Annotated in this window: 73 protein-coding genes (2 of these 73 cut by a window edge); 15 read left to right on the top strand and 58 right to left on the bottom strand. The window is 53.0% G+C overall.

Annotated elements, in window-relative coordinates; all coding sequences use genetic code 11:
* The 3 genes from rsmB to mscL form a co-directional block, all read left to right on the top strand.
* Positions 1-1126, top strand: the 3' portion of a protein-coding gene (rsmB, locus tag K5Y32_RS23880) for a 16S rRNA (cytosine(967)-C(5))-methyltransferase RsmB (RefSeq protein WP_222186056.1). 161 nt of this gene lie to the left of the window's left edge; only the last 1126 of its 1287 coding nucleotides appear in the window; its start codon lies beyond the left edge, outside the window; the stop codon is at positions 1124-1126.
* Between the two features lie 31 nt (positions 1127-1157).
* Positions 1158-2534, top strand: a complete 1377-nt coding sequence (trkA, locus tag K5Y32_RS23875; protein ID WP_007891694.1) for a Trk system potassium transporter TrkA — start codon at positions 1158-1160, stop codon at positions 2532-2534.
* A gap of 110 nt (positions 2535-2644) precedes the next feature.
* Entirely contained in the window at positions 2645-3058 is a 414-nt protein-coding gene (mscL, locus tag K5Y32_RS23870; RefSeq protein WP_007891693.1) for a large-conductance mechanosensitive channel protein MscL, read from the top strand.
* Here the strand turns inward: mscL and K5Y32_RS23865 are convergent.
* The 42 genes from K5Y32_RS23865 to fkpA form a co-directional block, all read right to left on the bottom strand.
* Complete coding sequence (locus K5Y32_RS23865; RefSeq protein WP_222186055.1) at positions 3043-3294, bottom strand: alternative ribosome-rescue factor A; 252 nt, start codon at positions 3292-3294, stop codon at positions 3043-3045. The two genes, mscL and K5Y32_RS23865, sit on opposite strands and share 16 nt — an antisense overlap.
* A 50-nt stretch (positions 3295-3344) precedes the next feature.
* Positions 3345-3782 (bottom strand): Zn(2+)-responsive transcriptional regulator, encoded by a 438-nt coding sequence (gene zntR, locus K5Y32_RS23860; protein ID WP_222186054.1) that lies wholly within the window; start codon positions 3780-3782, stop codon positions 3345-3347.
* Position 3783: 1 nt separating this feature from the next.
* The gene (locus K5Y32_RS23855; RefSeq protein ID WP_222186053.1) at positions 3784-4155 is read right to left on the bottom strand and encodes a DUF1992 domain-containing protein; all 372 of its coding nucleotides are present in this window, start codon (positions 4153-4155) and stop codon (positions 3784-3786) included.
* Between the two features lie 113 nt (positions 4156-4268).
* Complete coding sequence (gene rplQ / locus K5Y32_RS23850) at positions 4269-4655, bottom strand: 50S ribosomal protein L17 (RefSeq protein ID WP_008104728.1); 387 nt, start codon at positions 4653-4655, stop codon at positions 4269-4271.
* 40 nt (positions 4656-4695) lie between these two features.
* Positions 4696-5685, bottom strand: a complete 990-nt coding sequence (rpoA, locus tag K5Y32_RS23845) for a DNA-directed RNA polymerase subunit alpha (RefSeq protein WP_007891688.1) — start codon at positions 5683-5685, stop codon at positions 4696-4698.
* Between the two features lie 25 nt (positions 5686-5710).
* Positions 5711-6331 (bottom strand): 30S ribosomal protein S4, encoded by a 621-nt coding sequence (gene rpsD / locus K5Y32_RS23840; protein ID WP_007891687.1) that lies wholly within the window; start codon positions 6329-6331, stop codon positions 5711-5713.
* Between the two features lie 32 nt (positions 6332-6363).
* Positions 6364-6753, bottom strand: a complete 390-nt coding sequence (gene rpsK, locus K5Y32_RS23835; protein WP_004160563.1) for a 30S ribosomal protein S11 — start codon at positions 6751-6753, stop codon at positions 6364-6366.
* 16 nt (positions 6754-6769) lie between these two features.
* Entirely contained in the window at positions 6770-7126 is a 357-nt protein-coding gene (rpsM, locus tag K5Y32_RS23830; protein WP_034830736.1) for a 30S ribosomal protein S13, read from the bottom strand.
* A 146-nt stretch (positions 7127-7272) separates the two neighbouring features.
* Positions 7273-7389 (bottom strand): 50S ribosomal protein L36, encoded by a 117-nt coding sequence (gene rpmJ / locus K5Y32_RS23825; RefSeq protein ID WP_004160566.1) that lies wholly within the window; start codon positions 7387-7389, stop codon positions 7273-7275.
* Between the two features lie 32 nt (positions 7390-7421).
* Positions 7422-8753: a preprotein translocase subunit SecY gene (gene secY, locus K5Y32_RS23820; RefSeq protein ID WP_007891686.1), complete on the bottom strand. Its 1332-nt coding sequence runs from the start codon at positions 8751-8753 to the stop codon at positions 7422-7424.
* Positions 8754-8760: 7 nt separating this feature from the next.
* A complete protein-coding gene (rplO, locus tag K5Y32_RS23815) occupies positions 8761-9195 on the bottom strand; it encodes a 50S ribosomal protein L15 (protein WP_007891684.1) in 435 nt (144 codons plus the stop codon).
* 3 nt (positions 9196-9198) lie between these two features.
* A complete protein-coding gene (gene rpmD / locus K5Y32_RS23810) occupies positions 9199-9378 on the bottom strand; it encodes a 50S ribosomal protein L30 (protein WP_007891681.1) in 180 nt (59 codons plus the stop codon).
* A gap of 5 nt (positions 9379-9383) precedes the next feature.
* Positions 9384-9884, bottom strand: coding sequence for a 30S ribosomal protein S5 (gene rpsE, locus K5Y32_RS23805; protein ID WP_007891679.1), 501 nt, complete (start codon positions 9882-9884; stop codon positions 9384-9386).
* Positions 9885-9898: 14 nt separating this feature from the next.
* Positions 9899-10252, bottom strand: coding sequence for a 50S ribosomal protein L18 (rplR, locus tag K5Y32_RS23800; RefSeq protein ID WP_008104733.1), 354 nt, complete (start codon positions 10250-10252; stop codon positions 9899-9901).
* 9 nt (positions 10253-10261) lie between these two features.
* Positions 10262-10795, bottom strand: a complete 534-nt coding sequence (gene rplF / locus K5Y32_RS23795; protein WP_008104735.1) for a 50S ribosomal protein L6 — start codon at positions 10793-10795, stop codon at positions 10262-10264.
* 13 nt (positions 10796-10808) lie between these two features.
* Complete coding sequence (rpsH, locus tag K5Y32_RS23790) at positions 10809-11201, bottom strand: 30S ribosomal protein S8 (protein WP_007891668.1); 393 nt, start codon at positions 11199-11201, stop codon at positions 10809-10811.
* Positions 11202-11233: 32 nt separating this feature from the next.
* Positions 11234-11539 carry a 30S ribosomal protein S14 gene (rpsN, locus tag K5Y32_RS23785; protein ID WP_007891666.1) on the bottom strand — a complete coding sequence of 102 codons (306 nt, stop codon included), beginning with the start codon at positions 11537-11539 and terminating at the stop codon, positions 11234-11236.
* Positions 11540-11553: 14 nt separating this feature from the next.
* A complete protein-coding gene (gene rplE, locus K5Y32_RS23780; RefSeq protein ID WP_007891665.1) occupies positions 11554-12093 on the bottom strand; it encodes a 50S ribosomal protein L5 in 540 nt (179 codons plus the stop codon).
* A 14-nt stretch (positions 12094-12107) separates the two neighbouring features.
* Positions 12108-12422, bottom strand: coding sequence for a 50S ribosomal protein L24 (rplX, locus tag K5Y32_RS23775; RefSeq protein ID WP_007891664.1), 315 nt, complete (start codon positions 12420-12422; stop codon positions 12108-12110).
* Between the two features lie 10 nt (positions 12423-12432).
* Positions 12433-12804, bottom strand: a complete 372-nt coding sequence (gene rplN, locus K5Y32_RS23770) for a 50S ribosomal protein L14 (RefSeq protein ID WP_006120590.1) — start codon at positions 12802-12804, stop codon at positions 12433-12435.
* A gap of 169 nt (positions 12805-12973) precedes the next feature.
* The gene (gene rpsQ, locus K5Y32_RS23765; protein WP_007891663.1) at positions 12974-13228 is read right to left on the bottom strand and encodes a 30S ribosomal protein S17; all 255 of its coding nucleotides are present in this window, start codon (positions 13226-13228) and stop codon (positions 12974-12976) included.
* A complete protein-coding gene (gene rpmC / locus K5Y32_RS23760) occupies positions 13228-13416 on the bottom strand; it encodes a 50S ribosomal protein L29 (protein WP_007891662.1) in 189 nt (62 codons plus the stop codon). The genes rpsQ and rpmC overlap by 1 nt, the downstream gene beginning before the upstream one ends.
* The gene (gene rplP / locus K5Y32_RS23755) at positions 13416-13826 is read right to left on the bottom strand and encodes a 50S ribosomal protein L16 (RefSeq protein WP_015962145.1); all 411 of its coding nucleotides are present in this window, start codon (positions 13824-13826) and stop codon (positions 13416-13418) included. Before rplP ends, rpmC begins: the two co-directional genes overlap by 1 nt.
* A gap of 12 nt (positions 13827-13838) precedes the next feature.
* The gene (gene rpsC, locus K5Y32_RS23750; protein WP_007891660.1) at positions 13839-14537 is read right to left on the bottom strand and encodes a 30S ribosomal protein S3; all 699 of its coding nucleotides are present in this window, start codon (positions 14535-14537) and stop codon (positions 13839-13841) included.
* Positions 14538-14554: 17 nt separating this feature from the next.
* The gene (rplV, locus tag K5Y32_RS23745; protein WP_007891659.1) at positions 14555-14887 is read right to left on the bottom strand and encodes a 50S ribosomal protein L22; all 333 of its coding nucleotides are present in this window, start codon (positions 14885-14887) and stop codon (positions 14555-14557) included.
* Positions 14888-14900: 13 nt separating this feature from the next.
* Positions 14901-15179, bottom strand: coding sequence for a 30S ribosomal protein S19 (rpsS, locus tag K5Y32_RS23740; protein WP_001138115.1), 279 nt, complete (start codon positions 15177-15179; stop codon positions 14901-14903).
* Positions 15180-15195: 16 nt separating this feature from the next.
* Positions 15196-16017, bottom strand: a complete 822-nt coding sequence (gene rplB, locus K5Y32_RS23735) for a 50S ribosomal protein L2 (RefSeq protein ID WP_007891654.1) — start codon at positions 16015-16017, stop codon at positions 15196-15198.
* 17 nt (positions 16018-16034) lie between these two features.
* Positions 16035-16337, bottom strand: coding sequence for a 50S ribosomal protein L23 (rplW, locus tag K5Y32_RS23730; protein WP_007891652.1), 303 nt, complete (start codon positions 16335-16337; stop codon positions 16035-16037).
* Complete coding sequence (rplD, locus tag K5Y32_RS23725) at positions 16334-16939, bottom strand: 50S ribosomal protein L4 (RefSeq protein WP_007891650.1); 606 nt, start codon at positions 16937-16939, stop codon at positions 16334-16336. Before rplD ends, rplW begins: the two co-directional genes overlap by 4 nt.
* A gap of 10 nt (positions 16940-16949) precedes the next feature.
* Positions 16950-17576: a 50S ribosomal protein L3 gene (gene rplC / locus K5Y32_RS23720; RefSeq protein ID WP_008104741.1), complete on the bottom strand. Its 627-nt coding sequence runs from the start codon at positions 17574-17576 to the stop codon at positions 16950-16952.
* A gap of 32 nt (positions 17577-17608) precedes the next feature.
* Positions 17609-17920, bottom strand: coding sequence for a 30S ribosomal protein S10 (gene rpsJ / locus K5Y32_RS23715; protein WP_006120582.1), 312 nt, complete (start codon positions 17918-17920; stop codon positions 17609-17611).
* Positions 17921-18233: 313 nt separating this feature from the next.
* Positions 18234-18716 carry a bacterioferritin gene (bfr, locus tag K5Y32_RS23710; protein ID WP_101762566.1) on the bottom strand — a complete coding sequence of 161 codons (483 nt, stop codon included), beginning with the start codon at positions 18714-18716 and terminating at the stop codon, positions 18234-18236.
* A 105-nt stretch (positions 18717-18821) separates the two neighbouring features.
* On the bottom strand, positions 18822-19016 hold the full coding sequence (bfd, locus tag K5Y32_RS23705) for a bacterioferritin-associated ferredoxin (protein WP_008104746.1): 195 nt from the start codon (positions 19014-19016) through the stop codon (positions 18822-18824).
* Between the two features lie 178 nt (positions 19017-19194).
* Positions 19195-20379, bottom strand: coding sequence for an elongation factor Tu (gene tuf, locus K5Y32_RS23700; RefSeq protein ID WP_110867595.1), 1185 nt, complete (start codon positions 20377-20379; stop codon positions 19195-19197).
* 69 nt (positions 20380-20448) lie between these two features.
* Positions 20449-22563, bottom strand: a complete 2115-nt coding sequence (fusA, locus tag K5Y32_RS23695; RefSeq protein ID WP_101762633.1) for an elongation factor G — start codon at positions 22561-22563, stop codon at positions 20449-20451.
* Between the two features lie 93 nt (positions 22564-22656).
* Complete coding sequence (rpsG, locus tag K5Y32_RS23690; RefSeq protein ID WP_007886246.1) at positions 22657-23127, bottom strand: 30S ribosomal protein S7; 471 nt, start codon at positions 23125-23127, stop codon at positions 22657-22659.
* Between the two features lie 96 nt (positions 23128-23223).
* Entirely contained in the window at positions 23224-23598 is a 375-nt protein-coding gene (gene rpsL, locus K5Y32_RS23685) for a 30S ribosomal protein S12 (RefSeq protein WP_006120575.1), read from the bottom strand.
* A 126-nt stretch (positions 23599-23724) separates the two neighbouring features.
* Positions 23725-24012, bottom strand: a complete 288-nt coding sequence (tusB, locus tag K5Y32_RS23680; protein WP_137386634.1) for a sulfurtransferase complex subunit TusB — start codon at positions 24010-24012, stop codon at positions 23725-23727.
* Between the two features lie 9 nt (positions 24013-24021).
* On the bottom strand, positions 24022-24381 hold the full coding sequence (tusC, locus tag K5Y32_RS23675) for a sulfurtransferase complex subunit TusC (protein ID WP_222186052.1): 360 nt from the start codon (positions 24379-24381) through the stop codon (positions 24022-24024).
* Positions 24381-24767 carry a sulfurtransferase complex subunit TusD gene (gene tusD / locus K5Y32_RS23670; protein WP_110867598.1) on the bottom strand — a complete coding sequence of 129 codons (387 nt, stop codon included), beginning with the start codon at positions 24765-24767 and terminating at the stop codon, positions 24381-24383. Before tusD ends, tusC begins: the two co-directional genes overlap by 1 nt.
* Complete coding sequence (locus tag K5Y32_RS23665; protein ID WP_222186051.1) at positions 24767-25489, bottom strand: transcriptional regulator; 723 nt, start codon at positions 25487-25489, stop codon at positions 24767-24769. Before K5Y32_RS23665 ends, tusD begins: the two co-directional genes overlap by 1 nt.
* Positions 25490-25663: 174 nt before the next feature.
* Entirely contained in the window at positions 25664-26494 is an 831-nt protein-coding gene (gene fkpA / locus K5Y32_RS23660) for an FKBP-type peptidyl-prolyl cis-trans isomerase (protein WP_101762637.1), read from the bottom strand.
* 280 nt (positions 26495-26774) lie between these two features.
* Here fkpA and K5Y32_RS23655 point away from each other — a divergent pair, with 280 nt between their 5' ends.
* Positions 26775-26993 (top strand): protein SlyX, encoded by a 219-nt coding sequence (locus tag K5Y32_RS23655; protein WP_101762638.1) that lies wholly within the window; start codon positions 26775-26777, stop codon positions 26991-26993.
* Positions 26994-27037: 44 nt separating this feature from the next.
* Here K5Y32_RS23655 and slyD read toward each other — a convergent pair whose 3' ends face one another.
* The 4 genes from slyD to kefG all read right to left on the bottom strand — a co-directional run bounded on the left by slyD (position 27038) and on the right by kefG (position 30385).
* On the bottom strand, positions 27038-27598 hold the full coding sequence (gene slyD, locus K5Y32_RS23650) for a peptidylprolyl isomerase (protein ID WP_222186050.1): 561 nt from the start codon (positions 27596-27598) through the stop codon (positions 27038-27040).
* Positions 27599-27791: 193 nt separating this feature from the next.
* Positions 27792-27986: a YheV family putative zinc ribbon protein gene (locus K5Y32_RS23645; RefSeq protein WP_007892203.1), complete on the bottom strand. Its 195-nt coding sequence runs from the start codon at positions 27984-27986 to the stop codon at positions 27792-27794.
* A 45-nt stretch (positions 27987-28031) separates the two neighbouring features.
* Positions 28032-29834: a glutathione-regulated potassium-efflux system protein KefB gene (gene kefB, locus K5Y32_RS23640; protein ID WP_008101837.1), complete on the bottom strand. Its 1803-nt coding sequence runs from the start codon at positions 29832-29834 to the stop codon at positions 28032-28034.
* On the bottom strand, positions 29834-30385 hold the full coding sequence (gene kefG / locus K5Y32_RS23635) for a glutathione-regulated potassium-efflux system ancillary protein KefG (protein ID WP_137386639.1): 552 nt from the start codon (positions 30383-30385) through the stop codon (positions 29834-29836). Before kefG ends, kefB begins: the two co-directional genes overlap by 1 nt.
* Before the next feature lie 114 nt (positions 30386-30499).
* Between kefG and K5Y32_RS23630 the strand changes: the two genes are divergently transcribed.
* Positions 30500-32404, top strand: a complete 1905-nt coding sequence (locus K5Y32_RS23630; RefSeq protein WP_222186049.1) for an ABC transporter ATP-binding protein — start codon at positions 30500-30502, stop codon at positions 32402-32404.
* A 149-nt stretch (positions 32405-32553) separates the two neighbouring features.
* Here the strand turns inward: K5Y32_RS23630 and tauD are convergent, their stop codons facing one another.
* Genes tauD through tauA form a run of 4 tightly spaced genes read right to left on the bottom strand, consistent with a single transcriptional unit; the run spans position 32554 to position 35973 of the window.
* Complete coding sequence (tauD, locus tag K5Y32_RS23625; RefSeq protein WP_154157202.1) at positions 32554-33393, bottom strand: taurine dioxygenase; 840 nt, start codon at positions 33391-33393, stop codon at positions 32554-32556.
* Positions 33390-34217: a taurine ABC transporter permease TauC gene (tauC, locus tag K5Y32_RS23620; RefSeq protein ID WP_222186048.1), complete on the bottom strand. Its 828-nt coding sequence runs from the start codon at positions 34215-34217 to the stop codon at positions 33390-33392. Before tauC ends, tauD begins: the two co-directional genes overlap by 4 nt.
* Positions 34214-34981, bottom strand: coding sequence for a taurine ABC transporter ATP-binding subunit (gene tauB, locus K5Y32_RS23615; RefSeq protein WP_222186047.1), 768 nt, complete (start codon positions 34979-34981; stop codon positions 34214-34216). The genes tauC and tauB overlap by 4 nt, the downstream gene beginning before the upstream one ends.
* Before the next feature lie 11 nt (positions 34982-34992).
* On the bottom strand, positions 34993-35973 hold the full coding sequence (tauA, locus tag K5Y32_RS23610; RefSeq protein ID WP_370635137.1) for a taurine ABC transporter substrate-binding protein: 981 nt from the start codon (positions 35971-35973) through the stop codon (positions 34993-34995).
* A 232-nt stretch (positions 35974-36205) separates the two neighbouring features.
* Between tauA and K5Y32_RS23605 the strand changes: the two genes are divergently transcribed.
* Positions 36206-37186: a LacI family DNA-binding transcriptional regulator gene (locus K5Y32_RS23605; RefSeq protein ID WP_222186045.1), complete on the top strand. Its 981-nt coding sequence runs from the start codon at positions 36206-36208 to the stop codon at positions 37184-37186.
* Position 37187: 1 nt separating this feature from the next.
* Here the strand turns inward: K5Y32_RS23605 and K5Y32_RS23600 are convergent, their stop codons facing one another.
* Positions 37188-37790 (bottom strand): LysE family translocator, encoded by a 603-nt coding sequence (locus K5Y32_RS23600; RefSeq protein ID WP_110867604.1) that lies wholly within the window; start codon positions 37788-37790, stop codon positions 37188-37190.
* A gap of 60 nt (positions 37791-37850) precedes the next feature.
* On the opposite strand from K5Y32_RS23600, the gene K5Y32_RS23595 reads away from it, so the two are divergent.
* From K5Y32_RS23595 to K5Y32_RS23585, 3 genes are all read left to right on the top strand, one after another.
* The gene (locus K5Y32_RS23595) at positions 37851-38867 is read left to right on the top strand and encodes a hydrolase (RefSeq protein ID WP_110867605.1); all 1017 of its coding nucleotides are present in this window, start codon (positions 37851-37853) and stop codon (positions 38865-38867) included.
* A gap of 2 nt (positions 38868-38869) precedes the next feature.
* A complete protein-coding gene (locus tag K5Y32_RS23590; RefSeq protein WP_007892223.1) occupies positions 38870-39088 on the top strand; it encodes a YheU family protein in 219 nt (72 codons plus the stop codon).
* A gap of 61 nt (positions 39089-39149) precedes the next feature.
* Entirely contained in the window at positions 39150-40019 is an 870-nt protein-coding gene (locus K5Y32_RS23585; protein ID WP_101762648.1) for a phosphoribulokinase, read from the top strand.
* Between the two features lie 51 nt (positions 40020-40070).
* Here the strand turns inward: K5Y32_RS23585 and K5Y32_RS23580 are convergent, their stop codons facing one another.
* Entirely contained in the window at positions 40071-40475 is a 405-nt protein-coding gene (locus K5Y32_RS23580) for an OsmC family protein (protein ID WP_008101814.1), read from the bottom strand.
* Positions 40476-40780: 305 nt separating this feature from the next.
* Here K5Y32_RS23580 and crp point away from each other — a divergent pair, with 305 nt between their 5' ends.
* Together crp and K5Y32_RS23570 are read left to right on the top strand one after the other, a co-directional pair.
* Positions 40781-41413, top strand: a complete 633-nt coding sequence (gene crp / locus K5Y32_RS23575; RefSeq protein WP_003852956.1) for a cAMP-activated global transcriptional regulator CRP — start codon at positions 40781-40783, stop codon at positions 41411-41413.
* A 58-nt stretch (positions 41414-41471) separates the two neighbouring features.
* Entirely contained in the window at positions 41472-43550 is a 2079-nt protein-coding gene (locus tag K5Y32_RS23570) for a YccS/YhfK family putative transporter (RefSeq protein WP_101762650.1), read from the top strand.
* On the opposite strand, the gene K5Y32_RS23565 is transcribed toward K5Y32_RS23570, so the two are convergent.
* On the bottom strand, positions 43547-44767 hold the full coding sequence (locus K5Y32_RS23565; RefSeq protein ID WP_222186044.1) for an aspartate aminotransferase family protein: 1221 nt from the start codon (positions 44765-44767) through the stop codon (positions 43547-43549). The two genes, K5Y32_RS23570 and K5Y32_RS23565, sit on opposite strands and share 4 nt — an antisense overlap.
* Before the next feature lie 87 nt (positions 44768-44854).
* A complete protein-coding gene (locus K5Y32_RS23560) occupies positions 44855-45430 on the bottom strand; it encodes an aminodeoxychorismate synthase component II (RefSeq protein ID WP_137386648.1) in 576 nt (191 codons plus the stop codon).
* A gap of 149 nt (positions 45431-45579) precedes the next feature.
* On the opposite strand from K5Y32_RS23560, the gene K5Y32_RS23555 reads away from it, so the two are divergent.
* Together K5Y32_RS23555 and K5Y32_RS23550 are read left to right on the top strand one after the other, a co-directional pair.
* On the top strand, positions 45580-45951 hold the full coding sequence (locus K5Y32_RS23555) for a type II toxin-antitoxin system RelE/ParE family toxin (RefSeq protein WP_192236992.1): 372 nt from the start codon (positions 45580-45582) through the stop codon (positions 45949-45951).
* Positions 45935-46258 carry a DNA-binding transcriptional regulator gene (locus tag K5Y32_RS23550; protein ID WP_192236991.1) on the top strand — a complete coding sequence of 108 codons (324 nt, stop codon included), beginning with the start codon at positions 45935-45937 and terminating at the stop codon, positions 46256-46258. Before K5Y32_RS23555 ends, K5Y32_RS23550 begins: the two co-directional genes overlap by 17 nt.
* Here the strand turns inward: K5Y32_RS23550 and K5Y32_RS23545 are convergent.
* From K5Y32_RS23545 to ppiA, 3 genes are all read right to left on the bottom strand, one after another.
* The gene (locus K5Y32_RS23545; RefSeq protein ID WP_222186043.1) at positions 46250-46852 is read right to left on the bottom strand and encodes a putative adenosine monophosphate-protein transferase Fic; all 603 of its coding nucleotides are present in this window, start codon (positions 46850-46852) and stop codon (positions 46250-46252) included. The two genes, K5Y32_RS23550 and K5Y32_RS23545, sit on opposite strands and share 9 nt — an antisense overlap.
* Positions 46842-47012, bottom strand: a complete 171-nt coding sequence (locus tag K5Y32_RS23540) for a YhfG family protein (RefSeq protein ID WP_101762654.1) — start codon at positions 47010-47012, stop codon at positions 46842-46844. Before K5Y32_RS23540 ends, K5Y32_RS23545 begins: the two co-directional genes overlap by 11 nt.
* A gap of 98 nt (positions 47013-47110) precedes the next feature.
* Positions 47111-47683 carry a peptidylprolyl isomerase A gene (gene ppiA, locus K5Y32_RS23535; protein ID WP_101762655.1) on the bottom strand — a complete coding sequence of 191 codons (573 nt, stop codon included), beginning with the start codon at positions 47681-47683 and terminating at the stop codon, positions 47111-47113.
* A gap of 261 nt (positions 47684-47944) precedes the next feature.
* On the opposite strand from ppiA, the gene tsgA reads away from it, so the two are divergent.
* Entirely contained in the window at positions 47945-49123 is a 1179-nt protein-coding gene (gene tsgA, locus K5Y32_RS23530; protein WP_008101801.1) for an MFS transporter TsgA, read from the top strand.
* A gap of 33 nt (positions 49124-49156) precedes the next feature.
* Here tsgA and K5Y32_RS23525 read toward each other — a convergent pair whose 3' ends face one another.
* Positions 49157-50440 (bottom strand): cytosine deaminase, encoded by a 1284-nt coding sequence (locus K5Y32_RS23525; protein WP_222186042.1) that lies wholly within the window; start codon positions 50438-50440, stop codon positions 49157-49159.
* A gap of 235 nt (positions 50441-50675) precedes the next feature.
* On the opposite strand from K5Y32_RS23525, the gene nirB reads away from it, so the two are divergent.
* A protein-coding gene (gene nirB, locus K5Y32_RS23520; RefSeq protein WP_222186041.1) for a nitrite reductase large subunit NirB crosses the window boundary here: on the top strand, positions 50676-52173 show its 5' portion. It continues 1043 nt past the right edge of the window; 1498 of the gene's 2541 nt are visible here — the first part of the coding sequence; the start codon lies at positions 50676-50678; the stop codon falls past the right edge of the window.

Raw genomic sequence — 52173 nt, 5'->3', positions numbered from 1 at the left:
GCTGCCGCAGCTGGAAGCCTTAATCGGCAAACTGATGGAGCGCACCTTAACCGGTAAGCAGCGAGTGTTGCATTATCTGTTGATGGTTGGTCTCTATCAGCTGTTATATACCCGCGTGCCGGCCCATGCGGCACTGGCAGAAACCGTGGCGGGTGCTGAAGTGCTGAAGCGCACGGCTTTAAAAGGCCTGTTAAATGGCGTGTTGCGCCAGTTCCTGCGCCAGCAAGAAGCGCTGTTAGCCGAAGTCGATCAGGGCTCGCAACGTTACTGGCATCCAGGCTGGTTGCTGAAACGTCTGCAAGCGGCATGGCCAGAACAGTGGCAACAGATTGTTGAAGCTAACAATCAGCGACCGCCGATGTGGCTGCGCGTCAATCGCCAGCATTACAGTCGCGACGCCTGGCTGGCGCTATTGCAGGCAGAAGAGAAAGTTGCTTTTCCTGGCGATGCACAAGATGCATTGCGACTGGAATCACCCGCTCCAGTCAGCCAGCTGCCGGGTTTCGATCAAGGTTGGGTGACGGTGCAGGATCTTTCTGCACAACGTTGCGCACTGCTGCTTGAGCCCAAAAATGGGGAAAATATTCTCGATCTCTGTGCTGCTCCGGGTGGTAAAACCACACATATCCTCGAAATCGCCCCGCATGCCAAAGTCTTAGCCGTCGATGTTGACCCGCAACGCCTGCTCCGTGTGCATGAGAACTTACAGCGCCTGGGCATGCAGGCTGAAGTGCGTCAGGGCGATGGTCGTACACCGGCAGAATGGTGTGGCGATATGCAGTTCGATCGTATTCTGCTCGATGCACCCTGCTCTGCCACGGGCGTTATTCGCCGCCATCCAGACATCAAGTGGCTGCGTCGCGATCGTGATATTCCTGAGCTGGCGAATCTGCAGCGTGAAATTCTTGAGGCCGTATGGCCGCGTTTGAAATCTGGCGGCACGATGATTTATGCCACCTGCTCAGTATTGCCGGAAGAGAACCACAATCAAATCAGTGCCTTTTTGGCAGCGCATAGCGACGCCGTGGCCGAGACGTTGCCGCAGGGCCAAGCCAATGGCTGGCAGGTTTTCCCGACCATCGATGGCGGCGACGGCTTCTTCTACGCTAAGCTGATGAAAAAATAGTGCTGCGCATACTGACAAGAGCATCTAAGCCATGAAAATCATTATCCTCGGCGCCGGCCAGGTCGGCGGAACCCTGGCAGAAAATCTGGTCGGGGAAAATAACGATATCACCGTCGTCGATAGCGATGCGACGCGTTTACGCGTATTGCAGGACAAATTTGATCTGCGCGTCGTGCATGGTCACGGATCACATCCGCGTATTTTGCGTGAAGCCGGTGCTGAAGATGCGGATATGTTGGTGGCGGTAACCAACTCCGATGAAACCAACATGGTGGCTTGTCAAATTGCGTATTCCCTTTTTAATACGCCCAATCGTATCGCGCGTATTCGCGCCGCTGAATACTTACGCGATGCTGAGAAGCTGTTTGTACCTGAAGCCGTACCAATTGATCATCTGATCTCCCCTGAGCAGTTGGTGATCGACAATATCTACCGCCTGATTCAGTATCCTGGCGCACTTCAGGTAGTGAATTTTGCCGAAGGCAAAGTGAGCCTCGCAGTGGTTAAAGCCTATTATGGCGGACCGCTGGTCGGGAATCCTTTGTCGATCATGCGTGAACATATGCCGCATATTGATACGCGAGTCGCGGCGATTTTTCGTCAGGATCGCCCCATTCGTCCCCAGGGTTCTACGATTGTGGAAGCCGGCGATGAAGTGTTCTTTATTGCCGCGAGCCAACACATCCGCGCGGTGATGAGTGAAATGCAGCGTCTGGAAAAACCGTATAAGCGCATCATGTTAGTTGGCGGCGGCAATATCGGCTTTGGATTGGCGCAGCGCCTGGAAAAACAGTACAGCGTGAAGTTGATTGAACGTAATCAACAACGCGCGGCAGAACTGGCAGAACGTTTGCACGATACTATCGTGTTTTACGGTGATGCCTCGGATCAGGAATTGCTGGCCGAAGAGCATGTCGATCAGGTGGATCTCTTCATCGCGGTCACTAACGACGATGAAGCCAATATTATGTCGGCCATGCTGGCTAAGAAAATGGGTGCGAAAAAAGTAATGGTGCTGATCCAGCGCCGCGCCTACGTCGATCTTGTTCAAGGTAGCGTGATCGACATTGCGATCTCGCCGCAACAAGCCACGATCTCGGCGCTGCTAAGTCACGTACGTAAAGCCGATATCGTGGGCGTGTCCTCACTGCGTCGCGGTATTGCAGAAGCAATCGAAGCGATCGCACACGGCGATGAAACCACCTCACGCGTGGTTGGGCGTTTGATAGAAGATATTAAGTTGCCGCCGGGAACCATTATCGGTGCTGTGGTGCGCGGTGATGAGGTGATCATCGCCAATGATAACGTGCGCGTCGAACAGGGCGATCACGTAATTATGTTCCTGACGGATAAGAAGTTTGTGCCCGATGTTGAGCGCCTGTTCCAGCCAAGTCCATTCTTCCTGTAAAAGCTGCGGGCGAAAGCCCGCCGTGAAAATTTCGCTTAATCCATTGTTCTAATGGCAATTGCACAAAGGTTTGTTAGACTTTAGCCATTGGCCAAGGCAAGGAGATAACAATGAGTTTATTCAAAGAGTTTCGTGATTTTGCAATGCGCGGGAACGTGGTTGATCTGGCGGTAGGTGTCATCATCGGTGCCGCTTTTGGTAAGATTGTTTCTTCACTGGTCGCCAATATCATCATGCCGCCACTTGGCTTGCTGATTGGTGGCGTCGATTTCAAACAGTTTAAATGGATATTAAAACCGGCAGAAGGTGATATTCCTGCTGTGGTAATGGAGTACGGTAACTTTATTCAGACCGTGTTCGATTTCGTTATTGTTGCCTTCGCGATATTCCTGGCAATTAAAGTAATGAACAAGCTGTATCAGAAAAAAGAAGTTGAGAAAGCGGCACCTAAGCCGACGAATGAAGAGTTACTGCTCACTGAAATCCGTGACCTGTTAAAACAACAAAATCACGATAAATTATAATAAAAAAGCCGTCCAAGTAAGGCGGCTTTTTTATCTTTAAAGAAGAAGGCCTGTGATAAACTTTTCTGCTTATCACAGGCCTCCCAGTTACGTCCTTTGCCATGTTTGTCTTTACGTTGATAGCTGCCCTTTCCTTTCTGATTCTTCTCAATGCGCTGCCTAAACAGTGGATCATGTAATAATGCTTCCAGTGCATTATCGTTGATTTTACCTTTTTGGTGCTGATAGCGAGTCATCTCGTCCTCCGGTTATTTACGGCGCAACTATATTCCTTCCAGCGCAAAATTCAATCCTTACTACAACAAATTTCAGGCTGCGGCTCCTCACCTCTCTCCAGAGCTTCAAGTATTGAACAGCAAGTGCTGCTATGTATGTCGCCGCAGCAGGTTTCAGCTAAACGATGCAATGAACGTTGAATCGTCTGTAGTTCGGCAATCATGCCATTCACTTCATCCAATCTTTTCGCCACAATGGCTTTGGATTCCTGGCAAGTATGATGTTCAGGATCGATGCGGATCGACAATAAACCACGGATTGACTCTAAGCTAAAGCCGAGTTGGCGACCATAACGAATAAAACGCAGCCGCTGTAAATCATCGTCGCTATAAAGACGAAAACCGCCCTCAGTGCGTACCTCATGATTCATCATCTGCTGTTTTTCATAAAAGCGGATGGTGTCTGGCGTCACATCCGCCATTTTTGCCAGCTGGCCAATCCGATACATGCTATTTCTCCCGCTGCAAATGATGATGGATGTTATCGCTATACTCGCCGCGCAAAAATTCGGGACTGATTCCGGCTTGCTGGAGTTTTATTTCTAGCAAAGCTAAGCGTTTCGACAGTTCTCGCGCCTTGCCATCGTCAGGATCCAGTTCGCGTAGCAGATCGTTTACCGCCAATGCTTCTCGACGCATTTCAAGTTCCGGAGGTAAGTAACCAGAATTTTTCAACAGCCGATATGCCGTGCGCAGTTCAACTGGCACTCCGCTGTCATCATCTAGCTGTAAAGGTGCACCTTCGCCGGGCAAATTACTCAGCTCGCCCTTTTCCTGAGCTTCACGTATGTGTTGCTCTACAAGTTGATCAATTAGCCACATAAGGGAGTTCCTGATAGGTGTATCAGCCATCAGCATAGCGAAAGGGGAGTAAATGGAAAGGAATTACGGACAATAAAAAACCCGCCGAAGCGGGTTTTTTACGATACTGCAAATTACTCTGCAGTAGCTTCTGCTTGAGCTTCTGGACGATCAACCAGCTCGATGTAAGCCATCGGAGCGTTGTCACCAGCACGGAAGCCACACTTCAAAATGCGAGTGTAACCACCGGCACGGCTCGCGAAACGCGGGCCCAGCTCGTTAAACAGTTTTGCCACGATCTCGTTATCACGAGTGCGGGCGAATGCCAGACGACGATTAGCTACGCTGTCGGTCTTGGCAAGAGTAATCAGCGGCTCAACTACGCGGCGCAGCTCTTTGGCTTTCGGCAGAGTCGTCTTAATGATCTCATGACGAACCAGAGAACCAGCCATGTTGCGGAACATAGCCTGACGATGGCTGCTGTTGCGGTTCAGTTGACGACCACTCTTACGATGGCGCATGACCTTATCCTTCTCAGTGAAACCTTAACCTGTGATCGGGTTATTCATCAGCAATGCTTGCTGGTGGCCAGTTTTCCAGGCGCATGCCCAGAGACAAACCACGTGAAGCAAGCACATCTTTAATCTCGGTAAGAGATTTTTTACCCAGGTTAGGCGTTTTAAGCAGCTCAACCTCGGTACGCTGTACCAGATCACCGATGTAGTGGATAGCTTCTGCCTTGAGGCAGTTAGCAGAGCGGACAGTCAATTCCAGATCGTCAACAGGGCGCAGCAGGATCGGATCGAATTCTGGTTTCTCTTCTTTTACTTCCGGCTGACGTACATCACGTAAGTCAACGAAAGCTTCCAGTTGTTCTGCCAGGATGGTTGCCGCACGACGAATCGCCTCTTCAGGATCGATTGTGCCGTTGGTTTCCATTTCGATGACCAGCTTGTCCAGGTCGGTACGCTGTTCTACACGCGCTGCTTCAACATTGTAGGCAATACGGTCTACAGGGCTGTAGCAAGCGTCAACCAACAGACGGCCGATTGGGCGCTCATCTTCTTCCGAATGAATTCGGGCAGAAGCCGGCACATAACCACGACCACGCTGAACTTTGATACGCATGCTAATAGATGCGTTTTCATCGGTCAGGTGGCAGATCACATGCTGCGGCTTGACGATTTCAACATCACCGTCGTGGGTGATGTCGGCTGCAGTCACAGGGCCAATGCCAGATTTATTCAGAGTAAGGATGACTTCATCTTTACCTTGAACTCTTACCGCCAACCCTTTCAGGTTAAGCAGGATTTCCAGGATATCTTCCTGTACGCCCTCTTTGGTGGAGTACTCATGAAGCACACCATCAATCTCAACCTCGGTCACCGCGCAACCCGGCATGGAAGAAAGCAGAATACGGCGCAGTGCGTTGCCAAGAGTATGGCCAAAGCCACGCTCTAACGGCTCAAGGGTCACCTTGGCGTGCGTCGAACTCACTTGCTCGATATCTACCAGGCGCGGTTTTAGAAACTCTGTCACAGAACCCTGCATTGTGTCCTCTCTTTGGTACTAAGCTTTACTTAGAGTAAAGCTCGACGATCAGGTGTTCGTTAATGTCCGCAGACAGATCAGTACGTTCAGGAATACGCTTGAACACACCTTCCATCTTAGTAGCATCAACTTCCAGCCAGGTTGGCTTTTCACGCTGCTCAGCCAGCTCCAGAGCGGCCTTCACGCGAGATTGCTGTTTGGCTTTCTCACGGATGCTTACGACATCATTCGGAGATACCTGATAAGAAGCGATGTTAACAACGCGACCGTTCACCAGGATAGATTTATGGCTAACCAGCTGACGTGCTTCTGCACGAGTGGCGCCAAAGCCCATACGGTAAACAACGTTATCCAGACGGCCTTCCAGCAGGGCCAGCAGGTTTTCACCTGTGTTGCCTTTCAGACGTGCTGCTTCTTTATAGTAGTTGCGGAACTGACGCTCCAGCACGCCGTACATACGACGAACTTTCTGCTTTTCACGCAACTGGCCGCCGTAGTCAGACAGACGCGGTTTACGCGCACCATGCTGACCAGGTGGTTGTTCAATTTTGCACTTGGTATCGATCGCGCGAACGCCAGACTTAAGGAATAAGTCGGTACCCTCACGACGGCTCAGCTTGAGCTTAGGACCCAAATATCTTGCCATTTTCTTTCTCCAACTAACCTAAAAACGGGCGATTAAACGCGACGTTTTTTCGGCGGACGACAACCGTTGTGAGGGATTGGAGTCACATCAGTAATATTAGTGATGCGGAAACCAGCAGCGTTCAGAGCACGAATTGTTGATTCGCGTCCTGGACCCGGACCCTTAACCATAACTTCCAGATTCTTAATACCGTAATCTTTCACTGCTTCTGCACAGCGCTCTGCAGCTACCTGAGCAGCAAACGGAGTAGATTTACGTGAACCGCGGAAACCGGAACCACCGGCGGTTGCCCAACCCAGTGCGTTACCCTGACGATCAGTAATTGTAACGATGGTGTTGTTAAAAGATGCATGGACATGAGCCACGCCATCTGAGACTTGTTTTCTTACACGCTTGCGTGCACGAACTGGTGCCTTTGCCATTATTTACTCACCCCGATTATTTCTTGATCGGTTTACGCGGACCCTTACGGGTACGTGCATTGGTCTTAGTACGCTGACCGCGAACTGGCAGACCACGACGATGGCGTAAACCACGATAGCAACCAAGGTCCATCAGACGCTTGATGCTCAGGGTGATTTCACGGCGCAGATCACCTTCAACAACGAATTTACCAACTGCTTCACGCAGCTGTTCAATTTGTTCTTCAGACAGCTCTCTGATCTTAACATTTTCAGCAATACCCGTTGAAGCGCAGATGGCTTTAGAACGAGTTTTACCGATACCGAAAATCGAAGTTAATGCGATAACGGTATGTTTTTGATCAGGAATGTTAATGCCTGCTATACGGGCCACTATGCACTCCTATAATTAAACAAATGCGTCCCATGCTGAAAAGCCCGTTTTCAGGATACTCAAATGGTAACGCATCGACATACAAAAGATTGGCTGGCTAATCTAGCCAGCTCAACCCGACTTTGCAAGAAAAATATGTGACAATATCAGCCTTGGCGCTGTTTATGCTTTGGCTCGGCGCTGCAGATCACACGTACGACACCGTCGCGGCGAATGATTTTGCAGTTACGACATAATTTCTTGACGGAAGCACGAACTTTCATTTTTACTCTCCGTAACTTCTCAAGCACCCGAATTAACGGCCGTAGCCCTTCAGGTTAGCTTTCTTCAATGCAGACTCGTACTGACTCGACATCATCAGAGTTTGCACTTGAGCCATAAAGTCCATGATGACGACCACTACGATGAGCAGCGATGTGCCGCCAAAGTAGAATGGAACTTTCATAGCATCACGCATGAACTCCGGGATCAGGCAGATAAAAGTAATATACAGTGCGCCGATTAAGGTCAGACGTGTCATTACTTTATCGATGTACTTCGCCGTTTGCTCTCCCGGACGAATTCCCGGTACGAATGCACCAGACTTCTTCAGGTTATCTGCTGTTTCACGTGGGTTGAAGACCAACGCCGTGTAGAAGAAACAGAAGAAGATGATTGCAGTCGCATAGAGTAGCACATAAAGCGGCTGTCCTGGTTGCAAATACAGCGAAATTGTTGTCAGCCAGTTCCAACCGGTACCGCCCCCGAACCATGATGCTATGGTCGCCGGGAACAGAATAATGCTGGAAGCAAAAATAGCTGGGATTACGCCCGCCATATTCACTTTCAACGGTAAATGTGTGCTCTGTGCAGCATATACACGACGACCTTGCTGACGTTTAGCGTAGTTGACCACAATGCGGCGCTGGCCACGCTCGACGAAAATAACAAAGAACGTCACTGCAAATACTAGAACTGCAACCAACAGCAACAGAAGGAAGTGCAGGTCACCTTGCCGCGCTTGCTCGATGGTATGGCCAATGGCCGGCGGGAGTCCCGCAACAATACCTGCGAAGATAATGATCGAGATACCGTTACCGATACCTCGCTCAGTAATCTGTTCGCCCAGCCACATCAGGAACATTGTCCCAGTAACCAGACTTACAACAGCGGTAAAGTAGAATGCAAAGCCTGGATTCATTACCAGCCCCTGCATTCCAGGCATATTCGGTAAACCGGTAGCAATACCGATCGACTGGAATACAGCCAGAACCAGTGTGCCGTAGCGAGTGTACTGGCTAATCTTGCGACGACCAGCTTCACCCTCTTTCTTAATCTCAGCTAACGCTGGATGAACCACCGTCAGCAGCTGGATAATAATAGAAGCCGAAATATACGGCATAATACCCAGAGCGAAGATTGAGGCACGACTGAGAGCACCACCAGAGAACATGTTGAACATTTCAATGATGGTGCCACGCTGTTGCTCAAGCAGTTTGGCAAGTACAGTGGCATCGATACCGGGGATTGGAATAAAAGAGCCAATTCGGAAGACAATGAGTGCACCGATTACAAACAACAGTCTGCGCTTCAGTTCACCAAAGCCACCTTTGGCACTTTGAAAATCTAATCCCGGTTGCTTTGCCATCTGCTACTTATTCCTCGATTTTACCGCCAGCAGCTTCGATTGCAGCACGAGCACCTTTGGTGACACGCAGACCGCGAACCGTTACCGGTGCAGAAACTTCACCAGAAAGAATCACTTTCGCGAATTCAATCTGAACACCGATAATATTGGCCGCTTTCAGCGTATTCAGGTCAACAATACCGCCTTCAACTTTCGCCAGATCAGACAGACGAACTTCTGTCGTGATCATTGCTTTGCGAGAGGTGAAACCAAATTTCGGCAGACGACGGTACAGAGGCATCTGACCACCCTCGAAACCGCGACGTACGCCACCGCCAGAACGAGAGTTCTGACCTTTGTGACCACGACCACCAGTTTTACCGAGGCCAGAACCGATACCACGACCCAGACGCTTAGAAGCGTGTTTAGACCCTTCGGCCGGAGACAGAGTGTTTAAACGCATCTCTTACTCCTCCACTTTCAGCATGTAGGAAATCGCGTTAATCATACCGCGTACAGCAGGCGTATCTTCACGCTCGACGGTGTGATTGATGCGACGCAGACCCAAGCCAACCAGAGTCGCTTTGTGCTTAGGCAGGCGGCCGATTGAACTGCGGGTTTGTGTAATTTTAATTGTCTTAGCCATCGTGATTACCCCAGAATTTCTTCAACGGATTTACCACGCTTGGCAGCGACCATTTCCGGAGAATTCATATTGCCCAGGCCATCGATAGTTGCACGAACCACGTTAATCGGGTTGGTAGAACCATACGCTTTAGCAAGAACGTTATGTACTCCAGCAACTTCTAAAACGGCGCGCATTGCACCGCCGGCGATGATACCGGTACCTTCAGAAGCTGGCTGCATGAACACACGAGAACCTGTGTGAGCACCTTTAACAGGGTGCTGCAGGGTGCCGTGAGTCAGCGCGACGTTAATCATATTGCGACGGGCTTTCTCCATCGCTTTCTGGATCGCTGCTGGAACTTCACGCGCTTTACCGTAACCAAAACCAACGCGGCCGTTACCATCACCCACTACAGTCAGTGCGGTGAAGGAGAAAATACGACCACCTTTTACAGTTTTAGATACACGGTTTACCGCGATCAGTTTTTCCTGCAGTTCGCCAGCTTGTTTCTCGATGTTTGACATCTTAGACCTCTACCTTAGAACTGAAGGCCAGCTTCACGGGCAGCATCTGCCAGTGCCTGGACACGACCATGATATTGGAACCCGGAACGGTCGAAAGAGACATTAGTAATGCCTTTCTCAACAGCGCGCTCAGCCAGAGCTTTACCTACAGCTGCAGCGGCGTCTTTGTTACCGGTATACTTCAGTTGTTCGGCAATAGCTTTTTCTACAGTAGAAGCAGCAACCAGAACTTCGGAACCGTTCGGGGCGATCACCTGTGCGTAGATATGACGCGGGGTACGATGTACCACCAGGCGAGTAGCACCCAGCTCTTTGAGCTTGCGACGTGCACGGGTCGCACGACGGATACGAGCAGATTTCTTATCCATAGTGTTACCTTACTTCTTCTTAGCCTCTTTGGTACGCACGACTTCGTCGGCGTAACGAACACCCTTGCCTTTATAAGGCTCAGGACGACGGTAGGCGCGCAGATCAGCTGCAACCTGACCAATCAGCTGTTTATCCGCGCCTTTCAGCACGATCTCAGTCTGAGTTGGACATTCAGCAGTGATGCCGGCCGGCAGTGCATGGTCAACAGGGTGAGAGAAGCCCAGGGCCAAGCTCACAGAGTTGCCTTTAACAGCTGCACGATAACCAACACCAACCAGTTGCAGCTTCTTGGTGAAGCCTTCGGTAACACCGATAACCATGCCGTTCAGCAGCGCACGAGCAGTACCTGCTTGTGCCCAACCATCCGCATAACCTTCGCGTGGAGCGAAAGTCAGGGCGTTGTCTGCATGCTTAACTTCTACAGCACTGTTGATAGTACGAGTCAGCTCGCCGTTTTTGCCTTTGATCGAAACTTCCTGACCGCTGAGTTTTACCTCTACGCCCGCAGGAACAACGACAGGTGCTTTTGCAACACGAGACATTTTATTCCTCCGATTACGCTACGTAGCAGATAATTTCGCCACCAAGACCAGCTTGGCGCGCTGCACGATCAGTCATGACACCTTTAGAGGTAGAGATTACAGCGATGCCCAGACCAGCCATTACTTTTGGCAGCTCATCTTTTTTCTTATAGATGCGCAGACCTGGACGACTAACACGCTGAATGCTCTCTACCACAGCCTTGCCCTGGAAATACTTTAAAGTAACTTCCAGCTCAGACTTGATATCGCCTTCGATTTTAAAATCTTCAATATAGCCTTCTTCCTTCAGCACGTTGGCAATTGCCACTTTCAGCTTGGAGGAAGGCATAGAGACCGCAACTTTGTTCGCGGCCTGACCGTTACGGATACGGGTCAGCATATCCGCGATCGGATCTTGCATGCTCATCTGTGTTACTCCCGTGATTCAAATGGTGACAATTACCAGCTAGCCTTTTTAAGACCCGGGATTTCACCGCGCATTGCGGCTTCACGGACCTTGATACGGCTCAACCCAAACTTCCGCAAGAAACCGTGCGGACGACCTGTCTGACGGCAGCGGTTACGCTGACGGGAAGGGCTGGAATCACGCGGCAGACTCTGCAGCTTGAGAACGGCATCCCAACGATCTTCGTCGGATGCGTTCACATCAGAAATGATCGCTTTCAGTTCAACGCGCTTGGCGAAGAACTTGTCTGCTAATTTCACACGCTTAACTTCGCGTGCTTTCATCGATTGCTTAGCCATTAAGTAACCCTACCTTACTTGCGGAATGGGAATTCAAAGGCAGCCAGCAGAGCACGGCCTTCATCATCAGATTTCGCAGTAGTGGTAATGGTAATATCCAAACCACGAACGCGATCGACTTTGTCATAATCGATTTCTGGGAAGATGATCTGCTCACGAACGCCCATGCTGTAGTTACCACGACCGTCGAACGACTTAGCAGATAAACCGCGGAAGTCACGAATACGTGGTACAGCAATAGTGATCAGACGCTCAAAGAACTCCCACATACGCTCACCGCGCAGAGTTACTTTACAGCCGATCGGATAGCCCTGACGGATTTTGAAGCCTGCAACTGATTTGCGTGCTTTGGTGATCAGCGGTTTTTGACCGGAGATTGCTGCCAGGTCAGCTGCTGCGTTATCCAGCAGTTTCTTGTCAGCGATCGCTTCACCAACACCCATGTTCAGGGTGATCTTCTCGACCCGAGGGACTTGCATGACAGAATTGTAGCCGAACTCTGTCATGAGTTTCTGGACTACTTCGTCTTTGTAGTAATCATGCAGTTTCGCCATCGTACTACTCCAAATTACTTGATAGTTTCGCTATTAGACTTGAAGAAACGGACTTTTTTGCCGTCTTCGAATCTAAAGCCTACACGGTCAGCCTTGCCGGTTGCCGCATTGAAGAGTGCAACGTTGGAAGCTTGAATAGCCGCTTCTTTTTCAACGATGCCACCTGGCTGGTTCAGGGCCGGAACCGGCTTCTGATGTTTCTTAACCAGGTTGATACCTTCAACGATGACTTTACCAGAAGTCAGGACGTTCTTTACTTTACCGCGTTTACCTTTGTCTTTGCCGGTAAGCACGATAACTTCGTCGTTACGACGGATTTTCGCTGCCATTGCTCGCTCCTTAGAGTACTTCTGGTGCCAGAGAGATAATTTTCATGAACTTTTCAGTACGAAGTTCACGAGTTACCGGCCCAAAAATACGCGTACCGATAGGTTGCTCGCTGTTATTGTTTAAAATAACGCATGCATTACCATCGAAGCGAATGACAGAACCGTCCGGGCGACGAACACCCTTCCTGGTGCGCACCACTACCGCTTTCAGGACATCACCTTTTTTCACCTTGCCACGAGGAATTGCTTCCTTGATGGTCACTTTGATGATATCGCCGACGCCTGCGTAGCGACGGTGCGAGCCACCCAGAACCTTGATACACATTACGCGACGTGCACCGGAGTTGTCGGCGACGTTCAGCATAGTCTGTTCTTGGATCATTTTAGTGCTCCGCTAATGTCAACTACTACTTCGGGACCCAAACCTCAGGTCGTTAAAAAGCCCCATAATTGAGGGCGCGGCATTATAACACCGGTTCTCGCACATGGGTAGAAAAAACGAACGGCTCAGACGAGCCGTTCGTTTTATTTTTTAGAGGAAACGGATTCTATTACAGAACCGCTTTCTCTACAACGCGAACCAGCGTCCAAGACTTAGTCTTGGACAGCGGACGGGTTTCGCGGATTTCAACCACGTCACCAATACCGCATTCATTGTTCTCGTCATGGATGTGCAGCTTAGTCGTACGCTTGATGAATTTACCGTAGATCGGGTGTTTCACGACACGTTCGATAGCAACAACTGCAGATTTCTGCATTTTGTCACTAATAACACGACCCTGCAGAGTACGGATTTTATCGGTCATTACGCCGCCTTCTCAGTCAGTAAAGTCTTAACACGTGCAACATTACGGCGAACTTCTTTCAGCAGATGGGTTTGCTGAAGTTGGCCGGATGCTGCTTGCATGCGCAGGTTAAACTGCTCACGCAGCAGGTTAAGTAGCTCAGTATTCAGCTCTTCAACGCTTTTTTCACGCAGCTCATTTGCTTTCATTACATCACCGTCTTAGTAACAAAGGTGGTTTTGATAGGCAGTTTTGCTGCTGCCAGCTTGAAGGCTTCACGGGCCAATTCTTCCGAAACTCCGTCCATTTCATACAGGACTTTACCCGGTTGAATGAGGGCAACCCAATACTCCACGTTACCCTTACCTTTACCCATACGCACTTCCAGCGGCTTCTCGGTAATTGGTTTGTCCGGGAATACACGGATCCAAATTTTACCTTGACGCTTAACTGCACGGGTCATAGCACGACGTGCTGCTTCGATCTGACGAGCAGTCAGACGACCACGGCCAACAGCTTTCAGACCGAAAGTACCGAAGCTGACATCCGTACCTTGCGCCAGACCACGGTTGCGGCCTTTGTGCACTTTACGGAATTTCGTACGCTTTGGTTGTAACATCAGCGACTCTCCTTACTTACGGCCTTTACGCTGCTGCTTTTTAGGTTGAGCAGCCGGTTCCGGTTGTTCAACAGCAGCCATACCACCCAGGATCTCGCCTTTGAAGATCCATACCTTAACGCCGATTACACCATAAGTGGTGTGCGCTTCAGAGGTGTTGTAGTCAATGTCTGCACGCAGTGTGTGCAACGGTACGCGACCTTCACGGTACCATTCGGTACGTGCGATCTCGGCACCGCCCAAACGGCCGCTGACTTCGACTTTAATACCCTTCGCGCCCAGACGCATTGCGTTCTGTACAGCACGCTTCATAGCACGACGGAACATCACACGACGCTCCAGCTGTGAAGTGATGCTATCAGCAACCAATTTAGCGTCCAGTTCCGGCTTACGGACTTCGGCGATGTTGATCTGTGCAGGAACGCCAGCGATTTTCGCGACGACCGTACGCAGTTTTTCTACGTCTTCACCTTTTTTACCGATAACGATACCCGGGCGAGCAGTGTGAATAGTCACACGGATGCTCTTAGCCGGACGCTCGATAACGATACGAGATACAGACGCTTTAGACAGTTCCTTGGTCAGGAACTGACGGACTTTAAAATCGCTGTCCAGGTTGTCAGCGAATTCTTTGGTGTTCGCAAACCAGGTAGAGTTCCATGGTTTTACAATACCCAGGCGAATACCATTAGGATGTACTTTCTGACCCATTGCTAGTCTCCAGAGTCTCAGCGATCGGACACAACCACAGTAATGTGGCTGGTGCGCTTCAGGATGCGATCTGCACGACCTTTCGCACGCGGCATAATGCGCTTCATGCTTGGGCCTTCGTCTACGAAGATTTTCGCGACTTTCAGATCGTCGATATCAGCGCCATCGTTGTGTTCGGCGTTCGCAATGGCAGATTCCAGGACTTTCTTAACCAACACAGCAGCTTTCTTGTTGGTGTAGGTCAGAATATCCAGAGCCTGCGACACTTTCTTACCGCGAATCAGGTCTGCCACCAGGCGAACCTTCTGAGCAGAAGAACGAGCATGGCGATGTTGAGCAATAGTTTCCATCTCTTCCTCCTACTTATTTCTTCTTGGCTTTCTTATCTGCAGCATGGCCGCGATAAGTACGTGTCGGTGCAAATTCACCCAGTTTGTGGCCGACCATTTCGTCGGAAACAAAGACAGGAACGTGCTGACGACCATTATGGACAGCGATGGTCAAACCGATCATGTTAGGGAAGATCGTTGAACGACGGGACCAAGTGCGCAGGGGCTTCTTGTCACCGCTTTCCACCGCTTTCTCTACCTTCTTCAGCAAGTGCAGGTCAATAAAAGGACCTTTCTTGAGAGAACGTGGCATGGCTTATCCTCTAAAATTATTTGCTACGGCGACGTACGATAAATTTATCAGTACGCTTGTTGCTACGGGTCTTCTTACCTTTGGTCTGAACGCCCCACGGAGTTACCGGGTGCTTACCAAAGTTACGACCTTCACCACCACCGTGCGGGTGATCGACTGGGTTCATCGCAGTACCGCGAACGGTAGGACGAACACCACGCCAACGGGTTGCACCAGCTTTACCCAGTACGCGCAGCATGTGCTCAGAGTTGCCGACTTCGCCAAGAGTTGCACGACATTCGGATTCAACTTTGCGCATTTCGCCTGAACGCAGACGCAGGGTAACGTAGGAACCTTCACGCGCAACGATCTGCACGTAAGTACCAGCTGAGCGAGCAATCTGACCGCCTTTGCCTGGTTTCATTTCTACGTTATGAACGGTAGAACCCACCGGGATGTTACGCATCGGCAGGGTGTTACCTGCTTTAATCGCAGCATCAACGCCAGATTGAATCTGATCGCCGGCTTTCAGGCCTTTAGGGGCCAGGATGTAACGGCGCTCGCCATCTTTGTACAGAACCAGTGCGATGTTCGCAGAACGGTTCGGATCGTACTCAAGACGCTCAACAACTGCTGGGATACCATCTTTGTTGCGTTTGAAGTCAACAATACGGTAAGCCTGCTTGTGACCACCACCGATATGACGGGTAGTGATACGACCATTGTTGTTACGACCACCGGATTTGCTGTTTTTTTCTACCAGCGGAGCAAATGGTTTGCCCTTGTGCAGCTCTGGGTTCACCACTTTAACTACGTGGCGACGACCCGGAGATGTCGGTTTACATTTAACAACTGCCATTGTCTTTCTCCTCCGACTTACTCAGCGCCGCCGACGAAGTCCAGATTCTGGCCTTCCTTCAGGGTGACGTAAGCTTTTTTCCAGTCGCTACGACGACCGATACGCTGTCCGTGACGCTTAACTTTCCCTTTAACTACCAGGGTGTTTACGTCTTTAACTTCCACTTCGAACAGCTTCTCAACAGCAGCAACGATCTCTGCTTTGGTCGCGTCTTTAGCAACTTTGAGAACGATGGTATTGGTTTTTTCCATCGCAGTAGATGCTTTTTCTGATACGTGCGGTGCACGCACTACTTTCAGCAGACGTTCTTCACGGATCATGCCAGCATCTCCTCAACTTGCTTAACTGCTTCCGCAGTCATAACGACTTTGTCGAAGGCGATCAGGCTAACTGGGTCGATGCCCGCTGCATCACGCACGTCAACCTTGTACAGGTTACGCGCAGCCAGGAACAGATTCTCATCCAGTTCACCGGTGATGATCAGCACATCTTGCAGCGCCATGTCTTTCAGTTTCTGTACCAGCAGCTTAGTTTTAGGCGCTTCTACAGAGAACGTCTCGACAACGATCAGACGGTCCTGACGTACCAGCTCGGACAGAATGCTTTTCAGCGCGCCGCGGTACATCTTTTTGTTAACTTTTTGACTGTGGTCCTGTGGACGTGCAGCGAAGGTTACGCCACCTGAACGCCAGATCGGGCTCTTTACAGAACCTGAACGCGCACGGCCGGTACCTTTCTGGCGCCAAGGCTTTTTGCCTGAACCAGTAACTTCAGCACGAGTCTTCTGCGCACGAGTACCCTGACGAGCACCAGCAGCATAAGCAACAACAACCTGGTGAACCAGCGCTTCGTTGAAATCACGACCGAAGGTAGTTTCGGAAACAGTCAGCGCGCTCTGCGCGTCTTTCAGTACTAATTCCATTGCTATCCCCTTACGCCTTCACAGCTGGTTTAACAATCAGATCGCACCCAGTTGCACCCGGGACGCCACCTTTGACCAGCAGCAGGTTGCGCTCAGCGTCAACACGTACTACTTCCAGGCTCTGAACGGTTACGCGCTCATTACCCAGCTGACCAGCCATTTTCTTGCCTTTGAACACTTTGCCCGGAGTCTGGTTCTGACCGATAGAACCCGGAACGCGGTGTGACAAGGAGTTACCGTGTGTAGCATCCTGGGTACGGAAGTTCCAGCGCTTAACGGTACCTGCGAAACCTTTACCTTTAGAGGTACCGGTAACGTCTACTTTTTTAACGTCAGCGAAAATTTCAACACTGATGCTCTGGCCAACAGAGAAATCTTCACCTTCGGTGCGGAATTCCCACAGACCACGGCCAGCGTCAACGCCAGCTTTAGCAAAATGACCTGCTTCAGGCTTGCTCACACGGCTTGCTTTTTTAGCACCGGTGGTAACCTGAATAGCTTGGTAACCATCGTTGTCCAGGCCTTTGACCTGAGTAACGCGGTTTGCTTCAACTTCGATAACGGTTACTGGGATTGAAACGCCATCTTCAGTGAAGATGCGGGTCATACCCACTTTTTTACCGACTAAACCAATCATTGTATCAACCTCTCAATCGCTCGATGACCTGATTAACCCAGGCTGATCTGCACGTCAACACCGGCAGCCAGGTCCAGACGCATCAGAGCATCAACGGTTTTTTCAGTTGGCTCAACGATGTCTACCAGACGCTTGTGAGTGCGGATTTCGTACTGATCACGCGCGTCTTTGTTAACGTGCGGAGAGATCAGAACGGTAAAACGCTCTTTGCGGGTTGGCAGCGGGATCGGACCACGTACCTGCGCACCAGTGCGCTTGGCAGTCTCAACGATTTCCGCGGTTGATTGATCGATCAGGCGATGATCAAACGCTTTAAGACGGATACGGATTCTTTGGTTCGACATGAGACCAAGGCTCCAAACATTTTATAAACGAAAAGAATTACTACCCGCATCCATTACGATTGATGGAGGAGTGTAATCGTTCAGCATATAACTCCCCAATTGGGAGTATTGTTAGGCGATACATAAACAGCTATCCCCTGCGATTCTGCTCGAATCGCGCCACACCAATATCGGCAGGCCCGCGCATTATACGTAAATCAGTTCAGGAAGCAACCCGTGTTGTGTTTTTAACCACATCAATCTGGTTACAGACCGAAAAAAACCCGCAGCAATCGTTTAGACTGAGCGGGCTTGCGTGACGATGGGCATATGGCTAATGTTCGTTCTGATCTTTTAATTGAGACTGAAGATAATTTTGCAGGCCGAGTTTGTTCACCAGATCGAGTTCCGTTTCCAGCCAGTCTATGTGCCCTTCCTCTTCCGTAAGAATCTCAATCATCATGTCTCTGCTGACGTAGTCATGAACCTTGTCGGCATAGGCTATCGCCTCACGCAAATCCTTTGCGCCTTCCAGTTCTAATGCCAGGTCAGATTGCAGCATTTCCGGCACGTCTTCACCGATGCGTAATCGACCTAGATCTTGCAGGTTAGGAATTCCTTCAAGAAAAAGAATGCGTTCGATATATTTGTCCGCATGTTTCATTTCATCGATTGACTCATGATACTCAACGTCATTGAGCCGGGTCAGACCCCAATTTTTGAACATACGCGCATGAAGGAAGTACTGATTAATCGCAACCAGTTCATTCCCCAGCAATTTGTTGAGATGAAATATGATTTTACTGTCGCCCTTCATTTTTGTTTCCTCCGCTTCCAACTAAATAGAGCGTAGATGCGGATGAAAGGAAGTCAAAAAAACGCGACAGTTATTGTGGGTATTAGGAAGTGCAGAATTACTTTATTAAGCTATCTCTTTGTAGAGCGGCACGTTTTGCAGTTCATCTTCCATAATTTCACGCGCAAACCGCACGCACTTGCCACATTGCTTTCCAATGGGAACCAACTGGCGCAATTGTTGAATCGATTTGGGTTGATAGCGGCGAACCACTTCGCGCAGAGTTTTATCACTCACGGCATTACACAAGCAGACGTACATTTACTGCGGACTCCCGTACAATTTATGATCAAATTGTAAATGAGAATGGTTTTTATTTCAAACGCAGCTTTTATGTGGGATTAATCGAAACGGCAAAATTCAGACATAAAAAAAGAGCACCGAAGTGCTCTTTTTCATGCTGCGATGACTGCCGAAACAGCCATCGACATTAACGCAATTAAGCGATAATTTCAGCAACAACACCCGCACCAACAGTACGGCCGCCTTCACGGATTGCAAAACGCAGACCCTGATCCATAGCGATTGGCTTGATCAAAGTAACGGTCATTTTTACGTTGTCGCCTGGCATTACCATCTCAACGCCTTCTGGCAGTTGAACGTCACCGGTCACGTCAGTAGTACGGAAGTAGAACTGAGGACGGTAGCCTTTGAAGAACGGAGTATGACGGCCGCCTTCATCTTTAGACAGAACGTAAACTTCTGAAGTGAACTGGGTATGTGGCTTGATTGAACCCGGCTTAGCCAGAACCTGGCCACGCTCGATGTCTTCACGCTTGATACCACGCAGCAGAACACCACAGTTCTCGCCTGCCTGACCCTGGTCCAGCAGTTTGCGGAACATTTCAACGCCAGTACAGGTTGATTTCACAGTGTCTTTAAGGCCAACAACTTCAACTTCGTCGCCCACTTTAACGATACCGCGCTCAACACGACCGGTAACAACGGTACCACGGCCAGAGATTGAGAATACGTCTTCGATTGGCAGCAGGAACGGCTTGTCGATTGCACGAACTGGCTCTGGGATGTAAGTATCCAGGTGCTCAGCCAGCTCAATGATCTTAGCTTCCCACTCAGCGTCGCCTTCCAGCGCTTTCAGAGCAGAACCACGTACGATTGGAGTGTCGTCGCCTGGGAAGTCATAAGCTGACAGCAGGTCACGTACTTCCATCTCTACCAGTTCCAGCAGCTCTTCATCATCAACCATGTCGCACTTGTTCAGGAACACGATGATGTAAGGAACGCCAACCTGACGACCCAGCAGGATGTGCTCACGGGTCTGTGGCATTGGGCCATCAGTCGCAGCAACAACCAGGATCGCGCCGTCCATCTGCGCAGCACCGGTGATCATGTTTTTCACATAGTCGGCGTGGCCTGGGCAGTCAACGTGCGCATAGTGGCGAGACGGGGTTTCATATTCAACGTGAGAAGTGTTGATGGTGATACCACGTGCTTTCTCTTCTGGCGCTTTATCGATCTCATCGAATTTGCTTGCCTTACCGCCGTAGGTTTTAGCCAGTACGGTAGTAATTGCTGCAGTCAGGGTGGTTTTACCGTGGTCGACGTGACCGATGGTGCCCACGTTTACGTGCAGTTTGTTACGCTGAAATTGCTCTTTCGCCATGGCGATAATTCCTTACGTTGTGCCTTCATGAGTCATGAAGGCATCAGTTCACAATTTTTAAACCGTAGCTTATTTGCTACGAGCTTCAATAACGGCCTGAGCGACGTTGTTCGGCGCATCATCGTACTTCAGGAACTCCATGGAGTAAGAAGCACGGCCTTTGGTCAGAGAACGCAGCTGGGTTGCATATCCGAACATTTCAGACAGCGGAACTTCAGCATGGATCTGAACGCCAGTAGCGTTAGATTCCTGTCCTTTGAGCATACCACGACGACGGCTAAGGTCACCGATAACGTCACCGGTGTTCTCTTCCGGAGTCTCTACTTCAACCTTCATGATTGGCTCAAGCAGAACAGGTTGTGCTTTCTTAAAGCCATCTTTAAAGGCTAAAGAAGCAGCCAGTTTAAACGCCAGCTCAGAGGAGTCGACATCATGGTATGAACCGAAGTGCAGACGAACACCCAGATCAACTACCGGATAACCAGCCAGTGGACCTGATTTCAGCTGCTCCTGGAGACCTTTATCAACCGCAGGGATGTATTCAGTTGGAATCACACCGCCCTTGATATCGTTGACAAATTCGTAACCTTTCGGATTAACGCCAGGCTCCAGTGGGTACATGTCGATAACAACATGACCATACTGACCACGACCACCAGACTGCTTGGCGTGTTTACCTTCGATATCGGTAACTTTCGCGCGAATCGCTTCACGGTAAGCAACCTGAGGTTTACCGACGTTCGCTTCAACGTTGAATTCACGCTTCATGCGGTCAACGATGATGTCGAGGTGCAGCTCACCCATACCCGCGATGATGGTCTGGTTGGTTTCTTCATCAGTCCATACGCGGAATGATGGATCTTCTTTCGCCAGACGACCCAGAGCCAGACCCATTTTTTCCTGGTCAGCTTTGGTTTTCGGCTCAACGGCGATAGAGATTACCGGCTCAGGGAATTCCATACGCTCAAGAATGATGACGTTGTCTGGGTCACACAGGGTGTCACCAGTGGTTACGTCTTTCAGACCGATCGCAGCGGCGATATCGCCCGCACGAACTTCCTTGATCTCTTCACGTTTGTTCGCGTGCATCTGAACAATACGGCCCAGACGCTCACGGTTTGACTTAACCGGGTTGAACACGGTGTCACCGGTGTTAACAACACCAGAGTAAACGCGGAAGAAGGTCAGGTTACCAACAAACGGGTCGGTAGCGATTTTGAACGCCAGTGCAGCAAACGGCTCTTTGTCATCGGAATGACGCTCAGCCGGCGTGTCTTTACCGTCGTCCAGCATACCGTTAATCGCGGTAACGTCAGTCGGTGCTGGCAGGTATTCAACTACCGCATCCAGCATCGCCTGAACACCTTTGTTCTTAAATGCAGAACCACAGGTAACCAGGATGATTTCGTTTTTCAGAACGCGCTTGCGCAGAGAAGTTTTAATCTCTTCTTCGGTCAGTTCTTCACCGCCGAAGAATTTCTCCATCAGCTCATCAGAACCTTCAGCAGCGGCTTCAACCAGCTTCGCACGCCACTCTTCAGCCAGTTCCTGCATATCAGCTGGAATATCTTCGTAAACGAAGGTAACGCCCTGATCGGCATCGTTCCAGTTGATCGCTTTCATTTTCACCAGGTCAACAACACCGGTGAAACCTTCTTCTGCGCCGATAGCCAGCTGAAGTGGAACTGGGTTTGCACCCAAACGCACTTTCATCTGGTCAACAACTTTCAGGAAGTTAGCACCCATGCGGTCCATTTTGTTAACGAACGCGATGCGTGGAACTTTATATTTGTTAGCCTGGCGCCATACGGTTTCAGACTGTGGCTGAACACCACCAACTGCACAGTAAACCATTACTGCGCCATCAAGCACACGCATAGAACGCTCAACTTCGATGGTGAAGTCAACGTGTCCCGGGGTGTCGATGATGTTTACATGGTGTGGTTCAAACTGCTTAGCCATACCAGACCAGAAACAGGTAGTCGCAGCAGACGTGATGGTAATACCACGTTCCTGCTCCTGCTCCATCCAGTCCATGGTTGCTGCGCCGTCATGAACTTCACCGATTTTGTGGTTTACACCGGTGTAGAACAGAACACGTTCGGTAGTTGTAGTCTTACCGGCGTCGATGTGCGCACTGATACCAATGTTACGGTAGCGCTCAATGGGTGTTTTACGAGCCATTTGATTCCTCTGATTCTTAGACGTTCTAAGTTAAAAAAGCCCAGCAGGTGAGTCACTGGGACGCCCGCTGGGTTTATAACAACTACGTTGCTGTTACCAGCGGTAGTGTGCGAACGCCTTGTTGGCTTCAGCCATGCGGTGAACGTCTTCACGTTTCTTAACTGCAGTACCTTTGTTCTCTGCAGCATCAGAAAGTTCGTTCGCCAGGCGGAGAGCCATAGATTTATCACCGCGTTTACGAGCAGCTTCTACGATCCAACGCATTGCCAGGGCATTACGACGAACCGGACGGACTTCAACTGGAACCTGGTAGGTAGAACCACCAACGCGACGTGACTTAACTTCGACAGTCGGACGTACGTTTTCGAGAGCAACCTCGAACGCTTCCAGGCCATCTTTACCAGCGCGTTGAGCCAGGGTATCAAGCGCGGTATAGACGATAGATTCAGCAGTAGATTTTTTACCATCTACCATCAGGATATTTACAAATTTAGCCAGCAGCTCTGATCCGAACTTAGGATCCGGCAGAATTTTACGCTGACCAATGACGCGACGACGTGGCATGGAAATACTCCGTTGTTAATTCAGGATTGTCCAAAACTCTACGAGTTTAGTTTGACATTTAAGTTAAAACGTTTGGCCTTACTTAACGGAGAACCATTAAGCCTTTGGCTTCTTCACGCCGTACTTGGAGCGTGACTGCTTACGGTCTTTAACACCTGAGCAGTCCAGCGCGCCACGAACGGTGTGGTAACGCACACCTGGCAAGTCTTTAACACGACCGCCACGGATCAGGATCACTGAGTGTTCCTGCAGGTTATGACCTTCACCACCGATGTAGGAGGTAACTTCAAAACCGTTGGTCAAACGCACACGGCAAACTTTACGCAGTGCTGAGTTTGGTTTTTTAGGGGTAGTGGTGTACACACGAGTACATACACCACGTTTCTGCGGGCAAGCTTCCAGCGCAGGCACGTTGCTCTTTGCAACTTTGCGTACGCGTGGTTTGCGAACCAGCTGGTTAACTGTTGCCATTAAATAGCTCCTGGGATTTAGCTTTTTGCTTCGTAAACACGTAATAAATCGCCTCGTATTACTACGAGGAGGCAGAATTTTAGGGCTGTGTCAAAAGGGTGTCAAGAAATAACCAGGTTTTCGCTCTTACCAGGCCACTTGTTGTGGATGCTTCGCTGTCATCGCAACGAAACCAGTATAGTCCAAACGTGCTACATTGGTCGAAATTTGCTCATCCAGGCCGCGCGCGCCCACATCTTCTTCTAATACCCACAGCGTAGCCGGCGATGCGCTGAGCTTGATTAACATTTGGCTGCCAGCCAAAGCGGCGCTGACGCCATCCTGCAATAAAAGTAGATCGTCGCCTTCCTGCAATAAAAGCAGCAGGCTATCGAGGTCGCATTGCCAGGGAGATTGCAGCAGCGTGTAGAGCATGAGCAGTTCTCAGAATCGAATAACACGATGATAGGAAGCCAGCTTCTCGCGTAGCGATGCGGCCTCCAGCACCTCAGCAGCCAACACACGTTCAGCCGTCAAACTCTGCCCGCGCGCCAGCAAGGATTCGGCGCAGACAAAACACTGGTCAATATCGTATAACTCCAGCACGCCAAAGGTCGCGATGTAGTTACGCGCCAGAATTTGCTCAGGTTGCTGGTCGCGATTGAGCTGCAGCACGCCATCCCCAATAAAGAACAGACCGATATCTTCGCTTAGCGCGCCCGTCGCCAGCACAGCGTCCAGCCCTTCCCTGCCCGCGCTGCTGCCATGCGGTGCCTGAGTAAATAGAAAAGCCACGCGGTTCATCAGAATTGCACCAGACGATCGCAGCTGAGCGCGGCTTCTGCCAATGCGCCCAAACCGCTGAGTTCAAAACCCGGCTGCAAGTTACTGCCCGCCAGTTGCAAGCGCGCGGCTTCCTGCGCGTCGGTTACGCCACGACGTAATGCTGCGGCCACGCAGATATTCAGCGCGGCGCCACTTTCAGCGCGCAACTGCTGCCATTCACGCACCATATCCACCTCATCGCTAGCCGGCGCGCTCAGTTGGTTGGCGTTCAATACGCCTTCACGATAGAAGAACACGCTCTCCAGCTGGTGCCCGGCCTTAATAAGTGCGCGCGCAAACAGCAGCGCGCTGCTGGCGTGTTGCGTGCCGTATGCCGGTCCGGTGACCAGCAAGGTGTAGCGCATTAGCGATCCTGCCCCTGAAAATCACCGCTTTTAAACTGGCGAATGTAGAGGTAAACCGTGTGCTTGGAGATATTGAGGCGATCGGCCACCTGGTTAATCGCATCTTTAATGTCGAAGATACCCTTCTCATACATATTGAGCACGATCTGGCGATTCTTAGCATTATTGGAGACGTTACGGTCAGCGGTCACTTCTTCAATCGCGAACTCAAGCGTCTGCATCACCAGATCTTCCACCGAGCTGGCAAAGTTGACGTTGGAATCCACCTGCTGCATTTCCGGCGGCATAAAGGTCGACATAATCTGTGAGAACGGAACGTCGAGGTTCATGTTGATGCACAGCAAGCCAATAACGCGCTGCTGGCGATTGCGAATCGCGATCGTGACCGATTTCATCAGCACACCGCTTTTCGCGCGCGTGAAGTAGGCTCTGGAGACATTGCTGTCGGCGCCATGCATATCGTGCAGCATACGCAGCGCCAAATCGGTAATCGGCGAACCCACTTTACGCCCGGTATGTTCACCGTTGGCGATACGCACCGCAGAACACTTCAAATCTTCCAGCGAGTGCAGCACGATTTCGCAGTGCGAGCCAATCAGCATCGCCAGGCCATCGACAACGGCTTCGTAGGATTTGAGGATATCGTAATCTGCTTGCTCGAACGGACGTTGCTCCAGTAAATCGAAGTCAGTCAGTTCACCGGGATTGAATGGATTAGACATCGAAGACATTACCCTAAATGGCTGGAGCCTGTCTCGACAGCATTGGGGCAGACTCATATTGTGATAATTGTGCAGGCGCTAGTCTGGCAAATGTGCTGGTCTTTAGCCAGACCTTTACTCTCTTCTCCGCAATAAAAACGCCGCCCGAGGGCGGCGTGATGCAGAAAGTTAAGATTACTGGGCTTTCTGATCGGCAGCGACTGGAGCCTGCGCTTTTTCGTCCGCTTTCGGCGCGGGTTTGATGTCGAGCAGTTCAACATCGAACACCAGCGTAGAGTTGGCCGGAATACCCGGAACGCCATTTTTACCGTAAGCCAGGTTCGGTGGGATCACCAGCTTGATTTTACCGCCTTTCTTCACGTGCTTCAGACCTTCGGTCCAGCCCGGAATCACACCGTCCAGACGGAACGACAGCGGCTCACCGCGGGTATAAGAGTTATCGAACTCAGTACCGTCGATCAGCGTCCCTTTGTAGTTCACAACCACAGTGTCGCTGTCTTTCGGCGCGCTACCGGTACCCTCTTTCTCTACCTGATACAGCAGGCCAGATTCGGTTTTCTTCACGCCTTTTTCTTTAGCGAATTTGTCAGCGTAAGCGGAACCCTTATCAGAGTTCTCTTTCGCGTCTTTTTCCATCTTCGCCTGAGCAGCACCTTTTACGCGGCCTTCAAAGGCCTGCAGGGTTTGCTCGATCTCTTGATCAGAGAGTTTGCTCTTGCCGCCAAAGGCGTCCTGAACACCCGCGATCAACTGATCTTTATCCAGTTTGATGCCCAGCTTCTCTTGTTCCTTCAGAGAGTTGTCCATGTAGCGACCCAGGGACGCGCCAAGTGCATAAGCTGATTGCTGGTCTTCGTTTTTGAAGGCAGCATTTTTCGGTGCTTGCGGCGCAGCCTGAGCGGCGTCAGCTGGAGCAGCGGCGGTTTCTGCTGCCATTGCCAGCGGTGCATTCAGCGCGAAGGCCATGGTGGTAGCTAACAATGTGACTTTAAACAGTGAATTCATCCTTTCTCCAAAACCGAAGCCTCTAACCTCGGGAATCATTGCGGACTGAGGCCCACACTATAACTTTACGTGGCAGCGGCGAACACTCCCACAATGTAATTACCCGTCCAACCTCCGACCTTTTTTGCTTCAGGAAGTTTCATCAGAGATATAGGCGTTATGCGGCGTTTCAATGCAGCATGGCGCGGAAAGGTAAAATATCAGGTGATTCTGAAGCGAAAGGCCGTAGAATCAGGCCCGAAACAGACTAACGTGCAGCACCGCAAGATGAGGAAAGATCATGCAACCAACAGAATGGGAACAACGCCTTGAGGCGCTGGAGAGCAAGCTGGCTTTTCAGGAATACACCATCGATCAGCTCAATCAAACGGTGGTTCAGCATGAGCTGGAGATGATCAGACTGCGTGAGCAGGTCCGTCTGTTAATCGATAAAGTGAAAGATAGCGCGCCGTCGATGATCGCCTCACAGGCAGAAGAAACCCCGCCACCGCATTACTAAAAAGAAAAGGCCACCCGAAGGTGGCCTCGCCAGCGTAACACTGATTAGTGGCTGCAACCGCAACCGCCAGTGCCACAACCGCCCTGGCCGTGATCGTGACCATGGTCGTGGTCGTGGTCGTGGTCGTGATGATGACCATCAGCGCCATGCACGTGGCCGTGCGCCAGCTCTTCTTCGGTCGCTGCGCGAATCGCCACAACTTCCACGTTGAAGTTCAGGTTCTGACCCGCCAGCATGTGGTTACCATCAACCACTACGTGCTCATCTTCAACTTCGGTGATTTCAACCGGTACTGGACCCTGATCGGTTTCTGCCAGGAAGCGCATGCCAACCTGCAGTTCGTCAACGCCCATAAACACGTCTTTTGGTACGCGCTGTACGAGGTTGTCATCGTATTGACCGTAAGCGTCATTCGCCGGGATATGCACGTCAAACTTATCGCCTACATCATGATTTTCCAGCGCTTTTTCCAGACCAGAAATCAGGGAACCATGACCGTGCAGATAGTCCAACGGTGCACTCACCGGTGACTCGTCAACCAACACACCGTCTTCGGTACGAACCTGATACGCCAGGCTCACCACCAGGTCTTTTGCTACTTTCATGATATCTCCTAACCGTTGAGAACTAAGATCCCGTCCCATTGGTCAATTTTGCGTGCAATAACCAACCAGAAAGGTTCAAGACTGAGGATGCCAACAAATGTGTTGTTGCATACTGCTCAGCGTTAATGGCGCCGATTGTAGCGGAATTCAATCCCGCTGTAAGTTCAAGCTTAAAAAAAGCTGAGCCATTGCGCTACTCAGGATGAAAAATGCCGATCACTTGCTCATTGCTGCGAACCTGATCGCGCACCTGCTTATCCGCTTCCCGCATTTGATGACCACACTCGACGCATTCCACCACATCAACATTGTTCTCACGCCACAATGCCAACGTGTCTTTTTCCTGGCAGTGCGGGCAAACCGCACCGGCAATAAATTGTTTACGCATACTGTTTCCTGCCGTCGTTAGTGAACGGATTAAGTAAGTATAGTTCTACTCGTCATCCCAGCCGTCAAACTGACGTTTCTCGTGCTGCATTTCGCGCTGGAAGATATCCTCCAGCTCGCGCCGCGCCTCGCGCACACGCGAAACTTGCGCGCTGTCATCGTGGCTGGGCACCAGCTCACGCAGCATACGCATATCCAGACGACGGAAATGTTGCTGCGCGCGCTGCGCCTGATGCGGATGCATGCCCAGCGAGATCAGCGTTTTACGACCCAGCTCCAGCGCACTGGAGAACGTCTCACGCGAGAACAGCGTAACACCCGCCTGCAACAGTTCGTGCGCCTCAACACGTCCACGCGCACGCGCCAGGATTTCCAGCTGCGGGAAATGCTGCTGACACAGTTGCACGATGGTCATCGAATCTTCCGGATCGTTACAGGTAATGACGATGGATTGCGCATTCTCCGCGCCCGCCGCACGCAGCAGCTCCAGCTCGGTGGCGTCGCCATAGTAAACCTTATAGCCATATTTACGCATCAGGCTCACCGCGGAGATATCACGCTCCAGCACGGTAATGCGCTTGTTGTTCGCCATCAGCAAACGGCCAACAACCTGACCAAAACGACCAAAGCCCACCACAATGACCTGCGGCTGATCGTCCTCAACAAAGTGCTTCTCGGCATTTTCATCGGGCTCATTAAAGCGGTGCGCCAGTAAACGATCGATGCCGTTCATCAGCAGCGGCGTGGTCATCATGGATAACGTCACCGTCACCAGCAGCAGCGGCATTTGGTCGCCGCTGAACATTTTGGCCGACGACGCCGCCGAGAACAGCACAAAGGCGAACTCGCCGCCCTGGCTTAATACACCGGCAAACTGCTGGCGCTCCGAACTGCGCAGGCCATAAATGCGCCCCAGCACATACAGCACCAGCGTTTTCACCGTCACCAGAATCAGCACGCCCAACAAAATTTCAGTGATGTGGGTATAAAGCACGCCGAGATTCAGCGCCATGCCAACCGAAATAAAGAACAAGCCCAGCAACAAACCTTTGAACGGTTCGATGGCCACTTCCAGCTCGTGGCGATACTCGCTTTCCGCCAACAGAATACCCGCGATGAAAGTACCGAGCGCCATCGACAGACCGAGCGCATCCATAAACAGTGCCGAACCCAGCACCAGCAGCAGCGAGGCGGCAGTAAACACTTCGCGCACGCCGGATGCGGCAATGAAGCGCAGAATCGGGCGCAGCAGATAACGACCACCAATCAGCATCCCGCCGAACGCCAGCACTTTCATCCCAACTTTCAACCAGTCAACATGACCGCTGTCGCCGCCCGCCAGCAGCGGCACCAGCGCCAACGCGGGAATCACCGCTAGATCCTGGAACAGCAACACTGAGAAACCGAGCTGTCCCGATTCACTGCGGTTCATGCCTTTATCGCGCATCAGCTGCAGCGCCATCGCCGTGGATGACATTGCCAGACCAATGCCGCCAATCACCGCCGCCTGCCAGCTAAAGTCGGTCAGCCACAGCAATCCGCCGAGAATGGCGGCGGAAATCAGCACCTGAGCCGCACCAACGCCAAATATCGAACGGCGCAGCGCCCACAGTTTCGAGGGGTTCAGTTCAAGCCCGATGATGAACATCAGGAACACCACGCCGAGTTCCGAGAAGTGCAAAATCTCCTCGACGTCGCTGATGAACCCCAAACCCCACGGACCAATCGCGATACCGGCCAGCAGATAGCCCAGCACCGCGCCAATGCCGAGACGCGCCGCAATCGGCACAATCAGCACCGCCGCGACCAGATAAATCACGCCCGCCGTCAGTAACGTTTCGCCTTCCATCACACTCCTCCCTGCGGCAGCGGTGAAGCCAGCCAGTCGCCGTATGCGCGCGCAAAATTACGCATCACTTCCGGCGTTTGTCGACGCGCCCAGTAAATCACCATCGGCGTCATCCAGTGCATGCGGCACATCTGCGCCGTCAGCTCAAACGGACGCATGATGTCACTCATCGGATAGCGATTCAGGCCGCTGGGGTGATACGCCGCTTCCGGTTCGCCGGTGGTGACCACGCTGCGCCAGTATTTGCCTTCCAGCGCATTACCATCCGGTCCGCTGGCAAAGCCGCGCGACAGCACACGATCCAGCCATTCCTTCAGGAGCGCCGGGCAGCTGTAGGTATAAAGTGGATGTTGGAATACAACGATTTGATGGTCGCGCAGCAGCTGCTGCTCATAGTGAATATCAATAAAAAAATCCGGATAGTGGGCGTATAAATCGTGCACCGTGACGTGGTCCAGTTCCATAGCCGACTGCAGCAAAACCCGATTAGCAATCGAATCCTGTGATTCCGGATGGGCGTAAAGCAGCAATATTTTGGGTGGCTGCGACATCGTTCCCCTCCAAAGCGTCGTCACGGCACAGGAATTCCGCTACCATGCTCGACGCAACAAATTTTCTCGAATTATGTTGCCGGTAAATTAACATATTCTGACGATACGGCGCTTATGATTGTCTTTTCAGCACTACAAATTCGCCGCGGCACCAATGTGCTGCTGGATAACGCAACAGCCACCATTAACCCAGGCCAGAAAGTTGGCTTAGTGGGCAAAAATGGCTGCGGCAAATCGACGCTGCTGTCATTGCTGAAGGGCGAAATCAGCAGCGATGCAGGTAACGCTACGTTCCCGAGCAACTGGGCGCTGGCGTGGGTCAATCAGGAAACCCCAGCGCTGAGCAAACCCGCGCTGGAGTATGTTATCGACGGCGACCGTGAATATCGTCAGCTTGAATCCGAATTGGCCGACGCCAATGCGCGCAACGATGGCAACGCCATCGCCCTGCTGCACGGCAAGCTGGATGCGATTCAGGCGTGGAGCATACCTGCTCGCGCCTCAAGTTTGTTGCACGGTTTGGGCTTTAGCCAGGAACAATTAATGCGGCCGGTGAGCGATTTCTCCGGTGGCTGGCGCATGCGCCTTAACCTCGCACAGGCGCTAGTGTGCCGTTCCGATCTGCTTCTGCTCGATGAACCGACTAACCACCTCGATCTGGATGCGGTGATCTGGCTTGAACGCTGGCTGAAAAGCTACGAAGGCACGCTGGTGCTGATTTCGCACGACCGCGACTTCCTCGATCCGGTGGTCGATAAGATCATCCACATTGAACAGCAGACGATGTTTGAATACACCGGCAACTACAGCTCGTTCGAACGTCAGCGCGGCGCCAAGCTGGCGCAGCAGCAAGCGTTGTTCCAGAGCCAGCAGGAAAAAGTGGCGCATCTGCAGAAGTATATCGATCGCTTCCGCGCGCAGGCCACCAAAGCCAAGCAGGCGCAGAGCCGCATCAAAATGCTGGAGCGCATGGAGCTGATTGCGCCGGCGCACGTCGATAACCCGTTCAGCTTCAGTTTCCGCGCGCCAGAAAGCTTGCCGAATCCGTTGCTGAAGATGGAGCGCGTCACCGCCGGTTATGGCGAGCGCATCATTCTCGACGCCATCAAACTCAACCTTGTGCCGGGTTCGCGTATTGGCCTGCTGGGCCGTAACGGCGCGGGTAAATCGACGCTGATTAAGCTGCTAGCCGGAGAGCTCGAGGCGCTGGATGGCAAAGTTGGCCTGGCGAAAGGCATTAAGCTCGGTTACTTCGCCCAGCATCAGCTGGAATACCTGCGCGCCGATGAATCGCCGTTGCAACATTTATCACGCATCGCGCCGAAAGTGCTGGAGCAGCAGCTGCGCGACTACCTTGGCGGCTTCGGCTTCCAGGGCGATAAAGTCAGCGAAATCACCGAGCGTTTCTCCGGCGGCGAAAAAGCGCGTCTGGTGCTGGCATTAATTGTCTGGCAGCGCCCGAACCTGCTGCTGCTTGATGAACCAACTAACCACCTCGATCTCGATATGCGTCAGGCGCTGACCGAAGCGCTGATTGATTTCGAAGGCGCGCTGGTGGTGGTCTCGCACGATCGTCATCTGCTGCGCGCCACCACCGACGATCTCTATCTGGTGCACGACGGCAAGGTCGACGTGTTTGAGGGCGATCTGGAAGATTATCAGCAGTGGCTGAGCGATTTGCAGAAGCAGCAAGCGCAACAGGATGCCGCACCGAAGCAGGACAACGGCAACAGCGCGCAATCGCGCAAAGACCAGAAACGCCGCGACGCCGAACTGCGCGCACAAACGCAGCCGCTGCGTAAAGAGATCGAGAAGCTTGAGAAGCAGATGGTGAAGTGGCAGAGCCAGCTCAGCGACGCGGAAGCCCAGTTAGCCGACAGCGGGATTTACGATCAGAGCCGCAAAGCCGATTTGAATGTGGCGCTGCTACGTCAGGCCGAGAGTAAGGCGGCGCTGGAAGAGGTCGAAATGGCGTGGCTGGATGCGCAGGAACAGCTGGAGCAGATGCTGGCGGGGTGAGTGTGCACGCTGTCCCCCTCCTCGGTCCTCCCCCATAAATGGGGGAGGAAGATGCTGCCACATGTTGGTGATGAAGCTGCATGTGGCAGCATCTCCTTCCCCCGCAAGCGGGGGAAGGCCGGGATGGGGGAATGCGAGCACTATTCCATTTAAAACGGCTTATCCCCTAACACCGTCGCGCGATGCATCACCCGCCGCGCCGGATAATAATCCGCATTAGCATAGTGTTGGGTCACTCGGTTATCCCAAATCGCCACATCATTCTCCTGCCAGCGCCAGCGCACCTGGAATTCCGGTTTGGCGCTATGCCAAAACAGGAAGTTAAGCAGCGCATCGCTCTCTTTTTCGCTCAAGCCCAGCAAACGCGTGGTAAAACCTTCGTTGACAAACAGCGCCTTGCGTCCGCTCACCGGGTGGGTACGAATCACCGGATGCTGCACCGGCGGGTTCTTTGCCACCGCTTGCTGCCAGCGCTGATGCTCTTCCTCAGTTTTGCGGTATTTGTACTCCTGAAACGACTTCTTAAAGTCGTGCTCCGCCTGTAGCCCATTCAACAGCGTCTTAAACGGTTCAGAGAGCGCTTCATAGGCCGCAATCCCGGTTGACCACAAGGTATCGCCGCCGCTTTCCGGCAGCAGCTTCGAAGCCAGGATTGCAATTGCCGGCGGGGTTTGAATAAAGGTGACATCGGTGTGCCAGTTGTCGTTATCCGGCGGATTATCCTGATGCGTATCCAGCACGATGATCTCTTCCACGCCTTCCGCATGCGGATAGACCGGATGGATATGCAGATCGCCAAAGCGAATCGCCAGCGCGCGCTGCTGTTCCGGGGTAATCACTTGATTGCGCAGGAACAGCACCTGATGGCGCAGCAAGCCATGATAGAGCTGTTCAAACTGGGCATCGCTCAGCGGACGGCTGAGATCAACATCGCTAACCTGCGCCCCGATATTCGGGCCCAGAGCGGTAAAAGAAAGTCGTTCGTTCATTGCTGTTCTCCATTCCAGGGCGTTAGTCGGCGCTGCAAGGCGCGCAGACCCAGTTCTAAGCCAAAGGCAATCAGGGCAATCACGGCGATTCCGGCCAGCACCACGTCGGTGGCGAGGAACTCACCGGCCGACTGCACCATAAAGCCGAGTCCACGCGTAGCGGCAATCAGTTCCGCCGCCACCAGCGTTGACCAACCTACGCCGAGACCAATGCGCAAACCGGTGAGGATTTCCGGCAGCGCGCCAGGCAGAATCACGTAGCGCAGCAGTTGCCAGCGCGATGCGCCAAGCGCCTGCGCCGCGCGAATCCGTACCTGCTGGGCATTCTTCACACCCGCCAGCGTCGACAAGGTCACCGGCGCGAAAATCGCCAGATAAATCAGTAAAATCTTCGAGGTTTCGCCGATGCCAAACCAGATCACCATTAGCGGCAAATAGGCCAGCGGCGGCACCGGGCGATAGAGTTCGATCAGCGGATCAAGCAGGCCGCGAATCGCCGGGCTCAGGCCCATGGCGATGCCGACCGGAATCCCAATCAGCGCGGCGAAGAACAGCGCCACCAGCATACGCGCCAGGCTGGCGCCCAGATGCTGCCATAACGTGGCGTCCATAAAGCCTTGCGGGCTGGCAATCAATATTAATTTCTGCAGCACCACTTGCGGCGGCGGTAAAAACAGCGGCGCCACTAAGCCGAGCGAGGTGATAGCCCACCACAACAGCAGCAACAAGCCCACGCTGAGCAGGCTGAGTGAGAACTGGCGCGACAACGGCCAGCGCAGTCCACGACGACGCATTTGGGTCTTCCCATCAATCACCGCACTCATATAAACGCCTCACGCTGGGAAAACACCTGATTCAGTACATATTCACGACGTTCGATAAACGCCGGATCGGATTTGATGCTGCGGCACGGTTCCCCGGCGGCGAAGCGTTGGCCGAAGTCGAGTTTCAAACGCTCCATTACGCGGCCCGGTCCCGGCGACAGCAGCACTAATTCGCTGGCGAGGAACACCGCCTCTTCGATGTCGTGGGTGATCAGCAGAATCTGCTTGCCGGTATCACGCCACAGCGTTAGCAGCAAGGTTTGCATCTGTTCACGGGTAAAGGCGTCCAGCGCGCCAAACGGCTCATCTAACAGCAGCAACTGAGGATCAGCCGCCAGCGCACGCGCAATGCCCACGCGCTGACGTTGACCCCCAGAGAGCTGCCAGATATAACGCTGCTCTGCACCTTCCAGTCCTACTTTGCGGATCAAACGGCGTGCAATGGTATGGCGCTCCGCCTTCGCCATACCCGCCAGTTGCAAACCGAACGAAACGTTATCGATCACGTTACGCCACGGCAGTAATCCTTCATTTTGAAACACTACGCCGCGCTCAGCGCCCGGCCCTTTTACCGCTTTGCCATCCAGCGTAATGCTGCCAGATTCCAGCGGCAGAAAGCCGGCGATGAGGTTCAGCAGCGTGGTTTTGCCACAGCCGGAAGGACCTAACACCACCAGCAGGTCTCGGCTGCCCAGCTGCAGGTTGATGTCCTGCAGCGCGGGTTGTCCGGCGTAACGCGCATTGAGATGGATGATGTTAAGCATACGGCCTCCGGTTATTTCACTAAGGGTGCAACGAAGCGCGTGGTGACGAAGCTGCTGTAATCGCTATCCGCTTCTGGCACTTTGCCCTGCTCTTTCAGGAAGCCGGCAGTATCGACAATCGCCTTGTTCACCGGCTTGCCGAGCTGCTCCACCTGCTGCTGCGCGGTGAGGTACGTGTTGCCTTTCACCAGCACCGGCACATCCGCTTCGGGTACACCGCTCAGGCGCGCCAGCTTGCTCAGGTTGTCTGACTGCTTCAGCCATTGATCCGGATTGGCGATGTAAGCTTGCTGCGCTTCAACGGCGCTGCGGGCAAAGGCGGTGACGATTTCTGGATGCTGCTGCGCAAAGTCTTTACGCACCACCCACACATCGAGCGTTGGCGCGCCCCACTTGCCGACCTGCGAAGAGTCCGTCAGCACCTTGCCATCTTTCTCCAGCTCGTTGACCGCCGGAGACCAGACGTAAGCGCCGTCAATGTCACCGCGTTTCCAGGCAGCAATAATCGCCGGCGGCTGCAGGTTGACTAAGGTCACTTGCGAAGGCTTGATGCCCCAATGCTTGAGCGCGGCGAGGAAGCTGTAGTGCGTAGTCGAGATGAACGGCACGGCGATGCGCTTGCCAATCAGGTCTTTAGGATCTTTGATGGTTTTCTTCACCACCAGCGCTTCGGAGTTACCGAGCTGAGAGGCCAGCAGGAAAGCTTCAATCGGCAGCTTTTGCGTGGCGGCGACCGCCAGCGGGCTGGAACCGATATTACCAATCTGCACGTCGCCCGACGCCAGTGCACGTAACACGCTGGCCCCGCTATCAAATTTGCGCCAGTCGACGGTAGCACCGCTCTCTTTGGCGAAGGTGTTATCCGCCTGCGCCACTTTGGCTGGTTCAGCCGAGGTCTGATACGCCACGGTAACGGTGACCGCTTGCGCCTGGAACGCCATCAGGGCCAGAGCCGCTGTGACCGCCGTTATTGTTTTTTTCATTGCCATCATCATTCACCCCAATGTGTTTTGTCTGGGCAGTTTCTCCAGCAACAGTAATTTCATAAAGGAATTAAAAATTATCCCTAATGACGATCCGTTCTTAGATCAACATCGGGCAAGGCTATGCAAAAAGTGCAAATGGAAAGAAAAGGAAAGCGGTAAATATGTCACACGCTCACATGGCAGCTGTGATATTGATAGAGATCTCATTTTTTAACTCTTTACTAACGGTCCTGAATCCATGTCGATAGAAAAAGTCGCACACCTGGCTGGCGTGTCAAAAGCCACCGTTTCACGGGTTTTGAACCAGAATCCCGGCGTGCGCCCGGATACGCGTGCCAAAGTGCTGGCGGCCATCGACATCTGCGACTATCAGCCCAACCTGCTGGCGCGCCAGCTGCGCACTTCGCAAAGCCATATGTTGTTAGTGCTGATTCCCGACATTACCAATCCGTTCTGCTCACGCGTGGTTCAGGGCATTGAAGCCGAAGCTGAAGCGCAGGGTTACCACATTCTGCTGTGTAACTCGGGATCGCAGTTGCGGCGCGAAGCGGCCTACATTGCGCTGCTCACCGGCAAAGTGGTCGACGGCGTGATCACCATGGATGCCGCCAGCAGCCTGCATGAGCTGAAAGAATTGATTGGCGATCAGCCTTGGGTGCAGTGCGCGGAATACGATCCGTCGATCGCCGCCTCAAGCGTGGCGATTGATAATAAAGAAGCGGCTTTCGAAACCGTGCGTTATCTGGCGAGCAAAGGCCGACGTCGTATTGCGCTGGTGAACTGTGATATGCGCTACCTCTATTCACATAAGCGTGAAGAGGGATATCGCGCGGCGCTGGAGCAGCTGGATCTCAGCTGGTGCGGTGTGGCTTATGCCGAGAATATCACCTGCGAAGCGGGCAGTGCGGCTTTGCGCGAACTGCTCACGCAGCCGGAACCGCCGGATGCGGTGTTTGCGGTATCAGATGTGTTGGCGGTCGGCGTCATCCACGCGGCGTTGGAAGCAGGTTTACGCGTGCCGGAAGATTTAGCGGTGGTTGGATTTGATGGCATCAACTTTACCAGCAGCCTGAATCCACCGCTGACCACGATTGAGCAGCCGATGAATCGTATGGGTGTGCGCAGCGTACAGCTGTTGCTGCAACGCATCCGCCAGCCTAACGCGTCGGTGGTCAATGAAGTGTTGCCGTGGAAGCGCGTTGAACGCGCTTCCAGCTAACTTAGCGCCAAATCAGCAATACGCAGGCAGCGGTGAGCAAGCCCATCGCCAGATTGAAGATTTTCCACGCGCGTGGGCTGCGCAGCAGACGTCCAATCAGCGAGCCAAAGCCCATCCAGATCACCCCGGAAACCACGTTCACCATGAACATGCCGATGCTGATCGCCACCACCGAATGCAGATATTCGCTGCCCGCCAGGCTGAAGCTGGCCACCGCGCCGAGCGCCATCAGCCAGGCTTTCGGGTTGATCAACTGCAGCAAGCCGCCTTGCCAGAAAGGCATCTGCTTCACCGTGACATCGTCGGTTTCCAGTTTTTCATACTCGGCGCTAGCGATTTTCCATGCCAGCCACAGCAGATAAAGGCTACCGGCAATCTTCAGGATGAGATGCAGCGAGGGATAAAGCAGGATGAGGCCGCCGATGCCAAATGCCACCATTAGCAACATGACTTGCATACCAATCATGATACCAATCAGCAGCGGAATGGTGCGCAGGAAGCCAAAATTAGCACCCGAGGCGGTAAGTAACATATTATTGGGCCCGGGCGTGATGGCCGCGACCCAGAGAAAACCTAACATTGATAAAAAAAGACTCAGTTCCATGTATATTCGGGTGCTCCTCACCCAGTAAAGCGAACAACCCATCGAAGCTATCAGCGACTTATGCATCAGACAAGCCTTTACCCAAGCTATTTTGATCGCCCCAGCGGCGAGCGTTTTAAACCCCTGCGCGGATTCAGTAACGCGCATCTGCAAACGCTGCTGCCGCGTATTCTGCGGCGCCGCGTTACGTTACGTCCGCACTGGCAGCGTCTTGACCTGCCGGACGGCGATTTTGTCGATTTAGCGTGGAGTGAAGATCCGGCGCAGGCGCGTCATAAACCGCGCATGGTGATGTTTCACGGACTGGAAGGCAGCTTTCGCAGCCCGTATGCGCACGGCCTGATGCAGGCGTGTCAGGCACGCGGCTGGCTGGCGGTGGTAATGCACTTTCGCGGCTGCAGCGGCGAGCCTAATCGCTTAAAGCGCATCTATCACTCCGGTGAAACCGAAGACGCCACCTACTTCCTTCACTGGCTGCAGCGCGAATGGGGCAGCGTACCCACCGCCGCCGTCGGCGTTTCGCTGGGCGGCAACATGCTCGCTTGCCTGCTGGGTCAGCAAGGTCACGATGCACCGATTGATGCTGGCATCGCCATCTCAGCGCCGCTGGCGCTCGAGCCGTGCAGCGGCAAGCTGGATGTGGGTTTTTCACGCTTTTATCAGCACTATTTACTGACGCAGCTGAAAAAGAACGCCACGCGCAAACTGCGCGCCTGGCCTGGCACGCTGCCGGTCGATCTCAGCCAGTTACGTGCTTTCCGCCGCTTACGCGAGTTCGATGATGCGATAACCGCACGTGCGCACGGTTTTATTGACGCCAACGACTATTATCAACGAGCCAGCGCGATGCCGTTGCTGACCGGCGTGCGTAAACCGCTGTTGATCATTCACGCGCAAGACGATCCCTTTATGACCGATGCCGTTATTCCGCAACCTGACCAGCTGTCAGCCTCCATTCAGTATCAGCTGACGCAGCAAGGCGGCCACGTCGGTTTCGTCGGCGGCACCGTTCTTAAACCGAAAATGTGGCTGGAACAGCGCGTGCCTGACTGGCTCTCAACCTATCTGGATGTGTAATTGTGATTATTCCCTGGCAAGAACTCGAAGCGGACACGCTGGAAAACCTGATTGAAACCTTCGTGTTACGCGAAGGCACTGATTACGGCGAGCAGGAACGCAGTTTGCTGCAAAAAGTCGCCGACGTACGCCGCCAACTGGAGCGCGGCGACGTGGTGCTGGTGTGGTCGGAACTGCATGAATCGATCAATATTATGCCGAAGGGTGAATTCCGCGGCTGATGCACCCCGCGGCAATTCGTGGTAACAATGCTCATCGCCGGACTTCACAGGGAGCTCTGTTATGTCAGCCAGGCATCCAATTATTGCCGTCACCGGTTCCAGCGGCGCCGGAACCACCACCACCAGCCTCGCCTTCCGTAAGATTTTCCAGCAGCTGAATCTGCATGCGGCGGAACTTGAAGGCGACAGTTTCCATCGCTACACACGTCCGGAAATGGACATGGCGATCCGCAAGGCGCGCGATCTCGGGCGTCACATCAGCTACTTCGGCCCGGAAGCCAACGACTTCGGCCTGCTGGAGCAGACGTTTAAACATTACGGCCAAACCGGCCTTGGCGAATCGCGCAAATATCTGCATACCTACGATGAAGCCGTGCCGTGGAATCAGGTGCCGGGCACTTTTACGCCGTGGCAGCCGCTGCCGGAAAACACCGATGTGCTGTTCTATGAAGGCTTACACGGCGGTGTGGTCACGCAGCAGCAAAATGTGGCGGAGCATGTCGATCTGCTGGTTGGCGTGGTGCCGATTGTTAATCTTGAGTGGATTCAGAAGCTGGTGCGTGACACGAGCGAGCGCGGCCATTCACGCGAAGCGGTGATGGATTCGGTGGTACGGTCAATGGAGGATTACATTAACTTCATCACGCCACAGTTCTCGCGCACCCACATTAACTTCCAGCGCGTGCCGACCGTTGATACCTCAAACCCGTTTGCCGCACGCGAAATTCCGTCGCTCGACGAAAGCTTTGTGGTGATTCATTTCCGTGGTCTGGAAGGCATCGCGTTCCCCTATCTGCTGGCGATGATTCAGGGATCGTTTATTTCCCACATCAATACGCTGGTGGTGCCGGGTGGCAAAATGGGATTGGCGATGGAGCTGATTATGCTGCCGCTGGTACAGCGACTGATTGAAGGGAAGCGGATTGAATAGGTTTGGTGCGGGCTGTGAAAAGGGAGGCATGAATGCCTCCCCTACGACCGATTACAACTCGACAACCTCATAGCTGTGGGTAATTTCCACGCCTTTACCCAGCATGATCGCCACCGAGCAATATTTTTCCGCTGACAGATCAACCGCGCGCGCAACTGCCTTATCGCTCAATGCTTTACCGCTAACGATAAAATGCAGGTTGATGGTGGTAAAAATGCGTGGCGCTTCTTCACGGCGTTCTGAAGTGAGTTTCACTTCGCAATCGGCCACATCGCTGCGCCCTTTTTGCAGGATCGACACCACATCAATAGCACTACAGCCGCCCGCGGCCATCAGCACCATCTCCATGGGACTTGGCGCTTTATCACCGGAATTACCATCCATCAATACCTGATGGCCGGATGAGGATTCTCCGAGAAAGGTAAGACCTTCCACCCATTTCACTCGTGCCTGCATGATTCTTTCTCCTGAAGCGGCGGTTTTGCCGCCAGAGTACGCTTTCACCTGACAAACAGCAATCCAGAGTAATCCCCCTTCTGCTGAAGCGAGACAACACAAGACAGCTCGCAAAAGCTGTGCTACAAACAGTGCTGAAAATATTTTCGTCATCACAGACGAAGGCCGGAAGAATCAAAAGCGTAGCTTAAGAGTCCACCCGGAATAATTTTTCCTTTACTGGAAACGCTCGACGATTAAACCGCCTGACAGGGAAAAAATGCCCCCTGTGTTTTGGGCACGATTACAACAGAGGATAATAGCGAATGGTTCTCGGCAAACCGCAAACAGACCCTACACTCGAATGGTTCCTGTCCCATTGCCATATTCACAAATATCCATCCAAAAGCACGCTCATCCATCAGGGTGAGAAAGCGGAAACGCTGTACTACATCGTAAAAGGTTCCGTAGCGGTACTGATTAAAGATGAAGAAGGCAAAGAGATGATTCTCTCCTACCTCAATCAGGGGGATTTCATCGGCGAACTCGGTCTTTTCGAAGAAGGCCAGGAACGTAGTGCTTGGGTGCGTGCGAAGTCTGCCTGCGAAGTGGCTGAAATTTCATACAAAAAATTCCGTCAGCTGATTCAGGTAAACCCGGATATTTTAATGCGACTTTCGTCGCAAATGGCGCGTCGTCTGCAAGTGACATCTGAGAAAGTGGGCAACCTTGCCTTCCTCGATGTCACCGGACGTATTGCGCAAACGCTGCTAAATCTGGCCAAACAGCCAGATGCGATGACTCACCCAGACGGGATGCAAATCAAAATCACCCGTCAGGAGATTGGTCAGATCGTGGGCTGCTCACGCGAAACCGTGGGTCGTATCCTGAAAATGCTGGAAGATCAGAACCTGATCTCCGCACACGGTAAAACCATCGTCGTTTACGGCACCCGCTAATTTCTTCTCACCCACGGCGTGATGGCAACATCGCGCCGTTTCTATTTGCGATGAGCTGATGTGGCGCCGAATCATCTATCATCCCGAAGTTAACTATGCGCTGCGGCAAACGCTGGTGCTGTGCCTGCCTGTGGCTCTCGGTTGGCTGTTTGGCGATCTGCAAAAAGGTCTGCTGTTCTCGTTAGTGCCGGCCTGCTGCAACATGGCGGGACTGGATACGCCGCACAAACGCTTCTTCAAACGCCTGATTGTGGGTGGTTCGCTGTTTGCCACCGGCAGTTTCCTGATGCAAATCCTCACCGCTTACCAGATTCCGCTGCCGCTGATTTTGCTGGCGCTGCCGCTGCTGATTGGCGTAACCGGCGAAATCGGCCCGCTGCACGCGCGCCTGCTGCCCGCCACACTCATCGCCGCCATCTTTACGCTCAGCTTAGTGGGACGCATGCCGATGTGGGTGCCGCCGCTGCTCTATATTGGCGGCACGCTGTGGTACGGCTTGTTCAACTGGTTCTGGTTCTGGCTGTGGAAAGAGCAGCCGATGCGCGAATCGCTCAGCCTGCTGTTCCGCGAGCTGGCGGATTACTGCGATGCCAAATACACCTTACTGACGCAGCTGACCGATCCGGAGAAAGCGCTGCCGCCGCTGCTGGCGCGCCAGCAAAAGGCGGTCGATCTCATCACCACCTGCTATCAGCAAATGCATATGCTGTCGGCCAGCCGCGATAACAGCCACAAACGCCTGACGCGCGCTTTCCAGGTTGCGCTGGATTTACAGGAACACATCTCCGTGAGTTTGCATCAGCCCGAAGAGGTGCAGAAGCTGGTTGAGGAGAGCCACGCCGAAGCGGTGATTCGCTGGAACGCCAAAATTATCTCGGCGCGGCTGCGCGTGCTGGCGGATGCGATTCTCTACCATCAGCTGCCGGATCGTTTTCACATGGAGAAACAGCTCGGCGCGCTGGAGAAAATTGCACGCCAGCATCCGGATAATCCGGTCGGCAACTTCTGCCTGTATCACTTCAGTCGCATCGCCCGCGTGTTGCGTACGCAGAAGCCGCTCTACACGCGTGACCTAATGGCCGATCGCCAGCGTCGTTTGCCGCTGTTGCCGGCGCTGCGCAGTTATCTGTCATTCAAATCCACCGCGTTACGCACCGCAGCCCGCTTCGCTGTGATGCTGATGTTTGGCAGCTCGCTGGCGCTGTTCTTTAACATCCCCAAACCTTACTGGATTCTGATGACCATCATGTTCGTCAGCCAGAACGGTTACAACGCCACGCGCGTGCGTATTCAGCACCGTGCGCTGGGTACTTTCGCCGGATTGCTGATCGCCGCCGCGTCGCTGCAGCTGGCGGTGCCGGAATCGATCACGCTGCTGTTTATGCTGGGGATTACGCTGGCGAGCTATCTGATCACGCGGAAATATTATGGCTGGTCGATGATTGGCTTTACCGTCACGGCGGTGTATTCGCTGCAATTGCTGTCGCTGAACGGCGCACAGTTTCTGCTGCCGCGCATGATGGATACCTTGATGGGCTGTTTAATTGCCTTCGCCGGGATGATTTGGCTGTGGCCGCAGTGGCAAAGCGGGCTGCTGCGCAAGAACGCGCACGATGCGCTGGAAGCCTATCAGGAGGCGCTGCAACTGCTGCTGGGGCCGGAACAGTCGCCCGATAAACTGGCTTATCAGCGCATAAAGGTTAATCAGGCGCACAACGCGCTGTTCAACTCATTGAACCAGGCATCGAGCGAGCCGGGCTTTAACCTGCAATATCTGAAAGATATGCGCATGTGGGTTACGCACAGTCAGTTCATCGTCGAGCATATTAATGCCATGACGATTCTGGCGCGCGAGCACACCATGCTGACATCGAAGCTGGCAGAAGGTTATCTGCAATCCTGTGAAATCGCGCTGCAGCGTTGTCAGCAGCGGCTGGCGTATGACGGTCCGGGCAACGACAGCAATATTCTGGAAGCGCCGGAGAATCTTAATGAAGGGCCGGTGACGATTGTCGAACAGCATGTGAAGCGGATCTTGCAGCACCTCAGCGTAATGCACACCATCTCTTCGCTGGCGTGGAGCCAGCGACCGCATCATGGCCGCTGGCTCAAGGTGTTACGTCCGAAAGCGGATTAAGCGGCCAGCACCTTCTCAATCGCGCTGGCGAAACGCGTCATGCCTTCGGCGATATCGGTCGGTTCAATCACCAGCGACGGCACAAAACGGATCACGTCAGTACCGGCGGTGAGAATCATCAGCCCTTCCGCGGCGGAAGCGTTGAGGATGTCACGCGCTTTGCTGGCGAACTGCGGCTTCAGCGCGGCACCAATCAACAGACCTTTGCCGCGAATCTCGCTGAAGATAGCGAATTTGCTGTCGATGGCTTGCAGCGCTTCAACAAACTGCTGACGACGCGCTTCCACACCTTCCAGCACTTCTGGCGTGTTGATAATATCCAGCGCGGTTTCAGCGATAGCACACGCCAGCGGATTGCCGCCGTAAGTGGTGCCATGCACGCCCGGCGCCATTACTGAGGCGATTTCGTTGGTGGTCAACATCGCACTCACCGGGAAACCGCCGCCCAGCGCTTTGGCGGTGGTGAGGATATCGGGCTTGATACCGTAATGTTCATACGCAAAGAGTTTGCCGCTGCGTCCCATGCCGCTCTGCACTTCATCCAGCACCAGCAGCGCATGATGTTCATCACAGAGGGCGCGCAGGCCTTGCATAAATTCTGGCGTAGCCGGCATCACGCCCCCTTCGCCCTGAATCGGCTCGACCACGATGGCGCAGGTATGGTCGTCAATCACCGCTTTCACCGCATCGAGATCGTTGAACGGCACATGTACGATATCCGCCGGTTTTGGACCGAAGCCATCAGAATATTTCGGCTGGCCACCCACCGACACGGTGAACAGCGTGCGACCGTGGAAGGCGTTATGGAAGGCGATGATTTTACTTTTGAACGGGCTGTGTTTTTTGCAGGCGTAATAACGCGCCAGCTTGAATGCCGCTTCATTGGCTTCCGCGCCGGAATTACCGAAAAACACCCGATCGGCAAAGGTCGCGGCAATCAGTTTACTCGCCAGACGCAGCGCCGGTTCGTTGGTGAACACGTTGCTGGTATGCCATAGCGTTTCGCCCTGGGTTTTCAGCGTTTCCACCAGCGCCGGATGACAATGGCCCAATGCAGTCACCGCGATACCGCCAGAGAAATCGATATACTCTTTGCCCTGCTGATCCCACACTCGGCTGCCTTTGCCTTTTACCGGCACAAACTGCGCAGGTGCATAAACAGGCAAAATTACGTTATCGAACGTTTCCCGGGTTACCCCTAGTTTTTCCGCTGCCATTGACGACCTCATCGGGTTATTTGTTGAGCTGATGTGAAATTATAATCACAAAATATGCATAAAAAATCACACGAAGGCAAACATAAGTTACGCGTTGAGGAAATTAGCCAGCAGCTGATGCCCTTGCTCACTGAGGATGCTTTCCGGATGGAACTGCACGCCTTCCAGCGGCAAGCTGCGATGGCGGAAACCCATGATCTCATCCGGCTGGCCGTCGCGCAGGCTCCACGCGGTGACTTCAAACTCAGCGGGCAGCGTATCGCGCGCCACAATCAATGAGTGATAGCGGGTCACGGTAAGCGGATTATTCAGATCACGAAACACACCTTGGTTGGTGTGCTGAATCAGCGAGGTTTTGCCATGCATCACCTGGCGCGCGCGTACCACCTGCGCGCCATAGGCTTGCGCAATCGCCTGATGTCCAAGGCAGACGCCGAGGATCGGCAAGCGCCCGGCAAAATGGCGAATAGCCGCGAGCGAGATGCCAGATTGATCCGGCGTACATGGGCCCGGCGAAATCACCAGATGCGTCAGCGGCAACGCTGCCATTTCATCCAGCGTAATGGCGTCGTTGCGCACCACACGCACATCCGCGCCCAGTTCGCAGAAGTATTGGTAGAGATTCCAGGTGAAGGAGTCGTAGTTATCGATTAGCAGCAGCATAGTAGGTCGTAGCAGTGTGTCATTGCGGGCAACTGGCGCAAGAAAGGTCGCAAAAAAGCCATGTTAACACCTTCAATCTTAATACCCGCTAGCTGACGAAAAAGATTCTGATTACTCTCGCACCCAGTGCTATATTTTGGAGAGTGACTATGTCAGCTACAACGCGAGTATTCAAAACCAAATGGTTCAGTAAGCAAGCCCGTCGGCATCTTATTGGCGATAAAGAACTTTGTCGGGCAATTACAGCAGTAAAACTGGGTTATGCCGATGATTTGGGTGGTGGCGTATTTAAAAAGCGTCTGCAGCAAAATCGCGATCGCGCCATCATTCTGGCCAAAGGGGGTAAAAACTGGATTTATACCTTTTTATTTGCCAAACAGGATCAGAGCAACCTGAGTGAAAGCGAACTTGAGGGCTTTCGTGAGCTGGCAAAACAATACTCGCTGATTTCGAATGAGGCTCTGAATCGGCTGCTCGCCGTTCGGGAGTTAGTGGAGATGTGTCATGACCATAACGCGTAAATTTAAAAGTCCGGCTTTTGCAGCCATTCACAGCGCGGCATCCGGATTGTTTGAAGTAGATGCCATCAGCAAACAGAGCATGCGTGATTTTGATGAACGTTGCCTGAGCGATGTCGCCGCGCTCGATGCGCAGGCGATTAAGAACTTGCGCGAGAATTTGAATGTTAGTCAGCCGGTTTTTGCCCGCTATCTCAACACCAGTGTGTCAACCGTGCAGAAATGGGAAACCGGGGCTAAACGCCCCGGCGGAATCTCTCTTAAGCTATTGTCCGTGGTGCAAAAACACGGGCTTGAAGTGTTACTGTAAAACCTTCGCCGGGCTCACCACTTTCGCAAACTGCGCGGTAAGCGGTGCCAGATCGCCGGCGACGCCCGCCGAGATCGCAGCGCGCCACGCATCACGTTCGAGTGTTTCCCACGAAAGCTGATACCCGGCATGCAGTGCCAACTGCTCGAAGAAGATGCGCTGCGCGCGGCCATTGCCGGCGCGGAACGGATGCAGCACGAAGATCTCACAATAGTAATGTGAGATACGCGCCACGAACGCTTCCTGCTCAAGGTCAGCCAGGCCGCGCTCTTCCTCCAGCGCCTGCATCAGCGTGTTGCCCTCTTTCTCGATGTATTCGCAATGACAATACGGCGTTTCATCGCGCCAGATATCAATGGTGCGCAATTCTCCCGCCCAGCTGTAGAGATCCTGAAACAGCGTGCGATGAATATGGCAAAGACGTGGCAAACCGATGCTGCGCTGGCCAAGTTCTAACGTCGCCAGGCGCGCGGTGCTGAAAGCCAGTTCCGCTTTGCGCAGTTGGGCTTCATCATGAATATCGAGGCGATTCTTCAACACATTGTCGTTATGCCACAAATAGGGATCGCGTACCGCTAAGCTGTTATCCACCATATTGCCTCCTCAGCGACTCGAGTCGCTCCTCAGCATGTTCGGCATCGATAAGCGCTTCGCTATAGGTATATCCGGCCAGTCGACAGCTGGCCTGGTAGCTCGCAGCACGGCGCTGCTGCCACAAAGTGGCTTTCTGTTTCTCAGTGAGTTTGCTAGTCATAGCGCCTCCGGCAAGCAATGAGCCCTAAGTATAAGCAGCAATTTTTTGCTTTGCCGGAGAGCCAATGATGCGCCATGCGAAAATGGCGCGTTTCAGAATCAAGGCAGGACTTTGGCGGAGAGGATAACAATCGGTTTTGACGGCACATTTTGGTACGGTCCCACATCTTTGGTAGGGACCTGCGCAATCTTGTCGATCACATCCTGGCCTTTCACAACTTTACCAAATACCGCGTAGCCGAAATCACGCTGACCGTGATCGAGGAACGCATTATCGGCTACGTTGAGGAAGAACTGGCTGGTGGCGCTGTCTTTATCTGCGGTACGCGCCATCGAAATGGTGCCGCGCAGATTACGCAAGCCGTTGTCGGCTTCGTTCTTGATCGGCGCTACCGTTTGCTTCTGCTGCATGTCGGTAGTGAAACCGCCGCCCTGAATCATAAAGCCAGGAATAACGCGGTGGAAAATGGTGTTGTTGTAGAAACCATTGTTGACGTAATCAACGAAGTTTTTCACCGAAACCGGGGCTTTCTGGTTGTTCAGTTCGAGTTCAATATTGCCCGCAGAGGTGGTGAGCAGCACATGAGGATCGCCTTTTGCGGCGAGCGCGGCAGACGATACGGAAGAGAGCGCTAACAGGGCAACCGCCGCTGTAAAAGTACGTTTAAGCATGAAAGATTCCTTACCATGGAGAGCTAGCTCAAAAACGAGATTGATTGTAAAGAGCATGTGATCCAAGAGCCAGCGTTTTACCGATATTTACGCGGATGTTGCTATTGTCATACTTTTGCCGTCACGCAATCATTTGCGTGATGAAAATCACACTCTCAATGAAATATTTCCGCCTTGTTACACTCGTTGTTTATTAAGATCACAGCAACACTTACAATTCATGACACTTTTGCCACCTTCGGCGCTTAACAGGTTCAGAACATGACAAACCGTAATCGCATTGGCCTTACCTGGATTAGCTATTTCTCCTATGCGCTCACCGGCGCACTGGTGATCGTTACCGGTATGGTGCTGGACAATATCGCGCAGTATTTCCAGCGCCCTATTTCAGAAATGAGCAACACCTTCACATTCCTCAATGCGGGCATTTTGGTGTCGGTGTTCCTGAACGCCTGGCTGATGGTGATTGTGCCGTTGAAGCGCCAGCTGATCTTTGGCTTTGTGCTGATGATCCTCGCCGTTGCCGGTCTGATGACCAGCCACGATCTCACCGTCTTCTCGCTGTGCATGTTCATCCTCGGCGTCGTCAGCGGCATTACGATGTCGATCGGTACCTTCCTGATCACCCATCTGTACGATGGCCGCCAGCGCGGCGCACGTCTGCTGTTTACCGATTCGTTCTTCAGCATGGCGGGCACCATCTTCCCGATCATCGCCGGAATCTTGCTGGCGCGCGCGTTGCCGTGGTATTGGGTTTACGCCTGCATCGGCATCATTTATGTCGCGATCTTTGTGCTGACGCTGTTCATTGAGTTCCCGGTGCTGAAAAGCGAAGCCGCTAAGCCAGGCGTTGAGAAAGAGAAATGGGGCATCGGCGTGCTGTTCCTGTCGATTGCAGCACTGTGCTACATCCTCGGCCAGCTCGGCTTCATCTCGTGGGTGCCGGAATACGCCACCAAATCGATGGGCATGGATATCGCCGCTGCCGGTCAGCTGGTGGGTAACTTCTGGACCGCGTACATGGTCGGCATGTGGGTGTTCAGCTTCGTGCTGCGCTTCTTCGATCTGCAGCGCATCCTGATGGTGCTGGCCGCGCTGGCAACCGGTTTGATGTACTGGTTCGTCACTTCTAAAGACGCCAGCATGCTGCACTGGATTATCATGACGCTGGGCTTCAGCTCAAGCGCGATTTACACCACCATCATCACGCTGGGATCGCTGCAAACCAAAGTCTCTTCACCGAAGCTGGTGAACTTCATCCTGACCTGCGGCACCGTCGGCACCATGTTGACCTTCGTAGTAACCGGCCCAATCGTGGCGCAAGGTGGCGCACATGCTGCGCTCTCAACGGCTAACGGTTTGTACGCCGTGGTGTTTGTGATGTGTGTTCTGCTCGGCTTTGTGACCAAACATCGCCAGCATGGCCACGTCACCCACTAAGTTTGACGGGCGGACCGCGGTCCGCCCTGCTCTTCAACGTTTGAAGGTTACCGCTTCTTTTCCCGCTAAATAGATCTCGCTGCTGGCGGGCTGCGTCGCAGCGACCAACACACCTTTACGCACTGAATAACGCACCGGCACCTGACGCCGCACCGCATCAAATCCACTCTCCGCCGGCAGGATAATCAGACTGGCATCATTACCTGCTTCAATACCGTAATTCGTCAGCTGCAGGGTTTTGGCGCTGTTGGCGGTAATCAGCTGCAATCCATTATCAATCTGCTCGTAACCCATCAGCTGACAGACATGCAATCCCATGTGCAGTACCTGCAACATGCTGGCAGTGCCGAGCGGATACCAGGGATCGAACACATCATCGTGCCCGAAACAGACGTTGATGTTCGCTTCCAGCAGCTCTTTCACTCGCGTGATGCCGCGACGTTTCGGATAGCTATCGAAGCGCCCTTGCAGATGGATGTTCACTAGCGGATTGGCAACAAAGTTGATATTTGAGAGCTTAAGCAGACGGAACAAGCGCGACGTGTAGGCATTGTTGTAGGAGTGCATCGCAGTGGTGTGGCTGGCGGTGACGCGCTCGCCGTTGCCATCGCGATGCGCCAGCGCCGCCACGGTTTCCACAAAGCGCGACTGCTCATCGTCGATCTCGTCGCAGTGCACATCCACCAGCCGATCGTAGCGATTAGCCAGCGCAAAGGTTTTATGCAGCGACTCCACGCCGTATTCGCGGGTGAATTCGTAGTGCGGAATCGCGCCTACCACATCCGCGCCCATGCGCAGCGCCTCTTCCAGCAACGCTTCGCCGTTCGGATAAGAGAGAATGCCTTCCTGCGGAAACGCCACAATCTGGATGTCGATCCACGGCGCCATTTCCGCTTTCACTTCCAGCATCGCTGTTAACGCGGTCAGCGTGGGATCGGAGACATCCACGTGAGTCCGCACATGCTGAATACCGTTGGCGATTTGCCACTTCAGGGTTTGCTGCGCGCGCTGTTTCACATCGTCATGGCTCAGCAGCGCTTTGCGCTCCGCCCAGCGTTCGATGCCTTCAAACAGCGTGCCGGATTGGTTCCACGCGGGTTCGCCAGCGGTTTGCGTGGTATCGAGGTGAATATGCGGCTCGATAAACGGCGCGCTCACCAATCCGCCCTCCGCATCCAGCGCGTCAGGCTGTGCTGCGGTTTGCGGCGGCTGCGGGCGAATCTGCGTAATCTTGCCGTTGTCGATTTCGATCTGCCACAAGCCTTGCTGGCCCGCTAAGCGCAGGTTGTTGATCCACTTCAGTGACGGGTTTGCCATGCCGTACTCCTGTAAAACACAAAACCTAAAGCTAGCATGAAAAGGGGAAACAAACGTAGGGTCGCCATTCATGGCGACCTGAACAATAACCAACCAAATAAGTCACTTAACTAATTCGTTCAAAATCAGTTACATACCTCTAAATAGGTATATAAGGGCGCGCTTGATGTACATCAATAAGCGCCAAAAGCGCCGCGTTAAGGTAAGCGCAGATACCGCAATTTTTGAGGCAAGCATGAGCAAGCACAGTGTCGTTATTATTGGCAACGGCATGGTCGGCCACCGCTTTATAGAAGAACTTATCGATAAAGATGAATCTAATCAGTTTGCGATAACCGTTTTCTGTGAAGAACCTCGCGTCGCCTATGACCGCGTCCACCTTTCCGCCTATTTTTCCCATCACACCGCCGAAGAACTCTCACTGGTTCGCGAAGGGTATTACGAAAAGCATCAGGTAAAGCTGCTGCTCGGCGAACGCGCCATCACCATTAACCGCGATGAAAAACTGATTCACTCGAATAGCGGTCGCGCGGTGCATTACGACACGCTGATTTTCGCCACCGGCTCTTATCCGTGGATTCCACCGATTACCGGCGCGGAAGGCAGTGATTGCTATGTCTATCGCACCATTGAAGATCTCAACGCCATTGAAGCCTGTTCACGCCGCAGCAAACGCGGCGCGGTAATTGGCGGCGGCCTGTTGGGACTGGAAGCGGCAGGCGCGCTGAAAAACCTCGGCGTCGAAACCCACGTCATTGAGTTCGCGCCGGTGCTGATGGCGGAACAGCTCGATCCGCAAGGCGGCGAGCAGCTGCGCCGTAAGATCGAGCAGATGGGCGTGCGCGTCCACACCGGCAAAAACACCCAGCAGATCGTCCATCACGCGCAAGGCGGTAAAACGCTGGAGTTTGCTGACGGCAGCGCGCTGGATGTCGATTTTATCGTCTTCTCCACCGGCATTCGCCCGCAAGACAAGCTGGCCAAACAGTGCGGCCTGCAGCTGGGCGCGCGCGGCGGTATCGCCATTGACGATCATTGCCAGACCAGCGATGCGGATATCTTCGCCATTGGTGAGTGTGCCGCCTGGCAGAACCGTATTTATGGCTTAGTCGCGCCGGGCTACAAAATGGCGCAGGTCGCCAGCGATCGGCTGGTTGGCCGCGACAACGCGTTTGCCGGAGCAGATATGAGCGCCAAGCTGAAACTGCTGGGCGTTGATGTCGGTGGCATTGGTGATGCGCATGGCCGCACGCCGGGCGCGCGCAGCTTCGTGTGGCTTGATGAGCAGAAAAATATCTATAAGCGCCTGATCGTCAGCGAAGATAACCGCACGCTGCTGGGCGCGGTGCTGGTCGGTGACACCAGCGATTACGGCAATCTGCTGCAGCTGGCGCTGAATAACATCGCGCTACCGGAAAATCCGGCGTTGCTAATCCTGCCTGCGGGCAGCGGCGAGAAACCGGTAATGGGCGCTGATGCGCTGCCGGACAGCGCGCAAATCTGCTCCTGCTTCGACGTCAGCAAAGGCGATATCGTCAAAGCGGTGCAAGGTGGTTGCCACACCGTCGCGGCGCTGAAAACCGAAACCCGCGCCGGCACCGGCTGCGGCGGCTGTATTCCGTTGATTACTCAGGTGCTGAACGCTGAATTGAGCCTTCAGGGCATCGAAGTGAACAATCATTTGTGTGCGCACTTCCCCTATTCGCGTCAGGAGCTTTATCACCTGATCCGCG

It is taken from the genome of Pantoea sp. DY-15 (assembly GCF_019795935.1).
Classification (GTDB): domain Bacteria; phylum Pseudomonadota; class Gammaproteobacteria; order Enterobacterales; family Enterobacteriaceae; genus Pantoea; species Pantoea leporis.
Note: the sequence above shows the minus strand (reverse complement) of the source record. Positions and strands in the feature narration are given on the sequence as shown.

Excerpts from the sequence above, each read along its gene's own strand:
- K5Y32_RS23540 (WP_101762654.1), bottom strand. The coding sequence starts at position 47,012 with ATGACTAGCAAACTCACTGAGAAACAGAAAGCCACTTTGTGGCAGCAG.
- rplO (WP_007891684.1), bottom strand. The coding sequence starts at position 9,195 with ATGCGTTTAAACACTCTGTCTCCGGCCGAAGGGTCTAAACACGCTTCT.
- K5Y32_RS23565 (WP_222186044.1), bottom strand. The coding sequence starts at position 44,767 with ATGGCAGCGGAAAAACTAGGGGTAACCCGGGAAACGTTCGATAACGTA.
- rpsD (WP_007891687.1), bottom strand. The coding sequence starts at position 6,331 with ATGGCAAGATATTTGGGTCCTAAGCTCAAGCTGAGCCGTCGTGAGGGT.
- trkA (WP_007891694.1), top strand. The coding sequence starts at position 1,158 with ATGAAAATCATTATCCTCGGCGCCGGCCAGGTCGGCGGAACCCTGGCA.
- K5Y32_RS23600 (WP_110867604.1), bottom strand. The coding sequence starts at position 37,790 with ATGGAACTGAGTCTTTTTTTATCAATGTTAGGTTTTCTCTGGGTCGCG.
- tauC (WP_222186048.1), bottom strand. The coding sequence starts at position 34,217 with ATGAGTGCGGTGATTGATGGGAAGACCCAAATGCGTCGTCGTGGACTG.
- rplP (WP_015962145.1), bottom strand. The coding sequence starts at position 13,826 with ATGTTACAACCAAAGCGTACGAAATTCCGTAAAGTGCACAAAGGCCGC.
- rplC (WP_008104741.1), bottom strand. The coding sequence starts at position 17,576 with ATGATTGGTTTAGTCGGTAAAAAAGTGGGTATGACCCGCATCTTCACT.
- rplR (WP_008104733.1), bottom strand. The coding sequence starts at position 10,252 with ATGGATAAGAAATCTGCTCGTATCCGTCGTGCGACCCGTGCACGTCGC.
- K5Y32_RS23580 (WP_008101814.1), bottom strand. The coding sequence starts at position 40,475 with ATGCAGGCACGAGTGAAATGGGTGGAAGGTCTTACCTTTCTCGGAGAA.
- K5Y32_RS23865 (WP_222186055.1), bottom strand. The coding sequence starts at position 3,294 with ATGACTCGCTATCAGCACCAAAAAGGTAAAATCAACGATAATGCACTG.
- K5Y32_RS23585 (WP_101762648.1), top strand. The coding sequence starts at position 39,150 with ATGTCAGCCAGGCATCCAATTATTGCCGTCACCGGTTCCAGCGGCGCC.
- bfd (WP_008104746.1), bottom strand. The coding sequence starts at position 19,016 with ATGTACGTCTGCTTGTGTAATGCCGTGAGTGATAAAACTCTGCGCGAA.
- K5Y32_RS23550 (WP_192236991.1), top strand. The coding sequence starts at position 45,935 with ATGACCATAACGCGTAAATTTAAAAGTCCGGCTTTTGCAGCCATTCAC.
- K5Y32_RS23665 (WP_222186051.1), bottom strand. The coding sequence starts at position 25,489 with ATGTCTAATCCATTCAATCCCGGTGAACTGACTGACTTCGATTTACTG.
- rplV (WP_007891659.1), bottom strand. The coding sequence starts at position 14,887 with ATGGAAACTATTGCTCAACATCGCCATGCTCGTTCTTCTGCTCAGAAG.
- fkpA (WP_101762637.1), bottom strand. The coding sequence starts at position 26,494 with ATGAATTCACTGTTTAAAGTCACATTGTTAGCTACCACCATGGCCTTC.
- K5Y32_RS23630 (WP_222186049.1), top strand. The coding sequence starts at position 30,500 with ATGATTGTCTTTTCAGCACTACAAATTCGCCGCGGCACCAATGTGCTG.
- zntR (WP_222186054.1), bottom strand. The coding sequence starts at position 3,782 with ATGTATCGGATTGGCCAGCTGGCAAAAATGGCGGATGTGACGCCAGAC.
- K5Y32_RS23570 (WP_101762650.1), top strand. The coding sequence starts at position 41,472 with ATGTGGCGCCGAATCATCTATCATCCCGAAGTTAACTATGCGCTGCGG.
- crp (WP_003852956.1), top strand. The coding sequence starts at position 40,781 with ATGGTTCTCGGCAAACCGCAAACAGACCCTACACTCGAATGGTTCCTG.
- tauD (WP_154157202.1), bottom strand. The coding sequence starts at position 33,393 with ATGAACGAACGACTTTCTTTTACCGCTCTGGGCCCGAATATCGGGGCG.
- K5Y32_RS23855 (WP_222186053.1), bottom strand. The coding sequence starts at position 4,155 with ATGTGGCTAATTGATCAACTTGTAGAGCAACACATACGTGAAGCTCAG.
- rpsS (WP_001138115.1), bottom strand. The coding sequence starts at position 15,179 with ATGCCACGTTCTCTCAAGAAAGGTCCTTTTATTGACCTGCACTTGCTG.
- K5Y32_RS23525 (WP_222186042.1), bottom strand. The coding sequence starts at position 50,440 with ATGGCAAACCCGTCACTGAAGTGGATCAACAACCTGCGCTTAGCGGGC.
- rplD (WP_007891650.1), bottom strand. The coding sequence starts at position 16,939 with ATGGAATTAGTACTGAAAGACGCGCAGAGCGCGCTGACTGTTTCCGAA.
- K5Y32_RS23545 (WP_222186043.1), bottom strand. The coding sequence starts at position 46,852 with ATGGTGGATAACAGCTTAGCGGTACGCGATCCCTATTTGTGGCATAAC.
- rpsE (WP_007891679.1), bottom strand. The coding sequence starts at position 9,884 with ATGTCAAACATCGAGAAACAAGCTGGCGAACTGCAGGAAAAACTGATC.
- K5Y32_RS23605 (WP_222186045.1), top strand. The coding sequence starts at position 36,206 with ATGTCGATAGAAAAAGTCGCACACCTGGCTGGCGTGTCAAAAGCCACC.
- rpsH (WP_007891668.1), bottom strand. The coding sequence starts at position 11,201 with ATGAGCATGCAAGATCCGATCGCGGATATGCTGACCCGTATCCGTAAC.
- secY (WP_007891686.1), bottom strand. The coding sequence starts at position 8,753 with ATGGCAAAGCAACCGGGATTAGATTTTCAAAGTGCCAAAGGTGGCTTT.
- rplB (WP_007891654.1), bottom strand. The coding sequence starts at position 16,017 with ATGGCAGTTGTTAAATGTAAACCGACATCTCCGGGTCGTCGCCACGTA.
- tusD (WP_110867598.1), bottom strand. The coding sequence starts at position 24,767 with ATGCGCTACACCTTGCTGGTCACCGGACCGGCATACGGCACGCAACAC.
- bfr (WP_101762566.1), bottom strand. The coding sequence starts at position 18,716 with ATGAAGGGCGACAGTAAAATCATATTTCATCTCAACAAATTGCTGGGG.
- K5Y32_RS23560 (WP_137386648.1), bottom strand. The coding sequence starts at position 45,430 with ATGCTGCTGCTAATCGATAACTACGACTCCTTCACCTGGAATCTCTAC.
- rpsJ (WP_006120582.1), bottom strand. The coding sequence starts at position 17,920 with ATGTCGAACCAAAGAATCCGTATCCGTCTTAAAGCGTTTGATCATCGC.
- K5Y32_RS23645 (WP_007892203.1), bottom strand. The coding sequence starts at position 27,986 with ATGCGTAAACAATTTATTGCCGGTGCGGTTTGCCCGCACTGCCAGGAA.
- rpmJ (WP_004160566.1), bottom strand. The coding sequence starts at position 7,389 with ATGAAAGTTCGTGCTTCCGTCAAGAAATTATGTCGTAACTGCAAAATC.
- rplQ (WP_008104728.1), bottom strand. The coding sequence starts at position 4,655 with ATGCGCCATCGTAAGAGTGGTCGTCAACTGAACCGCAACAGCAGCCAT.
- rpsL (WP_006120575.1), bottom strand. The coding sequence starts at position 23,598 with ATGGCAACAGTTAACCAGCTGGTTCGCAAACCACGCGTACGCAAAGTT.
- kefB (WP_008101837.1), bottom strand. The coding sequence starts at position 29,834 with ATGGAAGGCGAAACGTTACTGACGGCGGGCGTGATTTATCTGGTCGCG.
- tusC (WP_222186052.1), bottom strand. The coding sequence starts at position 24,381 with ATGAACCGCGTGGCTTTTCTATTTACTCAGGCACCGCATGGCAGCAGC.
- tauA (WP_370635137.1), bottom strand. The coding sequence starts at position 35,973 with ATGATGGCAATGAAAAAAACAATAACGGCGGTCACAGCGGCTCTGGCC.
- tsgA (WP_008101801.1), top strand. The coding sequence starts at position 47,945 with ATGACAAACCGTAATCGCATTGGCCTTACCTGGATTAGCTATTTCTCC.
- K5Y32_RS23655 (WP_101762638.1), top strand. The coding sequence starts at position 26,775 with ATGCAACCAACAGAATGGGAACAACGCCTTGAGGCGCTGGAGAGCAAG.
- rpsQ (WP_007891663.1), bottom strand. The coding sequence starts at position 13,228 with ATGACCGATAAAATCCGTACTCTGCAGGGTCGTGTTATTAGTGACAAA.
- rpoA (WP_007891688.1), bottom strand. The coding sequence starts at position 5,685 with ATGCAGGGTTCTGTGACAGAGTTTCTAAAACCGCGCCTGGTAGATATC.
- tuf (WP_110867595.1), bottom strand. The coding sequence starts at position 20,379 with ATGGCGAAAGAGCAATTTCAGCGTAACAAACTGCACGTAAACGTGGGC.
- rpsC (WP_007891660.1), bottom strand. The coding sequence starts at position 14,537 with ATGGGTCAGAAAGTACATCCTAATGGTATTCGCCTGGGTATTGTAAAA.
- rplW (WP_007891652.1), bottom strand. The coding sequence starts at position 16,337 with ATGATCCGTGAAGAACGTCTGCTGAAAGTAGTGCGTGCACCGCACGTA.
- rpsG (WP_007886246.1), bottom strand. The coding sequence starts at position 23,127 with ATGCCACGTCGTCGCGTCATTGGTCAGCGTAAAATTCTGCCGGATCCT.
- rplN (WP_006120590.1), bottom strand. The coding sequence starts at position 12,804 with ATGATCCAAGAACAGACTATGCTGAACGTCGCCGACAACTCCGGTGCA.
- rpsK (WP_004160563.1), bottom strand. The coding sequence starts at position 6,753 with ATGGCAAAGGCACCAGTTCGTGCACGCAAGCGTGTAAGAAAACAAGTC.
- ppiA (WP_101762655.1), bottom strand. The coding sequence starts at position 47,683 with ATGCTTAAACGTACTTTTACAGCGGCGGTTGCCCTGTTAGCGCTCTCT.
- rpmC (WP_007891662.1), bottom strand. The coding sequence starts at position 13,416 with ATGAAAGCAAATGAGCTGCGTGAAAAAAGCGTTGAAGAGCTGAATACT.
- fusA (WP_101762633.1), bottom strand. The coding sequence starts at position 22,563 with ATGGCTCGTAAAACACCCATTGAGCGCTACCGTAACATTGGTATCAGT.
- rpmD (WP_007891681.1), bottom strand. The coding sequence starts at position 9,378 with ATGGCTAAGACAATTAAAATTACACAAACCCGCAGTTCAATCGGCCGC.
- kefG (WP_137386639.1), bottom strand. The coding sequence starts at position 30,385 with ATGTCGCAGCCACCCAAAATATTGCTGCTTTACGCCCATCCGGAATCA.
- rpsN (WP_007891666.1), bottom strand. The coding sequence starts at position 11,539 with ATGGCTAAGCAATCGATGAAAGCACGCGAAGTTAAGCGTGTGAAATTA.
- K5Y32_RS23595 (WP_110867605.1), top strand. The coding sequence starts at position 37,851 with ATGCATCAGACAAGCCTTTACCCAAGCTATTTTGATCGCCCCAGCGGC.
- tusB (WP_137386634.1), bottom strand. The coding sequence starts at position 24,012 with ATGCTCTACACGCTGCTGCAATCTCCCTGGCAATGCGACCTCGATAGC.
- mscL (WP_007891693.1), top strand. The coding sequence starts at position 2,645 with ATGAGTTTATTCAAAGAGTTTCGTGATTTTGCAATGCGCGGGAACGTG.
- slyD (WP_222186050.1), bottom strand. The coding sequence starts at position 27,598 with ATGAAAGTAGCAAAAGACCTGGTGGTGAGCCTGGCGTATCAGGTTCGT.
- rplF (WP_008104735.1), bottom strand. The coding sequence starts at position 10,795 with ATGTCTCGTGTTGCAAAAGCACCTGTCGTTGTTCCTGCGGGCGTAGAG.
- K5Y32_RS23555 (WP_192236992.1), top strand. The coding sequence starts at position 45,580 with ATGTCAGCTACAACGCGAGTATTCAAAACCAAATGGTTCAGTAAGCAA.
- rplX (WP_007891664.1), bottom strand. The coding sequence starts at position 12,422 with ATGGCAGCGAAAATCCGTCGTAACGACGAAGTTATCGTGCTTACCGGC.
- tauB (WP_222186047.1), bottom strand. The coding sequence starts at position 34,981 with ATGCTTAACATCATCCATCTCAATGCGCGTTACGCCGGACAACCCGCG.
- rplE (WP_007891665.1), bottom strand. The coding sequence starts at position 12,093 with ATGGCGAAACTGCATGATTACTACAAAGACGAAGTAGTCCAGAAACTC.